We start from the raw sequence: 48,644 nt of genomic DNA on the forward strand, positions 1-48,644 counted from the left end.
TGCAGCACCGGTAGGACGATCCGCCGGATGAGGTTACCGAGTTCGCCGCCTTCGGTCATAGCTATCCCGACGAACTTGGCCCGCCGGATCAGGGCCAGCGCGTGCGGCTTTCGTTCGGCCTCGTAGGTGTCCAGTGCGCTCTCGGGCAGATCCCCGCTGAGGACGCCGGCAAGCTTCCAGGCGAGGTTCATCGCGTCGCGCATCCCCGCCCCCATCCCCTGTCCGATGAACGGTGGTGTGAGATGGGCGGCATCGCCCAGTACGAACACGCGCCGGTCGCGCCATCGGTCCGCGATTCGGGCCCGGAAAGTGTACTCGGCCAATCGGACAAGCTTCAGGTCGTCGATCCGTGTGTTCCTCGTCCACGGCGAGATGAGCGGATGCAGTCGAGCAGATTCGCGATAGTCATCGGCGGTCTCACCGGGTTTCAGCCGGAACTCCCAGCGGTAGCGAGTCTGTCCGACGCGCATGTACGTTGCCGCGCGCGCGGGGTCGCACACCTGGTGCGCGCCCTCCCACTCATCGAGATCCGCGGCGATATCGACGTCGACGACGAGCCAGCGTTGTTCGAACTTCAGGTCCCGCATCGTTGCCTGAATATGTTCTCTGACAAGACTGTTCGCACCGTCACAACCCAAGACGTAGCGCGTCCGCACCGATTCGTGCACACCGGTGCTACGGTCGGTGAAGTCGACGCGAATGCTGGCGTTCGTGTGGTCGGCCAGCCCGGTAACCTCCACATTCCCGCGGAGAGAGATGCTCGGATACCGTTTCACATTGGCGCGCAGGATCTCCTCGAATTGCGGCTGGTCGAACATGTTGGCCTCCGGGTAACCGTGTACGCCCGGACCGGGGTCGCGGTGGAACTCGGTGAGAACTCGCATGTTCCGGTCGAGCAGCCGCAACCCGAGGCACGGCCGGGAGATCGCCGCGAACTCCTCGGCTATCCCGAGGTGCGCCACGATGCGGTGAATCTCACCGTCCAGGTGGACCGCCCGCGGCTGCGCATAGACGCCCTCCCAGCGCTCGAGTATCAGGCACTCGACACCGTACTGAGCCAGCAGCGTGGCAGCGGTCAGACCGGTGGGCCCGGCACCGACGATGACGACCGGCACAACCCGCTCGCTCATCGGATCGATCCGATCAGGACTACAAGGTAGGCAAGGGTCACTACGCCGACGAGGAGGGCGGGCATCATCGCACGCAATCCATCGCCGTTCACTACATGCGTAGCGACGGCCCCGCCCATCAGCAGCAGGAGCCCGATGCCGGCCGCGGCGCCGACCGCAGGCACGAGTCCGCCGATCAGGAGACCGGCTGCACCGGCGACCTCGAGCGCACCGATGCCCCGATAGGTGCTGACGGACATACCGACGTGGGCGGCCCGTTCCCGCATCGGCGCGGTGGCCGATATCTTGCCCACGCCGAGCAGAAGGAAGACGACGGCGAGGCAGACCGCCGAAACCAGGGATGCGGTGATCACTTGCGCACCAGTACCTTCCAATTGAGTGCATAACGGTCCAAGATCTCCTTGACCGTCGGTTCGCTGGCAGATTCGTCGATTTCGACAGTTGCCACGATCGAGCCGTCCGCTACGGCCGCATGGATCGCGGCGATCCCGGTGACCGTGGCGAGGGCATGCTCGAGCTCGCGCCGTGTCGCGTCGGCGCGCAGCGCGAGCTTGTAGAGCTTGCCTATCGCCGTGGCGGGCAACGCATCGAGGATGGTCACCGCCTTGGGTGCCGCGGCCCGTTCGGGGACACGCTCGCCGGCCCAGGCTTGTAGCTCTTGCGGAGTGACGTCGGCGCCTGCGGCAACGGTGACATAGGCAACGGGCACTTCGCCGGCGTGCGCATCGGGCCGTCCCACGGCGCTCGCCGCGGTGACCTGCGGATGGGCCGACAAGGCGTCTTCGATGACCGCCGGGTCGATGTTGTGCCCGCCCCGGATGATGACGTCCTTCGCGCGTCCGGCCAGGTAGATGAAGCCGTCGTCGTCGACGCGCGCCAGGTCACCGGTATCGAGCCAACCGTCGACCAGTTTGCCCATGCCGTCGAGGACGTGCCCGTGTTCGTCGTGTTCGGCGACATAGCCGGCGAACACCGTCGGACCGCTGATCGCCAGCACTCCAGTCGTTCCGGTGGGCAGATCTTCCCAGGTGCCGTCTTCGCGGACGCGTACCACTTTCACCTGCTGATAGGGCAACCGCAGCCCTACCGACCCCGGTCGCGGCGCATCGGGAAAGCTGCGTGCAGTCGCGCAGGTTGCTTCCGTCAGACCGTAGCCTTCGAGAAGGGGCACGTTCGTGTGTTCCTCGAACCTCTTGGTGAGCGCAGCGGGTAGGGGCGACGCGCCCACCATGGCGAATCGCAGACTGCCGATGTCGGCATCGACCGGGCGCTGCGCGAGGGCCGCGTATACGGTGGGCACCGCGCTCATCGAGGCGATGCGGTAATGCTCGACGATCCTCCAGAAGGCGTTGGACAAGTCCGGGTCGCGATAGCCGAGCGGGCCGGCCCACACCACACGCTGGCCCTTGAACAGCGGTGCCAGCAGCGTGACGACCAAGGCATTGACGTGGAACAGCGGCAGGGCGGCGAAGACGACGGAGTCGCAGTCCCACAACGAATTCGCGGCAAGCATCCAGGCGTTGGCGACCTCGTTGTCGTGGGTGTGGGCGGCCAGCTTCGCAACACCGGTGGTACCACCAGTGTGAAACAGTGCGGCCACATCGAACCCTCGGGGGAGATCACCGACGAAGTCGGAGCCGTCGATATCGGCCGACAGCGCACTGAGATAGCCGATCCGCACGCCGTCGACCTCGGGCAGGTCCGCCGGTGTGCCCGCGACACCGGTGGGCCGCAAGACCAGCACGGCGTCCACCTGTCCGCGCACGGCCATCTCGTGTGCGGCTTCCCATGTCTCGCGCGCAAGTTCCGGTCCTGCCGCGACGAGTACCCGGGCACCTGAGCGGCTCAGCAGTTCGGCGATGTGCTGTTGCGACTGTGCGGCGTTGATGGGTGCAGCGATGCCGGCAAGCTGTGCGGCCAGAGTGGCCGGGACCAGTTCGGCGCAGTTGGGCGCCATCAAGGCGACCGCGTCGTGGCGGCGCACGCCAAGGGAATGGAGCAGGTTCGCGTAGCGGTGAACATCATCGAGTAGTTCGGAGAAGCTGCGCTGCAACGGCTCCCGCCATCGTGCGCCGTCGGGTAGGACTGTGAGCGCGGGGCGGTCTGGCCACAATCCGGCCGCGCGTCCGAGTAACGCATAGGTGGACTCCGGGAGCCCGCGATCTCGCAGCGGGACGGCCTCGATCGTCGCGAGGTCCGTGGGCGCCGCATAACGCGGCCACAGCAGGTCGACGGTCACCGCGTGTACCTCACTACCGTGCGCTGGCGCCCCAGGTCGATGGTCCCGTCGTCTGTCGCGACGGCGGCTTCGATGACGTCGCCGTCCTGCAGATAGTTCGAATTCTTGGCCTGCCCCGCAAAAAAGAGCTTCCATCGGAGTGCGGGCGGTAGCAGCGAGGCGAGGAATGCGACCGGCTTCGGCGGGGCGCTCAGCGCCGTCCCGACCGGTGTGCCGGTCAGCAGGAGATCGCCGGGATCGAGGCGTTGAAATCGGCTCAGCGCCTGCAGAGTCTCGGCCGGCTGATAGATCATGTCGGCGACGGTCATGTTCTGGCGAAGCTCGCCGTTGACCCATAGCCGCAGCCGCAGGTCGGTGAAACGCTTGAGTTCGTCGGCGTCCAGCAGTACGAGCGCAGGGCCGACCGGGGTGAACGTCGGATACGACTTGGCTTCGTAGAACTGCGTTTTGGGAAGCTGGACGTCGCGCGCGGAGATGTCGTTGGTGACCACCAGGCCGGCGACGTGATCGGCGAGAGTGTCTGCGGTGATCGCTGTCCCCACCGGGATGTCTCGGGCAAACACGAGGCCGATCTCTACCTCGTAGTCCAGGAACCGGACATGGGCAGGTCGGATCACGTCGTCGGTGGGGCCGCTGATCGAACCGGATGCCTTGCGGAAAAAAGTCAACGGAATGGTCGCGGGATTCATCCCAGCGTCCGTGACGTGGGAGGCGAAGTTCGTCATCTGCGCCACCACCCGGCAGGGGCCGGTGACCGGGGAGAGCAACGAGAGGGTCTCGACCGGCACGGCGCCCTGGCCGAACGCGGCTGCCTCGACGGCCGGCCGGTCAGCGAGCAGTTGGGCGGTCGTGCTGGCCTCGGTGACGACCTGTACAGCGCCCGTGGGTGTTTGGACCCACCAGGCGTCGGCGGTGCGGAGAACGGAGATGGTCATGAGCTGGCAACTTTCAGAAGGCCGCGGAGGCGGTGGAGGTCGAATTCGTTGTCGGCGCGCAGCGCGTCAACGATGGCGCGCAGTTCCTGGAGTGATTCCCGGCCGGGGTTCAATCCGAGGAAGTCCTTGGTGGCGGGCGGCCCCCACTGGGCCAGTCCGGACGCGGTCATCGGCGCCCAGCCCGCGTCGAGCGTGCTGTCGAAGAGATCACCGTCGCTGAAGTGCTCGACCATGAATCCGTCGGGGTCGCGCCAGTAGTCGAAGATCTGGCTGCCCTGGATGTGCCGGCCGATGCCCCAGGACCGGCGGTAGCCCCGGTCGAGGAGGTACTCGCCTCCTGCGGCGAGGCAGTCGAGGTCGGCGACCTGATAGGCCGAATGCACATAGCGGTTGGCCGGGCCGAGAACCATTGCGAGCGTGTGATGGTCGGTGGGCGTGGCACCCCGGTCGCAGCGGATGAAGCTCATGATCGGGCCCCGGTCCCGTTGCCTGGGGTAGTAGAGGAAGTCGCTGACGATCAGTCCGAGGTGCTCTAGGTACCAGTTGAGGGTTTCGAGGTACTTCGTCGTCTGGAGCACGACGTGACCGAGCCGCTGCACGGTGGCCGGCGCGCGGGGTGGCCGCTGGGGGGAGTTCACCCGCCCGCGGTCGTGTCCGAAATTGAGTGGGAGCGGAGCGCGGGCGGACAGCGCCGGCAACTCGAACGTGTCGGACACGACGCGGACCCCCAAAGCGCTGGGATCCAGAAGATCGACAGTGATCCCGCCCAGACTCTCGGGGAGGGGCACGACCGCACCTCCGACCGCGTCCGCCAGTCGCAGCACATCGGTCGAGTCGGCAGCCCGGAAGGCGGGACCGACGAACCGCGAATGCGGGCCTCGGCGGATGAGCACGCAGGGCGAACCGGGGTCTGCACCGCGCAACTGCAGTTCCTGTGCGGTTCGAAGCGCCGTCACAAAACCGAAGGCATGGGCGAACGCCTCCGCCCGATCGAGGTCGGGCTTCTCGAACTCCAGCCACGCGAGATCACACACCTTGATGATCGGCTCGGCGGCCCTCCCCCGGTGCTCGCCCGCCAGCGCGCCCTGCTCACTGTGCAGACCGGCATGCGGGTCATGGTGGACACTCATCCGCGTCTCCCTTCTTTCTGACGATATCGTCACATACGAGGAGAGCGTCAGTCAATGACTCTTGAGGAAATCGTCATAATTGATGAGACACGGTAGGGTGGGATCACTTCGGAGGATCACGGAGAAGGGCGCGCAGGCATGACCGAGCACATCACCGATGCACCGAATCGCCTGGACCGGCGCAAGGCGCGTACCCGCGCCGCACTCGTCCGCGCAGCGCAGTCCTTCATGGCGGCGGGAAAGTTGAACGCGCCGATCCTCGAGATCACCCAAGCCGCCGACGTCGGGATGGGGTCCTTCTACAACTACTTCCAGAGCAAGGACGAGCTCTTCCACGCCGCGGTCGAGGACGCCCTCGACCGCCACGGCGCGGTGCTCGACGAATTGACCGCAGACTTGGACGACCCTGCCCAAATCTTCGCGCAGAGCTTCCGGCTGACCGGACGCCTGCATCGCAGGGATCCAGAACTGAGCAAAGTCCTGCTTCGCGACGGGCCGAATCTGCTCGGCTCGGACAAAGGTCTCGCGCCGAGAGCCCGCCGAGACATCGAGGCAGCGGCCCGCGCGGGCCGCTTCACCGTGCGCGATCCAGAACTGGCTTTGACGATTACGGCCGGCGCCGCACTATGCCTGGGTCAACTGCTGCACGACCACCCCGAACGTGACGACGCGCGGGATACCGACCAAGTCGCCGAGGACCTGTTGCGCATGTTCGGCGTCTCGGCCGACGAAGCCCACGAAATTTGCCAGCGACCGATACCTGGTCCCGACGTCGTTCTGCGCACCGTCGTATAGCACTCGGCCTGCTGTCCGCCGCTGATCGTTTCGTCGATGCAGTACGCCAGCCGCCCTGCCGCGCCGGCGCCGAACCAGGATTGGTTTCTCCGCTACCTCGCGGCAGCCATCAATCATGATGATTTCGTCAAATTCTCTTGACTGACGTTCTATTCGCATGTGACGATATCGTCAGTCAGTTGCCGAGCGGTTGTGGACACGCATATCAACGCCCACAAGGCCTCGTCTTGCGACATATCCCCACCGTTGGGGCGGCGGCATCACCCAACCAAAACGATTGGACAACCAATGACAGACACCACCGGCGGCGCCCGCACGCTCGAAACGCCGAAGTTGCACGAGTACAACACCTATGCAGCGGCACAGCGGCTCGTAGATCGGCTGTCCGACTATGGATTCCCGGTCGAACACGTCCGCATCGTCGGCACCGGACTGCACAGCGTCGAGCAGGTTACCGAGCGTATGACCAGGAGGCGCGCCACGCTGTACGGCGCCGGCAGCGGTGCGTGGTTCGGCGGTTTGATCGGCCTACTGTTCAGCGTCTTTCTGACCGATTCCGGTGTGCTGGTGGCCATGCTCGCCAGCGTGGCCATCGGCACGTTCTGGGGCGCGGTGTTCGGCTTTGTCGCGCACTGGGCGACCGGCGGTGACCGTGACTTCTCCAGCGTCAGCCAACTGCTCGCCGAGCGTTACACCGTTCACGTCGACGCCGACTACTTCGACCGCGCCAGCAACATCGCGGACCGCATCTGAGTCGCGGACCGACAGAATACCCACGGACTGGACTGGACTTGCGACGGTGATCGCCCTTAGCACGGCAGATGAAACCGATTGGCGTGGTTACGAAGTGACAAGCGTGGCCACTGAGCCTTATCGCGAAGCGGTTCCGGTTGAGCATGTCGTCGCGGTCCTGCGCGAGCGTGTGTACGGCGCGATGGCGTGTTTGGCGACGCTCGCCGTCCTCGTTCGCCATACGGGTCCCGAGTCGAGCGCATGGGCCCCGGTCCTCGATGTTGCGGTGGCCACCGGCGGACTCTGGGCAGCGAGCCTGCTGGCCGATTGGGTCGCACACCTCGGCGTGCACCGCAGTGCCCCGCGCGGATGGACAGCGCTGCGGATGCTCCACGCTTCCGGCCAGATTGTGGAGGCAGCAGTCTTGCCCCTGCTCGTATTGGTTGCCGCCGCCGTCGGACCACTGAGCACATCCACGGCGATGTGGATCGCGATGTGGATCCTCGTCGCCGAACTCGGCGTAATCGGTCTGGTTGCCGTGCGACGGGCCCGATTGCCTTGGTGGCAGCAGCTTTTCACCATCACCGGACTGATCGGTGTGGGCGTTCTCGTGGTCGGCGTCAAGATCCTCGGCCATTAGACCGTCTCAATGGAGCCAGCGGACTCGACCCCTGCCCACCACGCTGCGAGAGTGTGTATGCAGCCAACCTCGGCTATTCCGGCTTGCGCCGCTGCGTAGCGGAATGCAGGAACCACGCCACAGGCCGAGTGAACCCAGCGGAGTTCGAGCCGGCACATGTGTCGATACGCGTCCGTCGCTCGATCCATCGGTACCACTCGGCACGCGGATGCAGGAAGTGCGCGACCATCGTGTCCACGGCGCCGAACCTGGCGCGCTCGAATCATGAGGAGGAACCATGACCGACCCGGCCATGTCCGCGGGGAGCGCTTTCGTCGCAGCTGCCGGACTGGAACTCGACGAGGTATCAGGCACGAAAGTCGTCGGCCACATCGATTTGTCCGCCGAGCACCACACGCCGTGGGGTGTCGTCCACGGGGGCGTCTACACGACGGCGGTCGAAAGCGCGGCGAGTATCGGTGCCAGTACCGCCGTCGCGGACCGCGGCCAGTTCGCAGTCGGGGTCCACAACGGCACCGACTTCCTCCGGGCCCGCACCGAAGGACGCGTGGACGTCGTGGCCCTACCGATTCAGCAAGGCAGAGTCCAACAGTTGTGGTCGGTGGTCATCACCGCATCCGACACTGGCAAAGAAGTGGCCCGCGGGCAGGTCCGCCTGCAGAATGTGCCGCTGCCGGGTTGACACGCCCCTGGCGACTGGCTCGGATTGCCGCCTCCGGATACCCGCCGGCAGCGGAGCGATCGCTCCCGCGCCCGTGTCGAATAGGAACGCAACCGGGTCTCAGAACTGCATAAGGGGTTGAGCTTCCGCTGCCCCGACTGGGAACTCGACCTCGACAGAACCGTACTCTCTGATTGCAGAGTCGATCATGTCAGCAGCGCACACCATGATCCGTGACCGGAGGTGCCCATGCGAATTGGTTTGATGGTTGGTTCCGACAAGGAGCGAGCACGTGCCGACCGCTTGAGCGGGTTGATCAGCGACGCCCGCGCCGCCGAAGACGCAGGCTTCACGTCCTTCTGGATACCGCAAGTTCCCGGGTACCTCGATGCCATGACCGCGATCGCGCTCCTCGGCCAGGCCACCGAGCGCCTCGAGATCGGCAGCGCCGTCATACCGATCCAGACAAGACATCCAATTGCCTTGGCACAACAGGCGTTGACCACTCAACTCGCATGTGGCGGCCGATTCGCCTTGGGATTGGGAACATCGCACCACTGGATCGTGGAGGATCAGCTGGGGCTTACCTACGAACGTCCTGCCCGGCTGATGCGCAACTATCTCGCGGTGCTCAACGCCGCATTCACCGGGCCGGGCACAGTCGACGCGGAGAATGACAGCTATCGCGTGCACAGCCCGATCGACGTCGCCGAACCCATGCCCATGCCGATCCTGATGGCGGCACTCGGGCCGACGATGTTGCGGATCGCCGGCGAGCAGACCAGCGGCACCATCCTGTGGATGGCAGATGAACGGGCGATCGGCCACTACGTCGCACCCCGGATCACCGCGACCGCAGCGAATGCCGGTCGGCCGGCGCCGCGCATCGTCGCCGGCGTTCCCGTCGCGCTGTGCTCGAACGCCGAAGTCGACGACGCACGAACCTACGCCAGCGACGTGCTTGGGCACGCCGACTTCTCACCGAACTACCTGCGCCTGCTCGAGCACGGCAACGCAACCGATGTCGGCGACACCATGGCCGCCGGGGACGAACAGGCCGTACTCACCCGCCTACGTAGTTACCGCGACGCCGGCGTCACCGACCTCGCCGCGCGCGTCGTGCCGCTCGGCGCCAACTCGACCGCTCGAACCGCGTCGCGGTTGAGGACCCAGGAGTTTCTCGCCTCGGTCAGCCGCGACCTCTGAGAGCGGGGCCAGGTTCCGGCATCGCATCTTCGCCGCGGTTGCGAGCCGAAATCGGTTCCAGCGCATCCGGGCGCAGCGGCCAACCCCGACCACCCGCCGAGCGGGATGTTCACCAGGCCGAAACACAACACGGATTGACCCTGCCCTAACCGGCGGCGCACGCTGGGCCTATGCCCGACAACACTGAGCAGGTCGCGATCGACCGGGTACGCCAGCGGCTGAGCAGCCGGTACGCCCAAGCGGCGCCCGACCAGGTCTCGAACGCGGTGCAGGATGCACTGGCCCGATTCAGCAACAGCTCGGTCCGTGACTTCGTACCACTGCTGGTGGAACGCAAAGCCGGCGAGCAACTCGAAACTCTCGCGAGCTGAACACGACGACACCTCGTCCGCGCGTCCAGCCGCTTGTTTCACGCGGCTGGACGCGATATCCAGATTCGGTTCGATAAGCGAGCTAGCCGATGCGTTCGACTCCGACGTAGGACGAGCTCAATGCCGAGGTCTGAGACAGCGGGTCGACGGGCCCGCCGTCGATAAGCAGGTTGCGGTTGACGCCGAACGACTCGGGCGCCTGCTTGCCCCGCGGGTCGAAGATCCGCGATCCCCAGCCGTGGTCGACGACAACCACTCCGCGGCGCGGGCGGTCGTCGACCGACGCGGCGAGTTCGATCGCTCCGACAGCGGAGAACACCCGAACCCGGTCGCCGTCTGTGACACCGAGGGCGGCCGCGTCGTCGGGGTGGATCACCACTTCGTTCATCTTCCCCGACGGGTGTAGCCCGGGAAGCTCGTTGAGCCACGAGTTCATCGAGTGCCGGTTTCGGCGGCCGGCCAACTGAAACGGGTAGCCCTCCGGTGGCCCCGGATGCGGTTCGGCCAGCAGCTCACGGGCCCGTTCGACGAACTCGGGCGGCGCGGCGTGCACCTTCTTGTCCTCGGTTCGCAACGCTTCCCTGAAGTGGCCGAATTCTCGTTCGCCCAGGACCAAGCCATGCGGATTCGCCATGATGTCGCGCCATTTGACCCTGCGCCCGTTGAACTTTCGCGATGTTGCCACGAGGAGTCGATCGATCCAATGCGGGCCGAACTCCATGCTTGGCCGCCGCGTCAGGCGCGCGACCCGGCGGGTCGCCCCAATGAAGCCGTTGACACCCTTTGCGCCGAAAAGAGGCTTGCGCATGGCGATCGCGAGGTCGGTGAAGATGCGCCACTCCTGACGGGCCCCTGGCGGCGGCTCGACGGCTTTGGCCCCGTACTGCACGTACGGCTCGTCGTGCATCGCGCTCGTGAAGGAGAGCAGGTCGTCGCGTTCGAGCCAGTGCACCGCGGGCAGCAGCCAGTGCGCGTGCCGGTGGCTTTCGCGCTGCACCAAGTCGATAGCAACCAACAGGTCGAGCTGTTCGAAGGCGCTGTCGAGTTTCGCACCGTCCGGCCCGGACACCACCGGGTTCCCGCAATTGATCACCATCGCACGGATCTGACCCGGGCCCGCAGTGGTGATCTCTGCAGGCAACTCGCTCAGCGCATGCGCGCCCGCGACCATGTCCCGGTCCAGCAGCCGGCTCTTGTGCGGTTTCGCCTTGGCCAAGGCGCCCAGGCGGATCGCGTCGACGTAACCGGGCTCGAACCTACGCCCGCCGGGACGGTCCATCCGGCCGGTGATCACGTTGAGCACGTGACCGAGCCACTCCGCGACCGTCCCGCCCAGGTGCATCGAAACCCCGGTGCGAGTGACCACCATCGCCGCCCGAGCGGTCGCGAATTCCCGCGCCACGCGTTCGATCTGCGTGCGCGCAACATCGCAGCGCGACGCGAGATCATCGAGATCGGCGTGAGCGACGAGCATGCGCAATTCCGCTACGCCCGTGGCGAGTTCGGTGCAGTCCTGTTCGTGCTCCAGGCCCTCGTCGAGGATCACCTTCACCATGGCCAACAGCAGCGCCCAGTCCTGGCCGGGTCGCACGGCCAGATGCACGTCGGCCTTCTCCACCGATTCGGTGCGCAGCGGGTCGACAACGACGATCCGCGCGCCATGCCGCTGTCGGTCGAGCGCGCGCCGCCATCCGCCGGGCACCGTCTCCAACCAATTCCATGCGCTGACAGCGGGATTGGTGCCGACCAGCAAGAAGTAGTCGCAGTTGTCGATGTCGGACACCGGCGCCATCACCAGCGAGCCGTACATCGCATCCGCGACGACGTGCCACGCGTTCTGGTCGACCGAGCCGACGGCGTACCGGTTGTTGGTGCCGACCGCGTCGAGCCAGCCGTTCATGAAGACGATGTTGGACGACGAGAAACCGGACGGATTGCCGTAGTACAGGCCGATCGCATCGGGTCCATCGGCGTCGATCAGCGCGTTCATTCTTGCGGCGATATCGGTGAAGGCCTCGTCCCAGGTTGCCTCGACGTAGGTGTCACCCACGCGGCGCATCGGGTTCAGGATCCGGCGTGGATGCTCGACGAGTTGGTTTGCGGTGCGACCCTTGGCGCAGAAGTCCTGCCAGGTGTGTGGGTTCTGCTTGTCGGGCGAGATCTTCGTGACGCGGTTTCCCTCGACTGTGACCTCGATGCCGCACGAGGCGAGGCAGTACCTGCAAAACGTGTGCACGGTCTTGGTGTTCACCGCTGTCATCTCCACATCTTCGCCGAATCCGACCCGGTAGGCCCGGCGATCGGATCGAGCAGATCGCTCGATCGCTACGTGGGCCAAACGTTTTCTCCACGAACAAGTTTCGCCCACACGAGGTACACCCATCTAATTCCCACGGGCTCCGTCACCGCCGATCTCGTCGAGTGCTGCGGGCGTGTCGAGATCCTCGTAGGCAGCGCAATAGCGTTTGGCCAGTGCCACGGCGATATCGGGGCGTTGCCATGCCTCACCGGCGCTGGAGGTTGCCAGCCACAGCGCCAAACCGTGTGCGGCCGAGGCGCGGTAACGCAGCCACACTTCGTCGGACGAGGGAAGCTCGCCGGCCGGCAGCGCCAGCGCGGCGCGGTACTCCCCGAGTAGATCGCGCTCGTTGGCGCGGCGATCGTCGGTGGTCAGCGCGCCCTGCAGGAAGTAGCCCACATCGAGCGACCAGTTGCCGCGGCGCACCACTTGCCAGTCCAGAAATCCCACGTCTCCGTCCGTGGTGACGTAGGTGTTGCCGATGTGCGGGTCACCGTGCAGCAGCGTCTGCGGCGCGCGCGCGAGCGTACGGATGTAGGACGCCCACAATCGGTTGAACAACGTTTCACCGGTCAGGGCCGTGATCGTCGGTGTCGCGGAGTCCCCGATCGCCTCGAACGCCACGTGCAACGGCGCGGCTTCCATGCCCGGCCATGGCTGAAAGTGCTCCAACCAGCGCAGTCCCGGCTCGGCGGTGCATCGTTCGCCCCAGAATCGGCTGTGCAACCGCGCCAAACCCCGGATTCCCTGCGCGGCCTGTTCGACGGTCAGCGGCCGGGTGGCGTCACGCGGATCCGCGCCCCGCGCGGTGAGGTCCTCCATCACCAGGATGAACTCTTCGGCGACCTCGTCGATCGCAGCGGCGTAGACAATGGGGTGCTCCAGCGGGAGCGCCACATCGGACAGAAACAGCCTCGGTTCGTGGAACAGGCCGCTGGTCAGCTTGACCAGCTCCTTGTGGCCAGGGTCTGCCCCTTTGACAAAGACCGTCGCCGGGCCTGTGCCGGACGAATACTGCAGCCCGAGGCGCGCCCGGCGGTTGGTGCCGTCATCACGAAACTCGACAGTGATGTCCTCGACTTCGGTGCCGGGATGATGCCGGGCAAGCGCCCCGCTCATCCATGCGGGAGTTATTTCGTCCCAGTTGACGGGAACCAGTGATGCGATGTTGGTCAAGGAGTTCCTTTCGCGGTTCGCCCACTGCCATATTTATTACCCGTGGGCAAAAACGCAATAGGTTGGAGCGATCGACGCGACCCGAGAAGGAGGCTTCAGTAGGTCGCTTTGTGCTCGAGAACCGCCCCGAGACCGGCAATCAGGACAGACATGGTGAACGCGAACTGGTCATCGAGGTAGTCGCCATCGCCTCGGGCTGTGGCCAACTGCCGAAGCAACGGAAGGTCGGCGGCAGGCGCGGACTGCAGGGCATTCAGAGTCGAGGGCACCATCGGATGCACACGGCGATCGTCGAGCAGCAGCACCTGGCGGCCCGCGTCGGTCGCGGCATCGTTGACGAGCGTGAGCGCCATGCCGGCCTCTTCGAGATCGAAGCCTGCGTCGACCAGTGATTGCAATACCCGCTCGGCAATTCCAAGGGCTGCCGGCGTGGCCAAACCGGACACCGGGTAGTGAGTGGCCAATACGCCGACTTCGATGATCCCGCCGCGAATGGCGTCGGCATACGCGCGAACGACCGCATGCCAATCGCCGCTATCGGGAAGCCGAACCTTGTCGAGTTGCGCCTCGAACCTGTCCAGAACAACCAACTCGACAAGGCCGGCGCGGTCGTTGACGTAATAGTTCAGCGCTTTTCGGGTCACACCGAGTATCTCGGCGACGCTCTTCATCGTCAGATCGGCCGGCGCGAGCTCCCGTGCGGCAGCCACAATCTGCTCGCGGCTGATCTGCGCGGGGCGACCTCGCCGCGGCGACGGCGTCACGCGAGCACCGGACGGCGTGGCGCTGGATGGGCGAGGTGGCACGTTTGCAGCTTAGGTTGGCGGGTTGTAACCCGGCGCTACCGACTCCGCTTGTTCGGACACGGGCGCGGCGCTTGATTTCCTTATTGACCAGATCGAGCGGGTTGGTCGACCAAATTTTCGACCGGTGCGCTCGCGGAAACACGGTGAACGCCAGCACTTCCCGATTGGCTTGGTCCGTCAACGGCCCGATCTTGGGAAACCGGCCGGCCAGCTGGTCACGCACCTGATCCCAGGTCGCGGCGGCGGTGGCGGGATCGGGCTGGGCGAAGATCGTGCGGAACGCCGCCGCGACCACTGCTGGATCGAGTCGGCAACCGTTCGCTACCTCGAGCTAGCGAACGCCTCAGTGGCCGGTGTAGTGACTTCGAGCATCTCGATCGCAGCGGCGGTAAGGCTTTTCTCGATGTGTCGGCGGGTGAGGTCGGCAACCGCGGAAGCTTCTCGGGCGATGATGAGCTCGACCATCTGGTGGTGTTCTTGGTGGTCGACCGTGCGTGGTTCAGCGCCGGGAGGCAGTGCGAGACCGAGCCGCCGATACCGGTCGGATTTGTCCCACAGGTCATCGAGCATGTGGATGAGCATGTCGTTGTGCGAGGCGGTATAGATCGCGCGATGAAACTGCCGGTGGGCAACCAGGGCATCTTCGCCCCACTGCTGAGTGACAGGGAGAAGGCGCGCGGCGGTCGCTTGGATCGTGGCGATGTCGCCGTCTGTGCGTCGCTGGGCGGCCAACTCGGCGGCGGCTGGATCCAGAGCGAGGCGAACCTCGAAGAGCTGACGCGCTTCGGCCGCGTTGATCGGTGCGACGCGCGCATCTCGATGCGCGATCATTTCGACGAGGCCTTCACTGAGCAGTCGACGCACGGCTTCGCGGATCGGGGTGATGCTCATGCCCAACCGATCGGCCAACTCGTACTGGGCTATCCGTGAACCTGCCGGGAGCTCGCCGGTCAGGATGAGGTCGCGCAGCTCGTTGTAGGCCACATCCCCCTTGCTGGAGAAGACGTTCACTGTCCGGGTCATCCAACCTCCGAGTGATTACACCGCTGGTGCGGTATTCGTGCTCCGGCCCGAGCTTGCCTCTTGTGCTCTGCTTCACATCACCTTACCATCGGTCTCACATCTTATAAGATACGAGATACGAGGAGTGGATCATGAAGGTTGTTTCAGTACACGAAGGCGTGATCCCGATCAGCTCGTCGATCAGAAACGCCTGGATCGATTTCAGTGCAATGGACTGTTCGATCGTGGCGGTGGTCAGTGATGTGATCCGTGACGGCAAGCCGCTCGTCGGGTACGGGTTCAACTCCAATGGGCGCTACAGCGCCGGCGACATCCTGCGTCGGCGAATGATTCCGCGGTTGCTCGCGGCGGAGCCGGGCAGTCTTCTCGACGAGGCCGGCAAGCTCGATCCGGCGCGCGCCTGGGAAATCATGATGCGCAACGAGAAGCCGGGCGGGCACGGCGAGCGCTCGGTCGCGGTGGGTGTCATGGACATGGCGCTGTTCGACCTGGCCGCCAAGATCGAAGGCCGGCCGCTGTATCGCTATCTGTCGGACAAGTACGGCGACGGGCGGCCCGATGATTCGGTCTTCGTCTATGCCGCCGGCGGTTACTACGCACCTGACAAGGGGCTGCCCGAGTTGCAGGACGAGATGCGCCGTTTCCTCGACATGGGGTACAGCGTCGTGAAGATGAAGATCGGCGGTGCCGATCTTGCCGAAGACCTCAAGCGCATCGAGTCGGTTATCGACGTTCTCGACGGCGACGGGTCGCGGCTGGCGGTCGACGTCAACGGCCGCTTCGACCTCGAGACGGCATTGGAGTACGGCAAGGCGATCGAGCCCTACAACCTGTTCTGGTACGAGGAGGTCGGCGATCCGCTGGACTACCGGCTCAACGCGGTGCTCTCGGAAAACTACAGCGGATCGATCGCAACCGGTGAGAACCTGTTCTCGGTACAGGACGCGCGCAACCTCATCCGCTACGGCGGAATGCGCCCGGACCGCGACTACCTGCAGTTCGACCCAGCCCTGAGCTACGGCCTGACCGAGTACCTGCGCACGCAGCAGATGCTGCGCGACCATGGCTGGTCCTCGCGGCGCTGCATCCCGCACGGCGGCCACCAGTTCTCGCTGCACATCGCCGCAGCGCTGAAGCTCGGCGGCAACGAGTCCTACCCCGGCGAGTTCCAGCCCACCGGCGGTTTCGCCGACGGCGCCGTCGTCGAGAACAGCCAGGTCGGCCTCACCGAGACCCCCGGCATCGGCTTCGAAGCCAAGAGCGCCTTCTACTCCGTCCTGCGCGACTTGCACGCCTGAGTTCCCCGTGTGGCCGGGTGACGACCTCCCCGGCCACACGGTGTTCAACCGCCATTTCGCACCGGCCCGTGCCGACGCCGCCGGTCCTGACCCAACCCCGGGACCAGTCCCCTCCAGTTGAATCCTGCGCATCCTGCAAAGGAGAGCACCACTCATGTCCACCACCACATCCCCAGCCCCCCAACGATCCCGCTTCGGGCGCCTGATCCGCGAACTGTGGTTCCAGGTGATTCTCGGCGCCGCCATCGGCATCGCGATCGGCTTACTCGCCCCCGACGTCGGCGCCGCCCTGACCCCGCTGAACAACTGGTTCATCGCCCTGGTGAAAATGATCGTCGTCCCGGTCGTGTTTTGCGTTGTCACACTGGGCATTGCGTCGATGGACAGCCTGCGCAAAGCCGGCCGCATCGGGGTGAAGGCGCTGTCGTACTTCATCCTGTCGATGGTCATCGGCCTGGTCGTTGCGAATGTCTTCAAACCAGGGGCCGGACTGAACATCGACCCGGCCACACTCAGTAGCGACGACATCCCCGGTGTGGATAGTCATGGACCCATCACTTTCGTCGGGTTCGTGACCGATCTGATCCCCGAGTCGATCTTCGGGGCCATCACCGGACATGCCATCCTGTCTGCGCTGCTGGTGTCGCTGCTGTTCGGCTGTGCGCTCAACGTCACCAAAGATCAAAGCGCCGTCATCACCCGGCTCATCGAGGCCACCTCGGTGGTCGTGTTCAAGATCGTCAGCTGGGTGATGCGACTGGCACCGATCGGCACATTGGGTGCGCTGGCTTCGGTGACCGCCGAATACGGCGCCGAGAGCCTGCAACAGCTGGGCTTCCTGATTCTGGTGTTCACCCTGACCTGCGTCATTTATGTACTCGTCGTGCTCGGTGCCATCAGCCGGGCCTGCGGCCTGGGCCTGTTCCCGGTGATGCGCTATTTCAAGGCCGAGCTGCTCATCGCGCTGAGTACCTGCTCGAGTGAAGCGGTGTTGCCGCAGCTCGTACGCAAGCTCGAAGAGCTTGGCGTCGGAAAATCCGTTGTGGGACTGGTTATCCCGGCGGGTTTCTCGTTCAACCTCGACGGCTCCGCGGTGTATCTGACCATGGCATCGCTGTTCCTGGCGCAAGCGGTCGGGATCGACCTGTCGTGGCAGCAGCAGCTGGTCATGATCGGCGTCATGATGCTCACCAGCAAGGGCACCGCAGGAATCGCCGGCGGCGCGTTCATCGTCCTGGCCAGCACCCTCACCGCGGTCGGTCACATCCCACTGGCCACGCTGGCGCTGATCGTCGGTATCGACCGAATCCTCAATGAGGGCCGTGTTTTCATCAACGTGCTCGGCAACGCGCTGGCCACCATCGTGATCGGCAAGTGGGAGAACGACTTCGACGTCGACAAGGCACGACGCATACTCGGACAACACACTCGTAAGGCCAGGAAGTCGGCCGCCGCCGATGGGACTCCTGCGATCGCCCAGAAGCCGGTCTCGACGACCGATGTTGCCGAACCGGTGATTGCACCGGTGCGCGCTCAGAACGTATCCGTGATGCGCCGTGGCGATCGCAACCCGGTGCTCATGGCGGCGACGTCACACGCCGCCAGCAAGTAACAGAAGGACGGACACGATGGCGACCGTAGTGGTGACCACCGACTACCTGACACCCGGTGACCAAGTGCACGGGGCGTTGACTCGTGCCGGGCATGAGGTCCGCTACGCCCCCGCCGGCGGAGCCCGCGACTCGAAAGAGGCGAAGGCCCTGTTCGACGACTGCGCTGCCGCGATCGTGGCCAGCGAACCGATCACCGCCGACATGCTCAGCGGCGCCGGCCATCTCCGAGTAGTGGCCCGTAGTGGAGTGGGATACGACTCGATCGACACCGCAACGGCGACCGAGCTCGGTATCTGGGTCTGCAACACCCCGGGTGTCAACCACCACGCCGTCGCGGAGATGACCTTCGCCCTGATGCTCGACGTCGCGCGGCAGCTGTCGGCGGTCACCTCCGGTGTGCAGGCCGGGCGGTGGCCGCGCCAAGCCGGCACCGAACTGCGCGGTGCGGTGCTCGGGGTCATCGGTTACGGACCAAGCGGGCGCGCCGTCGCTGATCTCGGGCGCGCTTTCGGCATGACCGTGCTCGTCACCACGGCCCATAACCAACCCGATCGCGAGGGTGTCGAGTTCGTCGATCTCGACACCCTCTGCGTGCGGGCCGACTACATCTCACTCCATACCAAGGCCAACGCCGACAACGAAAGCCTGATCGACCGGCGCCGACTGGCTATGATGAAACCCACTGCAGCGCTGATCAACACCGCCCGCGGCTCGCTGATCGACGAATCCGCCCTCATCGACGCCCTCGATGCCGGACAGTTGGCGGCCGCAGCCCTCGACGTGGTCGCCGTCGAGCCACTGCCACCCACGTCTGCGCTGCTGGGACGTGACGACATCATCATCACTTCCCACCTGGCCGGGCAAACCCAGCAAGCCCGAACCCGAGCCGGACTCGCCGCCGCCGACAACGTGATCGCCGTCCTCGACGGTCGCCGACCCCCGTCCCCGGTCAACGAGCCCGCCGTCACCGCCGCCCACAGCTGACCACAACCCCAACCGAGCGAAAGGAACCACCGCTCATGACATCCACGCATCGCATCGCCGTCATTCCCGGCGACGGAATCGGCAAAGAGGTGGTGCCGGAGGGCCTCAGGGTGCTCGAGGCCGTTGCGTCGGCGTTCGACTTCACCCTCGACTACGAGCAGTTCGACTTCGCCTCCGTCGACTACTACCTAGAGCACGGGCAGATGATGCCTAATGACTGGTTCGACACCCTCGTCGGATTCGACGCACTGTTCTTCGGTGCCGTCGGCTGGCCCGACATCGTGCCCGACCACATCTCGCTGTGGGGCAGCCTGCTGCAGTTCCGCAGGCACTTCGACCAGTACGTCAGCCTGCGGCCGGTCAGACTCATGCCAGGCGTGACCAGCCCGCTGGCCGGCCGCAAACCCGGCGACATCGATTTCTATGTCGTGCGCGAGAACACCGAGGGCGAGTACTCCTCCGTCGGTGGCAGGATCTTCGAGGGCACCGACCGCGAGACCGTCCTCCAGGAAACGGTGATGACCCGCACCGGTATCGACCGGATCCTGAAGTATGCCTTCGAGCTTGCGCAGAGCCGTCCGAAGAAGCACCTCACCTCGGCGACCAAGAGCAACGGGATCTCGATCTCCATGCCCTACTGGGACGAACGCGTCGAAGCGATGGCCGGCGACTATCCCGAGGTCGAGGTCGACAAGTACCACATCGACATCTTGACCGCGAACTTCGTGATGCACCCCGACTGGTTCGATGTCGTCGTCGGGAGCAACCTGTTCGGCGATATCCTCTCCGACCTGGGACCGGCATGCACCGGCACCATCGGCATCGCGCCCAGCGCCAACATCAACCCGGAGAGCGTCTTTCCCAGCTTATTCGAACCGGTCCATGGTTCGGCCCCCGACATCGCCGGCAAGGGCATCGCCAACCCGATCGGGCAGATCTGGTGCGCCAGCATGATGCTCGACCATCTCGGTGAAACCGAAGCCGCGGCAGCGGTGCTGACCGCCATCGAAACCGTCTTGGCCGCAGGCGAACTCACCCCCGACATGGGCGGCACCGCCAGTACCGAAAGCCTCGGCAAAGCCGTCGCCGACGCCATCACCCGATGAGCACCGGACTGCACGCCCAGTCCGCCACCGGCTACATCGGGAATGGGTGGGTCACCTACGGCGACCCAGATCGCCCGGAACTCGGCTATGTCAGCGCCGGCGCCGTCGAACCGGTGGCCCGACCGTCGGGCGAGTCGATCAATGACGCACTCAGCCGCCGTGCGCGACCTGTCTCGAATTCGACAGCTGCCCAACGGCGATCGGTCCGAGAGGTCACCGTGCTGCCCAGCAGTCCGCAGCCCGGCAAGATCATCGGCGTGGGCGCCAACTACTACCAAACCGGCGACGCGGTGAAACCCGCCACGTACCCGGTGTTGTTCACCAAGTACGCCGCTTCGCTCGTCGGCCCCCACGACGACATCGTTTTGCCGCCCGAAACGACCCACGCCGACTACGAAGGGGAACTCGCCGTCGTCATCGGGGCACGAGGCCGACGTATCCCCGCCGACCGGGCGCACGAGCATATCCTGGGCTACTCGGTCGCCAACGATGTCACGCTGCGGGACTGGCAATCACGCAGCCACCAGTGGCTGCAAGGAAAAGCCTGGGACCGCACCACGCCACTGGGGCCCGTGATCGCCCCCGCCGAGCGGGTCGATCTGGCAACCGCGCGCATCCACACCGCCGTCAACGGAATCACCGTGCAACACGGCTACATTCGCGACATGATCCGGCCGGTACCCGAGCTGATCGCCACCATCTCCACCTTCACCACTCTGGAACCCGGCGACGTCATCCTCACCGGCACACCCGCACACCTGATCCCGGGTGGCCCCACTCCCCTGACGGCCGGCGATCTGGTCACCATCACCATCGACGGGATCGGCCGGATCTCCAACCGATTCACCGCCACCTACTGACCACAACAACCCACCCTCACCGCCGCCCGGATCGACACTCTGGAGACTGCCTTGGCGCACACCTCTGCTCGCATCGACCACGCCCTCTCGCGATCTTGGCTGCTGGTCAACGCAGCACGGCCCGACGACATCGCTCGCGCGGTCGCCTGCGATGCCGACCAGATCATCCTCGACATCGAAGACGCCGTCGACCCCGCCTACAAAGACGCCGCCCGCCGCGCCACCGCGAACTGGCTCGACCAGTCCGGCAATCACGCCTGGGTTCGGATCAACGACGCCTCCACCGAATACTGGGCCGACGACATCGCCGACTTCCGCTCCCGCCCAGGGCTGGTGGGCGTCGTGCTCGCCAAAGTCGAATCCCCACAGCACATCACCGACACCGCGTCGCGACTCGGGCGAGACCTGCCGATCGTCGCACTGATCGAATCGGCGCTCGGAATCGAGGCGGCCGCCGCGATTGCCCGGACTTCCGGTACCTCCCGCCTGGCTTTCGGCAGCGGCGACTACCGCCGCGACACCGGCGCCGCGGCCACCGACCTGGCCATGTCCTACCCGCGCTCGCGACTGACTATCGCGTCCCGTCTCGGCAGCCTGCCCGGCCCCATCGACGGCCCCACCACCGGCCGCGACCTCGACGCCCTGCACTCCCACACCGCCCTCGCTCGATCACTGGGCATGACCGGCCGACTGTGTCTGTCCCCCGGACAGACCTCCGTCGTCAACAACGCCATAGGCCCCAGTGTTGACGACATTCGCTGGGCACACGAATTTCTCGCCGACTTTCGCACCGCCGGAGGAACCGTCCGCGACGGCAGCGACAAACCCCGCCTGGAGCAGGCCACGCGCATCACCCGCCTCGCCGACGCTTACGGCATCTGCGCCTCCCCGATTTGAGTCGGCACCCGAGATAGCGAGATCGCAAGTCCTGTTAAACGGTTGTGGCTCCCATGGCTGGAGTCGGCTGTCGATCCCGCTGCGGACCGACACACTGACCCACTGAACCACTGGCATCGCTCTCGCTGGGCCGAGACCCACATTCCCAGCCGTGCGGGACTATGGATTCAGGTGAGTGACCACGACCACAGCAAATCTACAGTGGCGACTGTAGACAATCCAGGTTGTCCGTTGTAGCCTTTGTTCCGTTGATACAGAGACGATCCCAAAAGGCGTGGTAGAGGACGAACTACCCGCATGAAGGAACGAGTTGGTGAGCAGGGCGGGACGCATCGAGAAAGTGTGTTGATGTGTGTTTTCCGGAAGACTCGATGCGTCCCGCCATCTACCGGGGCAACTAGATCGGCTCGGTAGAAAACGTAGGAAACAGGAAGTTGCAGGACATGCGACGCCCGCCGGCGTCGCATCCGGGGCGGTAGCGAGATTGCTGTCCCGGAAACATCGGAAGATCCCCGATTGGGAGGTGGTGCACGGTCAGCTGTTACACGGTCGCGTCCCGTCCGCCGAGGCGGGGCAGAAGTAAGCAGACCAGCCGAATGGCTGGTCTGGGTAAGTGAATCCCCTTGGGCCCCGGCGCCGCACAGGCGCCGGGGCCCCGTCTGTGTACACGAATGGCGCCACGTACATTCCGGCGAAACCGAACGACAGCGGCCCGGGAGGCAGGTTCGACGACGAGGACTTCCCGGCGTACAGCATGGGGCGCGCCGCCGAACTCCTCAGTGATTTCGGAGCTTCCAGGTCAGGACAGACTCGCCTCCCCCAGTCGGACCAGCTGGACCGGGCCAACCGGCCCGTTGGCCAGATACTTGGCCACATGGACACTCGACCAACACCGTGGTCGCGTGACACCCGATGCCGTGATACCGCGTGCCGCAGCCGAACATGGCCCACCTCTTGATGATCGAGATCGTCGAGCGCTGTCGGACGCCCCCCCTCGGTCGGTGCCCACCGCATCGCCGTCACCGGAAAGCCAGACCGCTACCGACCCCGGGGACTTCGGCATACACGAGTCTCACGGCGCTCTGAATGAGCAGATTTGCATTGAGTCGTCGACAGACTTCGTGCGGGCGTGTATTGCCGACGCCGGCCGGACCGCGGGACAGCCCAATGTTGAACTGCCCTGGCCGCAGACTCGGTGTGCAAGATCGCCGACAGCCATCGGGACGCGAACTGGCGCAGAGCGCCACGGCCACGTCTGCGCCGGCGACAACCTGGCACTGCTTCTAAGCGAATATCTCTGCTAGCCCCGTCTTTTCACCATGCGCTTGCTGATGAGCTGGTTGGCCGTGGACTCGAAGATCGAGGTGGCCGCGACCGGCATCTATGTCACGCTGGGCTACGTGAGCTCTCGGTGGCGTTTCGACCGTCGTCCAGCCCTAGCCGCAGGCGGACGACGTGGCGTGCCAAGTCCAGGATTGCCGGGTCGTCGTGCAGGACGAATTTGGTGTCGGCGCCCAGCAGTACCGCATGCAGTTCGAAGGCGAGCCGGTCGGGATCCTCATGGGCAGGAAGTTCGTGCTGCGCAAGTGCGGTAACCACGAAGGACCGGAGCAACACCACGAAACCGGACTGGATGGCGGCGACCCGGTCCCTGACCGGCCCTGGGCGGGTGCCCATCTCCAGCGCCGTGGCAGCGAAGAAGCAGCCGCCGGGGAACACGCGGCGCTGCACGTAGCTGAAGAACGCCTCACACACCGCTGCCAGCTGGGCCAGCCCGGGACGGACCGCGAGCGCGGGTTGTACGACTTCTGCGTCGAGAATCCGCTGCGCCTCGTCCACGGTCGCCAGCTGGAGTTCCTGCTTGGAGCCGAAGTGCGCGTAGAGACCGCTCTTGCTGATGCCGGTGGCGGCGGCCAGGTTTCCGATCGACAGGCCCTCCAGCCCGTCCACGGTGGCCAGCGACGCCGCAGTGCGCAGGATCGCTGCGCGGGTTCGCTCACCGTCGGCGCGCGGATGTCGTTGCGCGCGGTTGCGCTGATTCCGCGGGTCGGTCATCACTTGACAATACAGCACGATCGGTCGTACATTACTGTTTAGTACGACCGTTCGTGCTAATTATGTGGGCCGGGCTTGGGCCGCAGCCCTGTAATCACCTCAACCGCAGGGAGCTTCGCCATGCACACAACCAACATCGTCAATGGCGTCGACGTCGACCGCCTCTCCGGAACCATCGACGCCGTCACCGCCACCCCCGCCCTGGCGCGGTTTCAGTTCCGTGCCCGCAACGACTGGATCGAGGGCGGATACAGCCGCACGACGATCAAAGACTTCTACGGCGTCGGCCAAGAAGACGTCACCCGCACCGAGCCGTTCACCGTGGACAACGACGAGCCGCAGGTCCTGCTCGGCGAAAACCGAGCACCCAACGCCGCGGAATACGTCCTGCACGCCCTCGCGGCGTGCGTGACCGGCACGATCGCCTACCACGCCGCGGCCCGGGGCATCGCAATCGACGGCCTGGAGACCACGATCCAGGGCGACGTGGACCTGCACGGCTTCCTCGCGCTCGACAACGATGTCCGCCCTGGCTACGAGCAGGTCCGGGTCACGATCAAGGCCACCGGCGACTTCGATGACACGCAACTCGCCGAACTCGCCAGCCTCACCCGCTACTCGCCCGTTCGCGACATCGTCAGCAACCCCGTCCCCGTCGCCATCGACCTAGCCCGGGCCTGAACGATCCGCGCGATGTCATTGGCGCGCTGACAATGAAAGCACCGTCACCACAGTATGTTTGAGAACGCGAGCTGTTGTTCCAAGTCTTCACCGAACGCGAAGAACGCTCAGCGGTGGCGATCGCTTCCAACGAATCTGGTGCCCTGCGCCCGCAACGAGTCCCGCGCGGCATCCCACCGCGACGACAGGACGTTCGTCCCGCCCGCACTATTGTTTCTGGACCCGGCAGTGCCATTGCCGCACCGCGTATTTCACGAGCCATTGGTCCCAGCGAGGCGCGAGAACATCTAATTCCGCTCCCCCGCAACGCCTTCGGATCCAATTGGCGGACGAAGCGCGCTTTGGTGAAGGTCGCGTTCCGGATCGACCCGACCGGACTCTCCTGCCCGAGTGAGGTCGGCGCAGTCGTCACTTTTGCCGCTACGACATCGCGACCGGTGCGCCACGGCCGCTCGCACCTCCGGTCGTGTGCTCTGCGGTGAGCGTCTCCGCTTCTGCTCGCTGGTCCGCGGAGTAGTCGATCGTGCGTCGAGTGTTGGCCAGAGCTGTGACCGACGCGTTTCCGAGGGGGCCGCATCGGTCGTAGACCTCGACTGTGGCGACGGCCACGCCCAGGTGCTGGACGTGGTCGAGGGTCCGAAGCCCGATTTCCATGCCGACCGGCCGTCGGGCGAGGGTGAGGCTGACGTCGGTGTTGATGTATCCGATCCCGCCGCTACCCCAGTTGGCGACCATGTTCGTAGTGTCCGCGAGGGCGGCAACGCCCTGGAACGTGCTCATCGGCTCAGCGAGGACGATCGGGACCGCGGTATGCCAGGTCTGATGACGACCCGCATTCTGGTGGTCGCCGAACCGGACGGACCACGGTTGGTCGCTGCCGATGTAGGGCGGTCGGGGCTGCTCCGATGCGGGAGCGATGGACAGCGGCGGGGGAACGCCTCTGTCCGCCGGCGTCCAGATGTCGCCGTCGGGGTTCTCCGAAGGTCGAAGGAATAGCGCGCTGCCACGAGCCGCGACATTCCCGGACTGATGAAGGGCCACGTCGACCTGGGTCAGCCGGCCGCTGCTGCGCACCACTTCGGCCACTACGGTCGTGAAGGCGGCTCGGGTCGGCCTGGACAGGTCGGCGTGGAAGCGGGCGGGTACGAAGTGCTCGCGATCCAGCCCCCGAAGCGCGTTCTCCGCGCCGCAGGCGAGCAGTCCGCTGACCGCGACGCCGTGCAGGTGGTCCCAGTTCCAGTCGCTGCGGGCCAGTTCGAGTGGTTCGAATCCGTCATTCGTGCGACGGAAATAGGCCGGGATCATGTGGTCGCGTTGTCGAGGCGCCATGGTGGTCGTCAACCTCGGTCCGGCGTGTGGGTTTGGGCCGATACGCAGGCGCCGTCCAAATTGCACATGGACCCACCTTAGAACGTGTTCTATGGTTGATGGAACGCTGACTGGACATATGTCTAGCCTCATGTCCGCACGAGGTGGGGAGTTATGCCCGGTCGAGTTTCGACGAGGGCGGTCTGGGCCGCTGAAGGAGCGCAGTGAGCACGACCGAGTTCAACATCGCCCTCACCCACGAGGCGATCAGTGAGGAGTTGGCCGACCGTGAGGCGCTGGTGTGGCGCGACCGGCGACTGACCTACGCCGAGCTCACCGACCGCAGCCGCCGGCTCGCGACCTACCTGCACCGAGCGGGGCTCGGTGCGCGTAAGGCACGGCACGAGCTGGCCAACCATGAGTCCGGCCAGGACCACGTCGCGCTCTATCTCTACAACGGCACCGAGTACGTCGAAGGCATGCTCGGTGCGTTCAAGTCGAGGTGCGTGTCGGTCAACGTGAACTACCGCTACGTCGCGGACGAGCTGCGCTACCTGTTCATCAACGCCGATGCCCGGGCCGTGATTTACCATGCGCGATTCGCGCCGTCGCTGGCCGAGGTGCGGGACTCGCTGCCGAATCTGCAAGTGCTGCTTCAGGTTGCCGATGACTCCGGCGAGGAGTTGCTGCCCGGGGCAGTCGACTATGAGGAAGCACTCGCCTCCGTGCCACCCGACCTGCCGGACGTGGGGCACTCCCCGGACGACCTCTACGTGATCTACACCGGCGGCACCACCGGCATGCCCAAGGGCGTGCTGTGGCGCCAACACGACATCTTCATGTCGACGATGGGCGGCCGTACACCCGGTGTGTGGGACCCGGTGACCTCGTACGACGACGTCCGCGAGCGCGCGCGCAATGGCGGTATGGGCCCGATGGTGATGGTGCCGCCGTTCATGCACGGCGCCGCCCAGTGGGCGACCTTCGTCGTGATGCACAACGGCTCGACGGTCGTCGTCCCCGATCAGAACCGACACATGGACGCCGCGGACGTGCTGCGCACAGTCGAGCGCGAGAAGGCCATGGCCATCACGGTGACCGGCGACGCCGTCATGCGGCCGCTCCTCGACGAGATGAGAACCGGCAAATACGACCTCTCTTCACTGGCGATCATCGGCAACGGCAGCGCCGTACTGACCCAGGAGATCAAGGACCAGGTTCTCGACCTGCTCCCCAGCGCGCTGATCAACGACTCGGTCGGCGCCTCGGAGACCGGGGCACAGGGCACACACCTGTCCTTCAAGGGCAGCTCAGCGACCGGACGGTTCAACTCGGGACCGGGCGCCGTGGTCGTCAACGAGGACCTCTCCGCGCTGGTCGAGCCCGGCCACATGGGAAACGGCTGGCTGGCTCAGTCCGGCTGGGTGCCGCTGGGCTACCTGGGCGAGGAGGACAAGACACGCCAGACGTTCCCGATCATCGACGGCGCACGGTACGCAGTGCCCGGAGACCGCGCTCGTCTGATCGGTGATGGCGAAATCGAGTTGCTCGGACGCGATTCGGTCACCATCAACACGGGCGGTGAGAAGGTCTTCGCCGAGGAAGTGGAGAAGGCGATCTTCAGCCACCCGTCGGTGCGGGATGTCACGGTCTGCGGCCGCCCCCACGCGCGCTGGGGAAACGAGGTGGTCGCAGTCGTCCAGCTCGCCGACGGCGCGACGGCAACCGAAGCCGAGCTGGAGACCCATGCCGGCCGGCGGATTGCGCGGTACAAGCTGCCCAAGAGCTGGGTCTTCGTCGATCTCATCCAGCGCTCTCCCTCGGGCAAGGCGGACTACCGATGGGCGCGAGCCGTCGCCGAGGCAGCTGCCGGATGAGCGCCACATGCTCCGCACAGGTCCACTCGATCTCGAACCCTCCATCTTTCTTGTCGGAGGAACTATGACCGTGGCTCTACCACTACCGGATCGCCGCAACTGTCGGGCAGCGCGATCAGTGAGCAGGGTGCGGGTTGGCGCGTCGGCCGGTAGGTGGAGGGCACTCCGTGGTGTTCGGTGATCTCGCGGTAGGCCGCTACCGCGACTGTCGGTCGTCGGGTCAGGGTGGGGTCGTGGACGGCATCGACGCTGTAGAGACCGAAGCGGGAACCGTAGTCACCCCATTCGTAGTTGTCGGTGAGGCTCCAGTAGTTGTAGGAGACGACGTTGATGCCGTCTCGGCGTGCGCGCTGAATCCAATAGACGGTGTCGCGGAGGTGGTCGTCGCGGCGGTATCCGTCGGCGCGGTTCTGATCCGCGTCGGTAGCCAATCCGTTCTCGATGACCCGCAGCGGTTTGTTCGGATATTTGGCGGCGAAGTAGCGCAGCACGTAGTACATGCTCTCCGGTGATTGCGGCAGATTCCAGAACGAGCCGCCCGAGGCAACGAACGACGACAGTTCCGACGGGGCGATCGAGTAGTACTGGTCGACGCCGATGAAGTCGAAGGAATCGACCATACGGTCGGAGAAGACGGCTTCCAGCGCCGGCTCCACACCGGGCAGTGGGATGTAGGCGATGTTCGAGGAGACCTGGCCCCCCGGCTGCACGGCGTGGATGTAGGTCGTGATCGCCCGATGAGCCTCGATGATCCCGTCGACCATGAGCCCGGTGTTCGACGGCGCCAAACCACCGTAGGTCAGTTCCCGCCGGACGTATTCGCTGGGCTCGTTGAAGGTGATCCAGATCGGCTCGGCCCATCTGTAACGATCAACGACACGTCGCCCGAAAGCGGTCAGGGCTGCGGGCATCTCCGGGTTGTTCCACCCACCACGATCGACCGCCCAACCGGGATGGACCCAGTGATTCAACGTGATCATGGGGCGCATGCCGGCGGCTACGATGCGGCCGATCACCGCATCGTAGAACGCCCAACCGGCCGCGTCGTCGACACCGGGCTGCGGCTCGATGCGCGACCACTCCACCGACAAGCGATAGTTGTCCACACCGATCGAGGCCGCCCTGGCAACATCGCCCTCGTATTGGTGGAAGAAGTCCACGGCGTTTCCCACCGGCTCCTGCAGCTTCCCTTCGTTGCCGTAGCGCAGGTAGTTGGAGTCCTGGTTGAAACCTTCGGACTGGAAACCGGATTGAGCCACGCCGAACTCGAAGTCCGCTGGTAACACGGGAAGGTCTTCGGCTGCGGAGGGCGCCGCGAGGGCGGTGAGGGCCAGCACCGAGACCACTGCGCACAGCATCGCGGTGACAGTTGCCGATTGACGCATACCTTCCTTCGTTTCTGAATCCACGAAACTGCGTCGTGGGCACCCCCACCCGGGTCGGACAGTCGATCGAGGTGAACAGCGATCACGCCGCGCGTGCGGCTCGACACGCCACATTTGGATACGTTCACGTATCCAGGTACGTCGATGTCTTCGGAATTATTGGGTTCGGACTGAGTAGTGTCAAGGAGGCACACTCGACATGAACTGTCCTGCAGGAGTAGTTGGCGCGGACAGCTCCCACCACATGGAAATCTCCAACCGTTGCTTGGCGGGTCGGGTCTGCTGAGCTAATCGTCCGAAGAGCTGGTCGAGCTCAGGTGCCGTCAAGCGAGTTCTCGGAGGGACGGCGGGCAGTGATCATCTCCGTCATCTCGTTCACCCAGGTGTCGTCGAGGGCGGCGTCCTGGCGAATGAGGATGCGGAAAATTGCGGTGCCCGCGACCACCTCGACGAGCATGGGCAATTGGTCATCGTCGCGGCGCTCCTGACCGAAGCGTGATTCGAAAGCGGTCAGATTCCCGGCCAATCGGGCGATCATCATGTTGTGCAGTTCGGGGTCGGCAACGGTGTCGGCGATCAGACCCGGCAATGCCAATCGCACCTCAGGTTTGTCGAAGATCACCTGGATTGTCTCGACCAGAGCCCTGATCTCGTTGCGGATATCTCCCGAATGGTCCGGCGTGGGAACCGATTCGGCGAACAACACTGCTTCGTGGACAAGTTGCGCCTTGCCCGACCACCGCCGGTAGATGGCAGCCGTGGTGGTCTCGGCGCGCGCGGCGATCGCCGACAACGACAACGCGGAATAGCCCGTCTCGAGAATCAATTCTCGGGTGGCGGCAATGATCGCGGCATCAATCCTGCTGTCGCGCGGCCGTCCCGGCGCCGACTGCGCAGACCCCTTGCCATCCTTCGGGCTTTCTGCTGTCATGACTTCATCATAGTTCCAATATAGTGTGCATCGTATTTGAGGGAGTGCTTGTGAACTTGAGCCCGCTCGACGAGTATCCGATTCATCAGGCGCCTGTGCCGTTGACCTGGCCGGCCACGTCCGATCGAAACTTCTACGACCGGTCGTATTTCAACGTGCTCGACCGGGACGGCCGCTTCATGGCGCTGACCGGAATCGGCTACTACCCGCGCCTCGGCGTCAAAGACGCCTACTTCGTCGTCCGTCGCGGCGACGTGCAGACCGCGCTACACCTGAGCGACACGATCGACGACGACCGCCTTCACCAGAACGTCAACGGCTACCGTCTCGAGGTCATCGAACCACTGCAGGAGATGCACCTGACACTGGCGCAGACCGAAGGAATTTCCGCAGACCTCACCTGGCGCGGGCTGTTTCCTGCCGCCCTCGAGAAGCCGCACGAGATGCTCACCGAGCGGCGAGTGACGTTGCAGGCGTGCCGCTTCGCCCAAGTCGGCTCCTGGGAGGGCTGGATCGACGTCGACGGCGAACGGCTGGAAGTCAGACATGACACCAGCGTGGCGAGCCGCGACCGATCGTGGGGGATCCGACCTGTCGGTGAGGCCGAGCCGGCCGGTCGGCCGGACGCTTCGTTTCGCGGAATGTGGTGGCTCTACCTGCCCTTGGCCTTCGACGACTACCAACTGTTCTTGATCCTGCAAGAGGATCCCGATGGCCACCGTAGCCTCTACGACTGCACACGCCGCTGGCGAGACGGCCGCGTCGAACAACTCGACGGAGTGCGCGCCACCATCGACTACAAGACCGGAACCAGGATTCCGCAGGGCGCCCACGTCGAGTTCATGAACCGTGCAGGGGACCGAATACAACTAGATGTCGAATCGAAGCTGTTCGCGCCTATCGCTTTCGGGTCGGGGTACGGTGGCGACTCCTCGTGGGCACACGGCAGCTGGAAGGGCGGTCCGTTCGCCGAACGCGTCAGCTTCGACCTCACGGACCCGGAGGTGATGGCCCGAGCGCCGTTCAGTCTCATCGACCACGTCGGCAAAGCTGTGTGCACTGAAGCCGACGGGACGATCCGCGAGGGTGCGGGTTTGTTCGAGCACGGCGTGATCGGCCCGCACCACCCGTCGGGCTTCTCCGACTGGACAGACGTAGCGGACTAGGCGCGACTTTAGTGAAAATCATGACAGCGCTGTTCGGGCCCACTGATGCGGTCGAACGCGCACAAGTGCTCGAGGAAGCCGGTGCATCCGGCGTGTTCACCTTCGAAGGACCGTTCGACGTGTTCACGCCGCTGGTGCTCGCATCGTCGGTCAAGGGACTCGACGTGATGTCGAACGTCGCGATCGCGTTCCCCCGCAATCCGATTCAACTCGCCCATCAAGCCAACGATCTGCAACTGTTGAGCGAGGGGCGCTTCATCCTGGGTCTGGGCACGCAGGTGCGTGCGCAGATCGAGAAGCGCTACGGGGCGCAGTTCGATCGTCCAGTCGCGCGGATGAAGGAAATGGTGGGGGCGTTGCGAGCGATCTTCGCGACGTGGAATGAGGGCGAACGGCTGGACTTTCGCGGTGAGTACTACCGGCATACCTTGATGACGCCGACCTTCGTACCGGGGCCGAACCCATTCGGTCCGCCGCCGATCTATCTCGGAGCGCTCGGGCCTCGGCTGACCAAAGCCACCGCAGAAGTGGCCGACGGTCTGTTGGTGATGCCTTTCGGATCGAAGCGGTTCCTTCACGAGACGACGCTGCCGGCCGTTCGCGACGGTCTGTCTGCTGCCGGCCGGAGCGAGGACGATTTCGAAGTGGTGCCTGAGATCATCGTGTCGGTAGGTACCGGACGAGACGACGACCATGCCTCGACTCGGATGCTGCTGGCGTTCTACGGCTCCACCCCGGCATACCGGCCGGTGCTCGACGCCCACGGCTGGGGCGATTTGCAACCGGAACTCAACGCGATGTCCAAGCAGGGCCGCTGGCAGGAGATGGCCTCGTTGATCGACGACGACATACTGCACACGATCGCCGCCTGTGGTACCCCGGCCGAGGTGGCCGCGCACATCCGTGACCGCGTCGACGGTGTGTCGGACCGGATCTGCCTGTATCAACCGGGCCCCATTGAGGTCGATGCGCTCGCCGAAATCGTCGACGCATTGGGAGGATCATCATGTCGCTGACAACAATCGAACTCGACCGGGTCACTGACGACCGTTACGGCGGCAAAGCGGCCGGACTCGCGCAGTTGCGCCGCCTCGGACTTCCGGTGCCGGTGGGATTCGTCATCGCTGATGCTGCCGAGCGGGTCACCATCGATGATGTGGGAGAATTGTTCTCCCGAATGGCCGCAGTCGGCGCGACCCCACTGGCCGTCAGGTCCTCGGCAGTCGGGGAAGACGGTGACGACCAGTCATTCGCAGGGCAATACGACACCGTGCTGGGTGTGGACTCCGTCGATGACTTCGCCGCGGCCGTGCAGACGTGCGCCGCCTCCGTGCATTCGCAACGAGCCTCGGCCTACAGCGGGCAACCCAAGGCCACCATGCATCTGGTGGTGCAGCATATGGTGGACGCGCGCGCCGCCGGCGTTGTGTTCACCGCGGATCCGGCAACCGGCCGGCGCGACCTGACGGTGATCGACGCCATCGCCGGGCTCGGCGAAGCGCTGGTCGACGGTACGGCGTCTTCGGACCACATCGTCCTGGATTCCCGCGGCAACCCCGCCGTTCGCGATGTCGGCGAGGTGCCGGTGTTGTCGCCAGATGAGGTGGCGGATATCCGGTCCGCAGCCCTGCGCGCTGCGCAACACTGGGGCAGGCCAATGGATCTCGAGTGGGCGATCGACCAATCCGGCAAACTGTGGTGGCTGCAGGCTCGACCGATCACCACTCTGCCCGGTGATCTCAGCGAGATGGATTCGCCTCTCGCGGGTGCAGACCACGTGTACACGCGCTGCAACATCGGCGAGATGATGCCGGGAGCATTCTGCCCGTTGACCGCATCGGTCTCCGGCTTCGCCATCGACTACGCGATGCAGATGACGCAGGTGGTGGCGCGGGCACAACAGAGCTACGAGCAGCCGTGGCTACAGGTCGGCTATTTTCAGGGCCACATGTTCCTGAACATGACCGAGGGGACAGGTCTGAGCGCTGGGCTCCTGGGCAATTCGTTGGAGCAGTTCTCCATCTCGATCTGCGGTCGGGTGGTCGACGAATTGGAGCCAAAACCACCAAAACGGTTCGTTAGCAAGCTGATCAACACGGTTCGGCTCACCACGTACGCGTTGTCCGCCGGCCCCGCGATTCGGCGCCTCGAGGAGCAGATCGCCGAGTTTCACATCCCTACGAGCGATGACCCTCGACTCGTGTTGCACCAGTTGAACTCTGGCGTGCAGCAGTACTGCGATATCACGCTGACACATGTGCGGTCATCATCGCGCGCGGCGGTTGCCGCCAACATTCTGGAAAGCGTCCTGATGAGACGAGCAGTCAAGGAAGGACGTGGCGAGGACGAGGGTCGAGCCGAAGCAACGCGACTCATGGCCGGCGCCTCCGATGTCGAGAGCGCACTTATGCTCGAGGAGCTCGATTCGGTGGTGAACACCATCGCTGCCGACGACGCGGCCGCCGAGAAGTTCTTGGCGGAGGAGCCGGATGTCGCGGTCAACGAGCTGCGGGCCACGCGTAGCGCCAGCGGTATGGCGTTGGAGGAGTTCTTGACCCGTCACGGTCACCGCGGCTACCGCGAGCTGTGCATGCGTGACCCATCCTGGGCCGAGGATCCGGAAGGGCTGGGTGCCATGATGCAGGTGATGGTGCGCTCGGCGCTCGATCCAGCTGATCGGGGACCGGCAAGGACCCACGTTGAAGCGCCCAGATCTTCCACCATCAGATTTCTTGCCCGGTTGGCGCAGGGCGGTGCACGTGGGCGCGAGGAGACGAAATCGAAGATGGCGCTGATGGCGCATGCGCTCAAGCTGGGCTACCGCCACCTCGGTGAGGTGCTGGTCAAGGTCGGACGACTGCCCGACTCAGATCTGGTGTTCTTCTTCGACCGTGCGGAATTGAACCGGGTCGTTGGTTCGGAAGACGTCACCGGCCTCGTGCAGAGCGCGCTGAAGCGTCGGGAAGCGCTGGCGTTCCAGAACTCTCTCGAGTTCGACGACGTGTCTGTCGGGCGACCGACCCCGCTCATCGCCCGGCCTCAGCGCGGTGTCACCGACGATGAGATCATCGGCCGACCCGCAAGTCGCGGAACCGTGGAAGGTGTTGTGCGCGTCGCGAAATCGATCGTCGATGCGCGCGAGCTGCAGCGGGGAGAGATCCTCGTGACGCCAGTCACCGACGTTGGGTGGACGCCGTACTTCACAGTCATCGCGGCGCTGGTCACGGATATCGGCAGCTCGGTATCCCATGGCGCTGTGGTGGCGCGCGAATACGGTTTGCCCTGCGTCGTCAACACCTTGGTGGCCACCCAGTCGCTCGAGACCGGCGACCGTGTACGCGTGGATGGAGACCGAGGCGTGGTCACCCGTCTCGACCAGTCCTGACCTGTACGCCGAGCGAGGTTTGGACCGCGGAACGGGCGAAGTTATTCGCATACCGCGCGAATAACTCGACACCAAAGTCCCCGGCACCCTCACCGCCTGGGCACGCACCAGACGCGGCGACTCGCTCGGCAGATGCCCCCTAGGCATCCCCGCCCGCCGGAGGATCACTCGAAACAGACCAATGGATCCCCCGCCATCGCCATCACACCCGTAAACCCCAGAGCCGCACACCGCCCTGAACACCGTCGAACCGGCAACCTGCAGCTCGCCGAACTCCACGCCGCCGGACGGGCCTGCCCCGACAACGAAGACGCCCGGCCTGTACGGCCCCTCGACCAGGTGCGATTCGTGCTGTGGATGAGCGCACAGCAAGCCAACCCCAAAGCCAGAGCTGCCGCGACACACGTCGCCGGGTCGCTGCAACATCTCGACCTCATCGCTGGCCAACTCATCGGCGCCATCACCCTCTACCCGCTGCCCGGAACCCGCTGCGCTAGCAAGTCGCCACACGAATCGCAGACCCTGCCCCAGGGACAGCGTGGCCGTAGACACCGTCACACTGAATAGAAAAAATCTGTTGTCGTCACACTAGACATTGCAACAGAGCTGATGTAGCTTAGATGTCATACACACGAACAAGTCCGATCGGCGCGGGAGAGAATGAACTACCCGCAAGGAAGGATCGCCCAAGCTGGGGGTACCGAGACCGGCAAATGCAAGTCGCAGTACAGGTAAGTCGCAGTACAGGTAAGTCGCAGTACAGGTAAGTCGCAGTACAGGTAAGTCGCAGTACAGGTAAGTCGCAGTACAGGTAAGTCGCAGTACAGGTAAGTCGCAGTACAGGTAAGTCGCAGTACAGGTAAGTCGCAGTACAGGTAAGTCGCAGTACAGGTAAGTCGCAGTACAGGTAAGTCGCAGTACAGGTCTCGGTACACCCGTTCAACGCTCGGGGTTCGCGCCTCCGAGTGCGGTAAGTGAAGTAAGTGAGTAGGAAAGTTGCATATCCCTCCTGGGCCCCGACGCCGCACCTGGCGTCGGGGCCCCTGACCTGTTCCGGACACATCTGCACCCGATCTGAAAGGCGCTGAACACATTCCGAACCCATTGCCGCCGAACAGCCCTGACCACCACGATCTCGACAAGACGCTCGACTTCAAGTTCGACGACGAGGACTACCCCGCCTACAGCATGGGTCATGCCGCCGAAATCCTTGGTGTCACGCCAGCATTCCTGCGCAGCCTCGACGCCGCCCACCTGATCGCGCCAGGGCGCTCCGACGGCGGGCATCGGCGTTACTCCCGTTACCACTTGCGGTTGGCTGCCCGCGCCCGTGAACTCATCGACGCCGGCACCGCACTCGAGGCGGCCTGCCGCATCATCATCCTCGAAGACCAACTCGCCGAAGCGCGCCGGATCAACGACACTCTGCGCCACCAGCAATCCGACACTCCGTAGCCAGTCCCCGAGTCGACACACGCTTCCCGAAAACGTCCGTGGCCGACGTTGGTTCGGCTGCACGATCAGGTGACAGTTTCGGTCACGCGGCCTGACTGGCCGGTCTGGTCATGATTACTTCGAATTCGATCGGGGTCAACCGCCCGAGAGCGGTCTGGCGGCGACGGCGGTGATAGGTGCGTTCGATCCAAGTGACGATCGCAATCCTCAGTTCCTCCCGAGTGTCCCACCGGCGTAGATACAGCTTGCCTTCACGTGTCGGATGCTCGGTAATATCGCTCAGCCACAACCGATTTGGACCTTCGGCAGTGAAGCCCCGCTCCACCAGGTCGTTGTGGACGAAGTTCTCGTCGCCGGACGCCCGTTGACCCATTTCGTGCAAGTCGGTCCCGGCGGAGAAGGCGCGGCCCGCACCGGAGAGCAGCACCACTGCCACGCTGGGATCGTCCGCCGCGTCCCGCAGGGCGCGGGCGGTCGCGTCGTCCCTGCTGTTCGCCGGCGGTGGTGTCAGTACGCGATGAAGAGGATCTCGTCGCGGCTGTACTCGTGCCCGGGATGCTGCTCGGCGAGGTGTTTGGTTGTCTTCTCGACCAGGTCGTCTTCGTCCTTGCCGACGATCACTTCACCGCACGGGCAGTTCAGTCGTGTCTTCATTACAGTCTCGCTCCGTTATCGATGTGCATAGAGGCATGCGGAATCTTTCCATGCCCGCGATCTTCTGCGCAGTGGTCCGGCGCACGAACATCCTGGGTTTCTCCGTCGCCAACGATGGTGCGTGGCTTCGACGCCGCCAACCGCAGCGAGGTTCGTCGAAGTGCTTCGTTCCCTACCGGACCATGAATCCTGCATCGAGGGCCCACTGGGTGCCGGTGATGAATTTGGCTTCGTCCGATACCAGGTAGGCGACGGCGTTGGCGATGTCCTCGGGCTCAAGCATCTGCAGGGGCAAGGCATTTTGCATGCCCGAGATCGAGTTCGATCCGCCGGCGGCCGCTTGCTCCATCAGTGCTTGCATCGCCTCGTTCATCGTCATTCCACTGGCCACCCCGGTGGGATGGATGGTGTTGACACGAATCCATTCCGGTGCCAGGTAGCTGGCCAGGCCCTGCATGAGGGCGACCACGCCTCGCTTCGCGGACGCGTAGGCTGAACCGCTGGCCAGCACTGACGCACTGGCCTTGAGTCCGGCAGTGGAACTGGTGATGACGATCGATCCGCCACGGCCGCCTTCGCGCATGGCCGGTAGTGCCGCCCGAACCGTGTGGAACACGCCGGTGAGGTTGGTGTCGATCACGTCATTCCAATCTGCGAGGAAATCGTCGGACTCCGGTCCCATTCGGATGATCCCGGCGTTCGCGATGACGATGTCGCAACGACCGAACTCGTCGAGTCCGTCCTGGAATGCCGCCGAGAGTCCGTGGAAGTCGCGGACATCGGCCTTGCGGGTGATGATTCGACGATCTTCCTTCTCGACGAGTCGCGCCGTCTCGGCGAGGTCCTCTTCACTCGCGTTGGGGTAGGTCATCGACGCGACGTTCTCACAGATGTCGACAGCGATGATGTCGGCGCCGTCGCGGGCGAGCCGGATTGCGTGCGCGCGGCCCTGACCGCGCCCCGCGCCGGTGATGAACGCGACGCGTCCTTCCAGACCTGACATGGTGTGTCACTTCCTTTTCTCTTGCCGCATCGCAATGGTTGCGTTACTTCACGTCACTTGCGCTCTTGCCGATATCGGCCAAGGTGACGGGTTTCGGGTACTCGCCCTGGTACTCGTAGATCGGTGCGTCGCATCGGTAGAGCCCGTCGATGGTCGGGCCGAAATCGGCGGCTTGCCAGCCGCCCGGGCGGGCCACTTCGATGTCATAGCAGGGTACCGGCCGGTCGGCGACCGACAGATCGACCGGCATCTGCAATCCTCCTGCAGTCCACTCTTTTTCGGCCTTGGCTACATCGAGTGCGCACTTGCGGGTCAACTCGTCTGCACAGCTGCCGGCCGACTTCGCGAACAACACCCATGCGGCGATCGCGCGGATTCCGGGGAAAGTCACGCTTGTGCCAGGAGCGTATTTGTCGTACATCTGGTCGACCTGTCGCACGGCCGGCACCTTGTCGCCACTCTCGAGTGATGCGGCACCGCTGAGGTCGAGGTAGCTGTTCTGGAAGCCCAGCGATCGGCCACCGTTGTCGATGAACTCCTGGTTGTAGGCGTTGTTGGTGGCGTCGATCCAGTCGAGTTTGTAGTCCATGCTGGTGAGGACGTCTTCGAGTTTGAGAAGTTGAGTGAATTGCCCCATGAACACGAGACCTTTGACGCCCTTGCTCTTGATCGACTGTGCGTAGGGTGTCCAGTCCGAGACGCCCGCCGCGGGATACAGCTCGTCGTAGGTGACGGTCGCCCCGAGCGCCTGCATCGATTCGACGGTCTTGGTACCGATTACCTTCGTCACCGGCGAGTCGCCGTTGATGATGCCGACCGCGCCCTTCGATTCGGGATATTTCTGTTGTAGTAGCCACTGACGGAAGCCCTGGAAGGGCTCGTATCTGCTGCCGGTGCTCACCGATGCGGTCACCTGTAGATCGGAGAAGGCATTTTCGGCCTGAACCACCTGCGCGGGAAAGTCCGGGAGTAGGCACTTCAGGCGCTCTTTGACGCCGAGAGCGTCGAGTGCGGCACCACCGCCGACGAGCGCGAAGTCGCTGCGGCAGGCTTCGATCATCCGCTGCCGCACTTCCATCAGCTTCGTGTCGTAGACTTCCGCGACGAGTTTGCGACCGTTGATTCCGCCGGCCGCGTTACACCAGGACGTGAACACCTTCGCGGCGTCGACGAACTCCGGATTCTTCGTGAATCCCACGTCGGAGAAGATTCCAACCTTGATCTCGTCGGCGGTGACACCCTGCGCCGTAGCGCTTTTCGCCGCACCGGGCCCGCACACCCCGCTCAGGTCACCGAAATCGCCCGACCCGACCTCAGCGGATTCTTTCTGGCTGCCACCGGTCGCTTCGGTCTCTGTCCCGCTGCGGCCACTGCATCCTCCCACTACCAACAGCGACACCACCGCAAGGGCGACCACGATTCGCTTGCTCGACACGATTTCTCCTTTGGGCGGCCATCGACGGGAGGCCGGCAGATCAATTGGCATGTAACGAATGTGGTGGACTACTTGAGCATGCTGCCGGCGTCGACCGTCAGCGGGAGGCCGGTGACGTAGCGTGCCTCATCGGAGGCCAGAAACAGCACGGCGTTGCTGATGTCCACCGGTTCGACCCAGCCGACGGGCAGCACGTGCATGAATTGCGCTGCGACCTTCAGGTCGTCGGGCCCGGGGTTCTCGAGGTCGGGGCGGAACATCTTCATGGTGCCCTCGTTCATGAACATCGGGGTGTTGACATTGGTGGGATGTACGGAGTTGACGCGAATGGAGTGCTGCCCCAGTTCCACGGCGAACGTGCGCATCAATCCGACGACGCCATGCTTGGCGGCGATGTAGTGGCCGGTGTTCGGGTAGGCCTTCAGGCCACCCACGGAGCTCGTCAGCACGATGGAGCCACCGCGACCGCCCGAGAGAAGGTGCGGAACTCCGGCTTTCACACTCTTCCACACACCGGAGAGGTTGACGTCGATCATGTCCTGCCAGTCCGACTCGCTGGTCTTGTCCAACGTTTCGCCGCCGTTGCCGATGCCGGCATTGGCGACGATGATGTCGAGTCGGCCGAGTTGGTCGACGCCGCTGTCCACCGCCGCCCGCAGCGCGTCGTAGTTGCGAACGTCGACCTCGGCGGTCACGATGCGACGGTTGTGCCCCTTGACCAGGTCGGCCGTCTCCGCGAGGTCATCGGGCGTCGACGGCGGGATCGCGCTGCCTTTGGTGATCGGCCCACACACGTCGACCGCAATGATGTCGGCGCCCTCTTGCGCGAGCCGCACCGCGTGACTGCGCCCCTGGCCGCGCGCCGCACCGGTGACGAATGCGACCTTTCCTTCAACTCGACCACTCATTTCTTCGCCTTTCGTTGTGTGATACCGAAACTCGGTATTGGAGAACGTCACATGTCGACCGGTAGGGCCGAGCGATCAAGATGCTGGGGTGAACTCGATGTTCAGCTCGGTGAGACCGCGCAGCAGAAATGTCGGTTCGTAGGCATAGCTACGCGCACCGGGGCTGCCGTGTCGATCCGCGCTGATGGTGATATCCCGCACCCGGTCCAGCAGTCGGCTGAGGGTGACCACGCCCTCGACACGAGCCAGCGGTGCGCCTGCACAGGTGTGTAAGCCACGCCCGAAGGCAATGTGCTCGCGTCCATTTCGGCGGTCGAGGCGGAATTCGTTCGGATCCTCGAACTTGCGCGGGTCCCGATTGGCTGCACCGAGGCAGAGCATGACGACGGTGCCTGCCGGGATATGGACCCCGCCCAAGGTTGTGGTTTTGCGGGCGAGCCGAAAGTCGATCTTGGTTGGGCTCTCCATGCGCAGCGATTCCTCGATGAACCGGGGGATCAGGCTGCGGTCCTCGCGTAACAACTGCTGAAGATCAGGCCGATCACCGAGCGTCTGCAGTGCCGAGCTCAGCAACTTCGTCACGGTTTCCTGTCCGGCGGCAAACAGGAAGGTGGCCGGACGAACGACCTCCAACAACTCGGGGATCGAGCCGTCCGGATAAGTCGCGGCAGCCATGGCGCTCAGGACGTCGCCGCGCGGCTCGCGCCGCCGATCGGCGATGTATCCGCCGAACTTGTCATCGAGATACTGCAGCGGATTCGATCCGACCGGCTCGCCGTCGAGCGCCCCGACCCTGCTGCCCGGCCGCATTCCGGCGCCCAGGGCGAGCCGGAATTCGTCACGGTCCTCCTCGGGAACACCGAGCAGGTCGGTGATAACCAGCGTGGCAAACGGTTTCGCGTACTCGCCCAGAAACTCGCAGCGGCCGTTGTCGATGAACTCATCGAGTTGACGGTCGGCCTGCGCCCACATGTAGTCTTCGTTCTCCTTGAGCCGCCGCGGCGTCAAGAGCCTGCCCAGCAGCGAGCGAGCGCGCTCGTGGTCGGGTGGATCCATCGTGACCATGTGCTCGAAAATCGGGAACTGATGCCGGTGTGCCTCGATCTGCGCCGTGATGTCGTCGCCTTCGGGTACGAAGGGCAGTGGCGGAAACGGCCCACCGATCGAGACGCACGCAGAGAAGGAGTCGACGTCTTTGAAGGCCGCGCAGACTTCCTGGTAACCCGTCACGACCGCCACACCGTGGTGCGGCTCTCGAAAGACCGGGTCCTGGCTGCGCACGTAATCGAAGTACTCGTAGGGAGATTGGGCGATTACTTCATCGGAGAAGTAGTCGACTGAGGCGAGATCGGGCATGAACGCTTATCCTTTTCGAGAGAAGTTGAAGGGCCGGTGTTGATTCGGACGGCGTACTTGCTCACGTGGAGACGAAGCTGATCGCTTGGCGCGGGCACGAGTTAATCGCTGCCTGCACCTTGTCCCACATCGCTTCCGGAGGTGTCTCGATACACGTGGCGACATCGTCGTCACCGAGATCGAAGACTTCCGGCGCCGAATCGATGCACAGTGCATGCCCCTCACACAGGCGCGTGTCCACGCGCACTTTGCGCCGCCGGGCGGCTTGGTTCGCGGTGTTGTTCATCGGAAAGTTGTCACCTCGTCGAATTGGCGTTCGAGTCATCGCATTCCAATGCGAATGTTCTTGATCTGCAGAAACTCGTGCAGGCCGGCCAACCCGCCGGTACGGCCGAATCCGCTCTGCTTGTAACCGCCGTAGGGTCCCTGCGGCGAGATGTCGCTGAACGTGTTGATCCACACCGAACCGGACTCGAGTTGCCGCGCGACCCGGTGTGCGCGCGTCAGATCATTGGTCTGCACGAAAGCATTGAGACCGTACGGTGTGTCGTTGGCGATTTGCACAGCTTCCGACTCGTCCCCGAAGCGGATAATTGATACGACGGGGCCGAATGTCTCTGTCTGGGCGATCGCCGAGGCGTTGTCCACGCCGGCGAAAACTGTGGGCTCGATGTAGTAGCCCTGCGACAGTTCGCCACCCATCCGCCGTCCGCCCGTGACCAGCTCACCAGAGGCGTGGGTAACCGCATCGTCGATCTCGGTGACGATGCGATCGGCGGCCCCTGCGCTGATGACGGGTCCGAATGCAACCGCCGGGTCGAACGGGTCGCCGATCTTCGCCGAACCGACGACGGCGACGAACTTCTCGACGAAATCGTCGTACACCCTGTCGTGGACCAGAATCCGGCTCGCGCAGGCACAGCTCTGCCCCGATTGCATCAGCGGGCCCTGATGTGCCGCCATCATCGCGGCGGCGTCGAGGTCGGCATCGTCGAACACGATGTTGGCCGACTTGCCACCGAGTTCGGCAACGACCGGTGTCAGATCGGCTGCCGCTGCCACAAGGACTCTTCGGGCAGTTGCGCCGCCACCGGTGAAGTGAATCTTCTTGACGTTAGGGTGACGAACAAGGGCCTCACCCCCGGCGGCCTGAGCAGGGACCACATTGACCAAACCGGGCGGAAGCCCCGCTTCGATACACAATTCGCCGAACCGAAGTGCGGCCAACGGTGCCAACTCCGATGGCTTGAGGACGACCGCGTTGCCTGCTGCCAGAGCGGGCGCGACACATGAGGCGGCCACGGCCAGTGCGCCGTTCCACGGTGCAATCACCCCGACGACGCCGTAGGGTTCGCGCTCGATAATGTTGATGTCGAACGAGCCATTGACCGGTGTACTCACACCATTCGGCTTGTCGACATAGCCGGCGAAGTGACGCAGGAACCGCTCCAGCAGTATCGCGGTGCCGGCAAACGACAGCGGGACGGCGTAGTCGTGCACGTTGAGCCGGGCGAACTCGTCGAGGTGGTCGTGTACGACATCCGCCAGATCGATCAGCAGGTCTCGGCGGCGGTCCACTGTTAGCGACATCCATTCCCGCTGTGCCTGCGTACCCGAATCGACGGCTCGGTCGATCTCTGCAGCCCCGGCCAGGGCGACGGTTGCGTTCGGCAGTCCGGTGGCCGGGTAGATGTGCTGATGCATCCCACCGGAGGAATTTGTGACGCGGTCACCGCCGATGAGCAACCCCGCGGCAGTGCTGGTAGCAGGTGCGCTCGTCACGATGTCGTCTCCAGTTCAGTACGCCATTCGTCCAGACAGCGCTGCTTCTGCTCACCGATGACCTGATTCAAGTTCGACGCTTTCGGCCAGCCGTAGTAGGCAGCGAAATGCAATGCGATCTCGTCCATCTCGTCGAAGGAAACATCGCGACTCTTCAATGCGGCGTAGACGTGGCTCATGATCGGCATCGGTGCATCCTGAATCGCCACGCAGGCGACCGTGATGAGGCGACGTTCCTTCATCCCGAGTCCTGGGCGCAGCCACATCTCACCGAACACGAAGTTGAGAATTCCGGCGCCCGAATATGGGTTGTCTCGGGTCGGCGCGACCGGCATGCAGTTGATGTCCTTGAACGATTGCTCACCACCGGACACGCGCAACTCTGGATCGCTCGCAGTCACCAGCGGCAGCAGCGGCTCCGGCTCCGGTGTCGTCTGCCCGCGTTCATGATGGATACGCTCCCACTGCTGGTCGACCACCATGTTGAACCGCGACGCCTTCGGCCAGCCGCCATAGACCGCGAAATGCAGTACCGTTTCCCGCATTTCGGAGATCGTCACATCACCACTGTTCAACGCGGCGTACACGTGATCGACCAGCGGACCCTCCGCATCGGCGGCCGCGACACAGGGCAAGGTGATGAACCGTCGATCCCGGCGACTCAACGCCGGACGCGACCAGATCTCGGCAAACACGTAGTCGACCAGATTCGCCGCCGCGGGCGTCGCATCCTCGGGCGCGGAAAACGTCATCACCTCGGCGAATTCTCGCCGACCGCGCGTCGCCCGGTCGGTATCGATCGTAGTCATGAAAGTTGTTTCCTCCTTGGGAATCTCGGCGCTACATCCTGCTGCAGGCGCCGGCATCCACCGGGGCTCTATCCGTGATGTGGGCCACACCGTCGGACAAACATGATGTGGATAACCGTGTTATTCCGCTACGATAACCTCGTTATCCATCGATGGCAAGGGGGTTCGGACCGTGTCGAGTACTGACGTGACGAACGCGGAGGGGAACCGGCGTGCCGACCGCGTATTGGAGATCGTCGTCGAACTTCTGGAGAGCGAAGGCTACGACGCAGTGCAGCTGCGCGAGGTCACGCGCCGCGCAAAGATGTCGCCGAACACCATTTACAAGCGCTACGCCAACCGTGACGAACTGATCCTTGCAGCGCTCGAAGTGTGGATGGCGGAGAACCGATATGCCGGCGTGGGCAAAGAAGCCCACGAGCCTGGCGAGTCGCTCTACAGCGCGATGATGGGTCTGCTGCGCCCCATCTTCGAACCATGGGAGCACCACCCGGCAATGCTCAAAGCGTACGTCCGCGCCCGGGCCGCACCCGGTGGACAACGGCTGATCAACCAAGGATTCGACATCGTCGTCCCCGCAGGACTCGAGGTGCTCGCCTCAGTGGATGAACGGTTCATCGCCGACCTCGACAACATCCTCTCGACCGTGGTCTACGGGCTGATCGGACGGTTCGCCGCCGGCGAGATCGCCGTCACCGACCTCCTGCCAATCCTCGACCGCACCGTGTACTGGCTGACCACCGGTTACGAAGCGCGCGTACAAGGCGCCGCAGGCGAGCCAAGCAAGGACTGAAGCCTCCGGCGGTGGGCATCTGCGGCGTGCGGCCGGCGGTCATTGCGGCGCGACCGAGGTCGGCGCCGTCGTGGAGCGCCGTTGTGGACTGACTCATGCAGTGGTCGGTCGCGGAGGAAACTGGCTCGGCGCGGAGCTGATTCTCGACGATGCGGACCGAAAGTCGTTGCTGGACAAGTTCGATGCATGGCTGGGCTGTGATAGTTCGGCTGCACGGACGCTGAAGTGCTATCCAACATCCGTATACCGCAACCATCCATCGGCGGCCGCTCCTCGGCGGATCGCGGACGGCACTCGATGCCACGATGTTGGGTGCCAGTGGAGTCACCAAGCGGAAGGTCATCGGAGTCGGAATTGGTAGCCGGTCCGTCTCATCTCCCCCGCCCCGTTTCGGCGGCGGCGAGGACATTTTTTAGATGCTGCACTTTCCGACCGCCGCCACTGTTGAGGGCCCAACCCCGCTCAAGAAGTCCACGAGTAGGCGGTTGACCTCGTCGGGCTGCTCGAGGTATCCGTAGTGGCCGCAGTTGGCGATCTCCTCGTAGCGGGCTCCGGGGATGGCGTGGGCAACTTCGCGGCCGTAGGCCGGTGGCGCCATCCGGTCGTCGGCGAAGCCGATGACCAGGGCGGGGACGGTGATGCGGGCATAGTCGCCAAGCCGGTTGCGTGATCTGTCCATTCCGAGTTGGGCGCGCACCCCCGCCGAGATTCGCGGTGCAGCGGAGAACTCGAAGATGTCGAGCCACTCCTGCGCCTTCTCGGGGTTTTCGAGGGTCTGCGGCGAAAGGTGCAAGAGCGCGTTCACCGCCGCGGCGTACTGCGGTGGCAGTTCCACTCCCTTGTCATGGAGGGCCCGTCTCCCCAGGTTGAGGGCACTTTCGACTGGATTCGACCGCCCGGTGGTGGCGAGCATAACGGCCTTGGCGACCAGGTCCGCGCGCGCCAGGGCAAGTTCCGCGACGATCCGCGCTCCCATCGAGGTACCGACGACATGTGCAGGTGCACCACCCAGGTGTTCGATCAGTGCGGCGGCGTCGGCCGCGAGATCGTCGATGCTCATGTTGTCCGAGCCCTCGTCCGACGGCGCGATCCCGCGGTTGTCGAAGGTTGCGACCCGGAATCCCGCCTTCACCAGGGCTGGGACCTGGTACGAGTTCCAGACGCGGCCCGGACTGCCGCTCCCCATGACCAGCAGCACCAGTGGACCGGTGCCGGTGACGGTGTAGTTGAGTCGGATTCCGTTGAGAGTGGCGATGGGCATATCTGATTGGGTCCTTTTCATAGTGCAGGGGTGGGGCGGTTTGGCCCGGCGGCACTTGTGGTCTCGCCCAGCTTTCGCTGGAGCCGGCAGATCTAGCGGGCCGATCGGTATCGGGTCTCGTACTCCGCACGGTCTTTGTCGCGCCTGCGCTGCTTGTGGGTACCGAGGAGCTGTGGATCGAGGCCGTGGCTGAGGAGCCGGTGACGCAGGTAGACGTCTTTGAGGGCGGTCAGGAAGTAGAGGAAAGGGACGAACAGCAGAAGGACCATGCCGATTCGGATGATCCACGGACCGGGGAGGAACAACAGGGCGGTGAGAATGGGGACGAGGGGTACCAGCCAGCGGATCGCGTAGCGGCGGGTGGCGCCGGGCCCGGTGATGTCGTTGACGACCCATTCGTGAAGGGTTGATGGCAGGGTTCGGCCGGCGAGGTAGCCGAGCCGCTGGCGCGTCGTCGGTTTGGTGCTGGGTTGGGTCTGTGGCATCGGTCAGTCCTCTGTACTGGTGGCGGCGTAGCGGCTTTCGGGCAGGACAAGCGTTCGGGCGTAGCTGATCGCCCGCGGGGTCGTGTCGAAGACGTGCCGGTCCTCGCTGTCTGTGGTGGTGAACACCCCCAGGGCCTCGAGCGGGCGCAGATGCTCCGGCTTAGCCCCCGAGATCAAGACAGTGATGTGACGATGTTCGAGCTTGGTGATGGTGTCCTTGAGGACAATGGCGCCGGTTGCGTCAAGCGCGGTGACCCGCGACATGCGCAGGATCACAACCTTCACGTCCGAGACCTCGGCGAGTTCGAGCAGAAACCGGTGCGCCGCAGCGAAGAACAATGCGCCCTCGATGCGGTAGGCGACGATGTGCTCGCGGAGGAGTTCGTGTTCTTCTGCCAGGTGATCGTCGTGCTCGAGGGGGACCTGTTCGATCCGCGCAGACTTGGCGACCGCCCGCAAGGCCAGGATCGCGGCAAATCCGACACCGACGGCGACCGCGGTGACCAGGTCGAACACGACCGTGACGAGGAACGTTGCGATCATCACGACGGCGTCGGCGCGGGTGGCGCGGGCGATGGCGAGGACGGAGGCGGTTTCGACCATTCGGACGGTGGTGGCCAGGAGCACTCCGGCGAGGGCGGCTAGGGGGATTTCGGCGACGAGACCGGCGGCCATGTACACGATCGCGGCGAGGATAAGTGCGTGCGTCAGGGCGGCAAGCCTGGTGCGGGCACCAGAGCGGACGTTGACCGCGGTCCGGGCGATCGCGCCGGTGGCGGGGACTCCTCCGAACAGGGGTGCGGCGATATTCGCCAGGCCTTGCCCGAACAGTTCCCGGTCGGGATTGTGGCGCGTGCCGACGCCCATCGAATCGGCGGCGGTCGCCGACAGGAGCGATTCGAGTGCCGCCAGCGCTGTCACCGCAAGAGCCGGTGCGATCAGCGAGGTGAGATCGCCCGGGTGTAGAAAACTGAGCGTCGGTGCGGAGAACCCGGACGGAATGGCGCCGATACGCGCGATTTCCAAGCCGAACAGTTGGGCGACGACGGTCGCTGCAGCGACCGCAACGAGGGAGAACGGAACCCTCGGAAAGTAGCGTCCGCCAATGAGCATCGCCACCCCGACGACCAGCGCGATCGACGGTGCCAGTATCGACGGATCCGCCACGAATTTACGCACGGCATCGAACGCGGACTGCCACACCTTTTCGCCCTCGGCGCCGGAGATCCCCAGGGCGGCCGGGATCTGCTGCAGGGCAATGACAACGGCGATACCCGCGGTGAAACCCTCGATCACCGGGGCGGGCATGTACCGCACCGCCCGGCCGACGCCCGCGAACGCCAGACCCACCAACAGCACCCCGGCGATCAGTCCGACCGCCAGCACCCCCGTCGGGCCGTATTGGGCGACAATCGGCACCAGAACCACCGTCATCGCCCCGGTCGGACCGGACACCTGGAAGCGGGAACCGCCGAACACCGCCGCCACGGCACCGGCAATGACCGCGGTGGTCAGGCCCGCGGCGGCGCCGAGGCCGGTGCTGACACCGAAACCCAAGGCCAGCGGCAATGCCACCAGCGCGACGATCAGGCCCGCGAGTAGGTCGGCGCCGGGTGCGCGGAGCGCGGGTTTCCACTCGATCCACCGGGGCAAGAGTTCGGCAACCGACGCAAAAGTGCCGACCACGCGGCGACCTGCAGGGCCGGTCGTGTTCGCGGGTCCGCTCGGGCCTCCCGGTTCAGACATATGCAGCTTCCTCGGTACCGATAATCTCGCAGTATAGTTAATTGCTAACATTAGCAACTAACGAAGCCAAAGGATTGCACGACTCCATCAACCGCGCACTTCTGTCAGCCGGCGGAGTCGCCGACCAGCGCGGCGGACTCCGGCAGGTCTTCGAGCAGCTCAGCCTGGCCCGCGACGACGCCGGTAAGAATCCCCCGGGCGATCGCCAACAGGTCCGCGACTTTCGGTGAGGTCAGTGCATAGGAGACCGATAGGCCTTCCCGTCTGG

Annotated in this window: 43 protein-coding genes and 4 pseudogenes (1 of these 47 running past the window's edge); 19 read left to right on the forward strand and 28 right to left on the reverse strand. The window is 64.6% G+C overall.

Going from position 1 to position 48,644, the window contains the following annotated elements:
* The 5 genes in view from OG921_RS24780 to OG921_RS24800 are tightly spaced (each overlapping or abutting the next) and all read right to left on the reverse strand, a layout consistent with a single transcriptional unit that may run on beyond the window.
* A protein-coding gene (locus OG921_RS24780; RefSeq protein ID WP_266115208.1) for a bifunctional 3-(3-hydroxy-phenyl)propionate/3-hydroxycinnamic acid hydroxylase crosses the window boundary here: on the reverse strand, positions 1 to 1,130 show its 5' portion. The gene continues 415 nt to the left of window position 1, outside the view; only the first 1,130 of its 1,545 coding nucleotides appear in the window; the start codon lies at positions 1,128 to 1,130; its stop codon lies off the left edge, out of view.
* Positions 1,127 to 1,483 (reverse strand): DoxX family protein, encoded by a 357-nt coding sequence (locus OG921_RS24785; protein WP_266115209.1) that lies wholly within the window; start codon positions 1,481 to 1,483, stop codon positions 1,127 to 1,129. The genes OG921_RS24780 and OG921_RS24785 overlap by 4 nt, the downstream gene beginning before the upstream one ends.
* Positions 1,480 to 3,369 (reverse strand): acyl-CoA synthetase, encoded by a 1,890-nt coding sequence (locus OG921_RS24790; protein WP_266115210.1) that lies wholly within the window; start codon positions 3,367 to 3,369, stop codon positions 1,480 to 1,482. The genes OG921_RS24785 and OG921_RS24790 overlap by 4 nt, the downstream gene beginning before the upstream one ends.
* Positions 3,366 to 4,304, reverse strand: coding sequence for a fumarylacetoacetate hydrolase family protein (locus tag OG921_RS24795; protein ID WP_266115211.1), 939 nt, complete (start codon positions 4,302 to 4,304; stop codon positions 3,366 to 3,368). Before OG921_RS24795 ends, OG921_RS24790 begins: the two co-directional genes overlap by 4 nt.
* Positions 4,301 to 5,434 carry a VOC family protein gene (locus OG921_RS24800; RefSeq protein ID WP_266115212.1) on the reverse strand — a complete coding sequence of 378 codons (1,134 nt, stop codon included), beginning with the start codon at positions 5,432 to 5,434 and terminating at the stop codon, positions 4,301 to 4,303. The genes OG921_RS24795 and OG921_RS24800 overlap by 4 nt, the downstream gene beginning before the upstream one ends.
* A gap of 138 nt (positions 5,435 to 5,572) precedes the next feature.
* Between OG921_RS24800 and OG921_RS24805 the strand changes: the two genes are divergently transcribed.
* The 6 genes from OG921_RS24805 (at position 5,573) to OG921_RS24830 (ending at position 9,839) form a co-directional block, all read left to right on the forward strand.
* Positions 5,573 to 6,229 (forward strand): TetR/AcrR family transcriptional regulator, encoded by a 657-nt coding sequence (locus tag OG921_RS24805; RefSeq protein ID WP_266115213.1) that lies wholly within the window; start codon positions 5,573 to 5,575, stop codon positions 6,227 to 6,229.
* 288 nt (positions 6,230 to 6,517) lie between these two features.
* Positions 6,518 to 6,982 (forward strand): general stress protein, encoded by a 465-nt coding sequence (locus OG921_RS24810; protein WP_266115214.1) that lies wholly within the window; start codon positions 6,518 to 6,520, stop codon positions 6,980 to 6,982.
* A 103-nt stretch (positions 6,983 to 7,085) separates the two neighbouring features.
* Positions 7,086 to 7,601: a hypothetical protein gene (locus OG921_RS24815; RefSeq protein WP_266115215.1), complete on the forward strand. Its 516-nt coding sequence runs from the start codon at positions 7,086 to 7,088 to the stop codon at positions 7,599 to 7,601.
* 277 nt (positions 7,602 to 7,878) lie between these two features.
* Positions 7,879 to 8,283 carry a PaaI family thioesterase gene (locus tag OG921_RS24820; RefSeq protein WP_266115216.1) on the forward strand — a complete coding sequence of 135 codons (405 nt, stop codon included), beginning with the start codon at positions 7,879 to 7,881 and terminating at the stop codon, positions 8,281 to 8,283.
* Positions 8,284 to 8,511: 228 nt separating this feature from the next.
* On the forward strand, positions 8,512 to 9,468 hold the full coding sequence (locus OG921_RS24825) for an LLM class F420-dependent oxidoreductase (protein WP_266115217.1): 957 nt from the start codon (positions 8,512 to 8,514) through the stop codon (positions 9,466 to 9,468).
* A 170-nt stretch (positions 9,469 to 9,638) separates the two neighbouring features.
* Positions 9,639 to 9,839, forward strand: a complete 201-nt coding sequence (locus tag OG921_RS24830; RefSeq protein WP_266115218.1) for a three-helix bundle dimerization domain-containing protein — start codon at positions 9,639 to 9,641, stop codon at positions 9,837 to 9,839.
* 82 nt (positions 9,840 to 9,921) lie between these two features.
* Here OG921_RS24830 and OG921_RS24835 read toward each other — a convergent pair whose 3' ends face one another.
* The 5 genes and pseudogenes from OG921_RS24835 to OG921_RS24855 all read right to left on the reverse strand — a co-directional run bounded on the left by OG921_RS24835 (position 9,922) and on the right by OG921_RS24855 (position 15,143).
* Complete coding sequence (locus OG921_RS24835; RefSeq protein WP_266115219.1) at positions 9,922 to 12,099, reverse strand: molybdopterin-dependent oxidoreductase; 2,178 nt, start codon at positions 12,097 to 12,099, stop codon at positions 9,922 to 9,924.
* Between the two features lie 123 nt (positions 12,100 to 12,222).
* A complete protein-coding gene (locus tag OG921_RS24840; protein WP_266115251.1) occupies positions 12,223 to 13,257 on the reverse strand; it encodes a phosphotransferase in 1,035 nt (344 codons plus the stop codon).
* 152 nt (positions 13,258 to 13,409) lie between these two features.
* The gene (locus tag OG921_RS24845) at positions 13,410 to 14,120 is read right to left on the reverse strand and encodes a TetR/AcrR family transcriptional regulator (protein ID WP_266115220.1); all 711 of its coding nucleotides are present in this window, start codon (positions 14,118 to 14,120) and stop codon (positions 13,410 to 13,412) included.
* 55 nt (positions 14,121 to 14,175) lie between these two features.
* Positions 14,176 to 14,415, reverse strand: a pseudogene (locus OG921_RS24850) (transposase); the annotation flags it as partial.
* A 26-nt stretch (positions 14,416 to 14,441) separates the two neighbouring features.
* Complete coding sequence (locus tag OG921_RS24855; protein WP_266115221.1) at positions 14,442 to 15,143, reverse strand: GntR family transcriptional regulator; 702 nt, start codon at positions 15,141 to 15,143, stop codon at positions 14,442 to 14,444.
* 131 nt (positions 15,144 to 15,274) lie between these two features.
* Between OG921_RS24855 and OG921_RS24860 the strand changes: the two genes are divergently transcribed.
* The 6 genes from OG921_RS24860 (at position 15,275) to OG921_RS24885 (ending at position 21,901) form a co-directional block, all read left to right on the forward strand.
* Positions 15,275 to 16,441, forward strand: a complete 1,167-nt coding sequence (locus OG921_RS24860; RefSeq protein WP_266115222.1) for a mandelate racemase/muconate lactonizing enzyme family protein — start codon at positions 15,275 to 15,277, stop codon at positions 16,439 to 16,441.
* A 154-nt stretch (positions 16,442 to 16,595) separates the two neighbouring features.
* Complete coding sequence (locus OG921_RS24865; protein WP_266115223.1) at positions 16,596 to 18,053, forward strand: cation:dicarboxylase symporter family transporter; 1,458 nt, start codon at positions 16,596 to 16,598, stop codon at positions 18,051 to 18,053.
* 16 nt (positions 18,054 to 18,069) lie between these two features.
* A complete protein-coding gene (locus OG921_RS24870) occupies positions 18,070 to 19,038 on the forward strand; it encodes a phosphoglycerate dehydrogenase (protein ID WP_266115224.1) in 969 nt (322 codons plus the stop codon).
* 35 nt (positions 19,039 to 19,073) lie between these two features.
* The gene (locus OG921_RS24875; protein ID WP_266115225.1) at positions 19,074 to 20,144 is read left to right on the forward strand and encodes a tartrate dehydrogenase; all 1,071 of its coding nucleotides are present in this window, start codon (positions 19,074 to 19,076) and stop codon (positions 20,142 to 20,144) included.
* On the forward strand, positions 20,141 to 21,004 hold the full coding sequence (locus OG921_RS24880; RefSeq protein ID WP_266115226.1) for a fumarylacetoacetate hydrolase family protein: 864 nt from the start codon (positions 20,141 to 20,143) through the stop codon (positions 21,002 to 21,004). Before OG921_RS24875 ends, OG921_RS24880 begins: the two co-directional genes overlap by 4 nt.
* Positions 21,005 to 21,055: 51 nt before the next feature.
* Positions 21,056 to 21,901, forward strand: coding sequence for a CoA ester lyase (locus OG921_RS24885; protein ID WP_266115227.1), 846 nt, complete (start codon positions 21,056 to 21,058; stop codon positions 21,899 to 21,901).
* 1,386 nt (positions 21,902 to 23,287) lie between these two features.
* Here OG921_RS24885 and OG921_RS24890 read toward each other — a convergent pair.
* Positions 23,288 to 23,956, reverse strand: a complete 669-nt coding sequence (locus OG921_RS24890) for a TetR/AcrR family transcriptional regulator (RefSeq protein ID WP_266115228.1) — start codon at positions 23,954 to 23,956, stop codon at positions 23,288 to 23,290.
* 120 nt (positions 23,957 to 24,076) lie between these two features.
* On the opposite strand from OG921_RS24890, the gene OG921_RS24895 reads away from it, so the two are divergent.
* Positions 24,077 to 24,637: an OsmC family protein gene (locus tag OG921_RS24895; RefSeq protein ID WP_266115229.1), complete on the forward strand. Its 561-nt coding sequence runs from the start codon at positions 24,077 to 24,079 to the stop codon at positions 24,635 to 24,637.
* Between the two features lie 420 nt (positions 24,638 to 25,057).
* On the opposite strand, the gene OG921_RS24900 is transcribed toward OG921_RS24895, so the two are convergent.
* The gene (locus tag OG921_RS24900; RefSeq protein WP_266115230.1) at positions 25,058 to 25,966 is read right to left on the reverse strand and encodes an acyl-CoA thioesterase domain-containing protein; all 909 of its coding nucleotides are present in this window, start codon (positions 25,964 to 25,966) and stop codon (positions 25,058 to 25,060) included.
* Positions 25,967 to 26,169: 203 nt separating this feature from the next.
* On the opposite strand from OG921_RS24900, the gene OG921_RS24905 reads away from it, so the two are divergent.
* Positions 26,170 to 27,822, forward strand: a complete 1,653-nt coding sequence (locus OG921_RS24905; RefSeq protein WP_266115231.1) for an acyl-CoA synthetase — start codon at positions 26,170 to 26,172, stop codon at positions 27,820 to 27,822.
* A gap of 62 nt (positions 27,823 to 27,884) precedes the next feature.
* Here the strand turns inward: OG921_RS24905 and OG921_RS24910 are convergent, their stop codons facing one another.
* The gene (locus OG921_RS24910; protein WP_266115232.1) at positions 27,885 to 29,207 is read right to left on the reverse strand and encodes a family 1 glycosylhydrolase; all 1,323 of its coding nucleotides are present in this window, start codon (positions 29,205 to 29,207) and stop codon (positions 27,885 to 27,887) included.
* Positions 29,208 to 29,520: 313 nt separating this feature from the next.
* Positions 29,521 to 30,138 carry a TetR-like C-terminal domain-containing protein gene (locus tag OG921_RS24915; RefSeq protein WP_266115233.1) on the reverse strand — a complete coding sequence of 206 codons (618 nt, stop codon included), beginning with the start codon at positions 30,136 to 30,138 and terminating at the stop codon, positions 29,521 to 29,523.
* Between the two features lie 44 nt (positions 30,139 to 30,182).
* Between OG921_RS24915 and OG921_RS24920 the strand changes: the two genes are divergently transcribed.
* From OG921_RS24920 to OG921_RS24935, 4 genes are all read left to right on the forward strand, one after another.
* Entirely contained in the window at positions 30,183 to 31,304 is a 1,122-nt protein-coding gene (locus tag OG921_RS24920; protein ID WP_266115234.1) for a hypothetical protein, read from the forward strand.
* 11 nt (positions 31,305 to 31,315) lie between these two features.
* Complete coding sequence (locus OG921_RS24925) at positions 31,316 to 32,320, forward strand: TIGR03617 family F420-dependent LLM class oxidoreductase (protein ID WP_266115235.1); 1,005 nt, start codon at positions 31,316 to 31,318, stop codon at positions 32,318 to 32,320.
* The gene (locus tag OG921_RS24930; protein ID WP_266115236.1) at positions 32,311 to 34,689 is read left to right on the forward strand and encodes a PEP/pyruvate-binding domain-containing protein; all 2,379 of its coding nucleotides are present in this window, start codon (positions 32,311 to 32,313) and stop codon (positions 34,687 to 34,689) included. Before OG921_RS24925 ends, OG921_RS24930 begins: the two co-directional genes overlap by 10 nt.
* Positions 34,690 to 35,793: 1,104 nt before the next feature.
* The gene (locus OG921_RS24935; protein WP_266115237.1) at positions 35,794 to 36,144 is read left to right on the forward strand and encodes a MerR family transcriptional regulator; all 351 of its coding nucleotides are present in this window, start codon (positions 35,794 to 35,796) and stop codon (positions 36,142 to 36,144) included.
* A gap of 82 nt (positions 36,145 to 36,226) precedes the next feature.
* On the opposite strand, the pseudogene OG921_RS24940 reads toward OG921_RS24935, so the two are convergent.
* The 10 genes and pseudogenes from OG921_RS24940 to OG921_RS24985 all read right to left on the reverse strand — a co-directional run.
* A pseudogene (locus OG921_RS24940) lies at positions 36,227 to 36,484 on the reverse strand (hypothetical protein); the annotation flags it as partial.
* Positions 36,485 to 36,625: pseudogene (locus OG921_RS24945) on the reverse strand (enoyl-CoA hydratase-related protein); the annotation flags it as partial.
* A gap of 26 nt (positions 36,626 to 36,651) precedes the next feature.
* Positions 36,652 to 36,798, reverse strand: a complete 147-nt coding sequence (locus OG921_RS24950; RefSeq protein WP_266115238.1) for a DUF1059 domain-containing protein — start codon at positions 36,796 to 36,798, stop codon at positions 36,652 to 36,654.
* A gap of 172 nt (positions 36,799 to 36,970) precedes the next feature.
* The gene (locus tag OG921_RS24955; RefSeq protein ID WP_266115239.1) at positions 36,971 to 37,801 is read right to left on the reverse strand and encodes a mycofactocin-coupled SDR family oxidoreductase; all 831 of its coding nucleotides are present in this window, start codon (positions 37,799 to 37,801) and stop codon (positions 36,971 to 36,973) included.
* A 43-nt stretch (positions 37,802 to 37,844) separates the two neighbouring features.
* Positions 37,845 to 39,236, reverse strand: a complete 1,392-nt coding sequence (locus OG921_RS24960; protein WP_266115240.1) for an ABC transporter substrate-binding protein — start codon at positions 39,234 to 39,236, stop codon at positions 37,845 to 37,847.
* Positions 39,237 to 39,304: 68 nt separating this feature from the next.
* Entirely contained in the window at positions 39,305 to 40,144 is an 840-nt protein-coding gene (locus tag OG921_RS24965; protein WP_266115241.1) for a mycofactocin-coupled SDR family oxidoreductase, read from the reverse strand.
* Positions 40,145 to 40,219: 75 nt separating this feature from the next.
* On the reverse strand, positions 40,220 to 41,500 hold the full coding sequence (locus OG921_RS24970; RefSeq protein ID WP_266115242.1) for a cytochrome P450: 1,281 nt from the start codon (positions 41,498 to 41,500) through the stop codon (positions 40,220 to 40,222).
* Positions 41,501 to 41,561: 61 nt separating this feature from the next.
* The gene (locus tag OG921_RS24975; protein ID WP_266115243.1) at positions 41,562 to 41,786 is read right to left on the reverse strand and encodes a ferredoxin; all 225 of its coding nucleotides are present in this window, start codon (positions 41,784 to 41,786) and stop codon (positions 41,562 to 41,564) included.
* Positions 41,787 to 41,821: 35 nt separating this feature from the next.
* Positions 41,822 to 43,282, reverse strand: coding sequence for an aldehyde dehydrogenase (locus OG921_RS24980; RefSeq protein ID WP_266115244.1), 1,461 nt, complete (start codon positions 43,280 to 43,282; stop codon positions 41,822 to 41,824).
* Positions 43,279 to 44,091: a carboxymuconolactone decarboxylase family protein gene (locus OG921_RS24985; protein WP_266115245.1), complete on the reverse strand. Its 813-nt coding sequence runs from the start codon at positions 44,089 to 44,091 to the stop codon at positions 43,279 to 43,281. Before OG921_RS24985 ends, OG921_RS24980 begins: the two co-directional genes overlap by 4 nt.
* A 187-nt stretch (positions 44,092 to 44,278) precedes the next feature.
* Between OG921_RS24985 and OG921_RS24990 the strand changes: the two genes are divergently transcribed.
* On the forward strand, positions 44,279 to 44,884 hold the full coding sequence (locus tag OG921_RS24990) for a TetR/AcrR family transcriptional regulator (RefSeq protein WP_266115246.1): 606 nt from the start codon (positions 44,279 to 44,281) through the stop codon (positions 44,882 to 44,884).
* 412 nt (positions 44,885 to 45,296) lie between these two features.
* Here the strand turns inward: OG921_RS24990 and OG921_RS24995 are convergent, their stop codons facing one another.
* The 4 genes and pseudogenes from OG921_RS24995 to OG921_RS25010 all read right to left on the reverse strand — a co-directional run.
* Positions 45,297 to 46,145 carry an alpha/beta fold hydrolase gene (locus OG921_RS24995; protein ID WP_266115247.1) on the reverse strand — a complete coding sequence of 283 codons (849 nt, stop codon included), beginning with the start codon at positions 46,143 to 46,145 and terminating at the stop codon, positions 45,297 to 45,299.
* A gap of 92 nt (positions 46,146 to 46,237) precedes the next feature.
* Positions 46,238 to 46,630 carry a DUF5313 family protein gene (locus OG921_RS25000; RefSeq protein WP_266115248.1) on the reverse strand — a complete coding sequence of 131 codons (393 nt, stop codon included), beginning with the start codon at positions 46,628 to 46,630 and terminating at the stop codon, positions 46,238 to 46,240.
* Positions 46,631 to 46,633: 3 nt separating this feature from the next.
* Positions 46,634 to 48,376: a SulP family inorganic anion transporter gene (locus OG921_RS25005; RefSeq protein ID WP_266115249.1), complete on the reverse strand. Its 1,743-nt coding sequence runs from the start codon at positions 48,374 to 48,376 to the stop codon at positions 46,634 to 46,636.
* Between the two features lie 104 nt (positions 48,377 to 48,480).
* Positions 48,481 to 48,644 (reverse strand): annotated as a pseudogene (locus tag OG921_RS25010) (transcriptional regulator); the annotation flags it as partial.

Origin of the sequence: Aldersonia sp. NBC_00410 (assembly GCF_026342035.1) — a bacterium.
In the GTDB taxonomy this organism is placed as follows: domain Bacteria; phylum Actinomycetota; class Actinomycetes; order Mycobacteriales; family Mycobacteriaceae; genus Aldersonia.

Bases quoted from the DNA above. Each gene is read 5' to 3' on its own strand.
- OG921_RS24875 (WP_266115225.1), top strand. From the start codon at position 19,074: ATGACATCCACGCATCGCATCGCCGTCATTCCCGGCGACGGAATCGGC.
- OG921_RS24820 (WP_266115216.1), top strand. From the start codon at position 7,879: ATGACCGACCCGGCCATGTCCGCGGGGAGCGCTTTCGTCGCAGCTGCC.
- OG921_RS24855 (WP_266115221.1), bottom strand. From the start codon at position 15,143: ATGACCCGGACAGTGAACGTCTTCTCCAGCAAGGGGGATGTGGCCTAC.
- OG921_RS24910 (WP_266115232.1), bottom strand. From the start codon at position 29,207: ATGCGTCAATCGGCAACTGTCACCGCGATGCTGTGCGCAGTGGTCTCG.
- OG921_RS24930 (WP_266115236.1), top strand. From the start codon at position 32,311: ATGTCGCTGACAACAATCGAACTCGACCGGGTCACTGACGACCGTTAC.
- OG921_RS24865 (WP_266115223.1), top strand. From the start codon at position 16,596: ATGTCCACCACCACATCCCCAGCCCCCCAACGATCCCGCTTCGGGCGC.
- OG921_RS24985 (WP_266115245.1), bottom strand. From the start codon at position 44,091: ATGACTACGATCGATACCGACCGGGCGACGCGCGGTCGGCGAGAATTC.
- OG921_RS24965 (WP_266115241.1), bottom strand. From the start codon at position 40,144: ATGAGTGGTCGAGTTGAAGGAAAGGTCGCATTCGTCACCGGTGCGGCG.
- OG921_RS24860 (WP_266115222.1), top strand. From the start codon at position 15,275: ATGAAGGTTGTTTCAGTACACGAAGGCGTGATCCCGATCAGCTCGTCG.
- OG921_RS24950 (WP_266115238.1), bottom strand. From the start codon at position 36,798: ATGAAGACACGACTGAACTGCCCGTGCGGTGAAGTGATCGTCGGCAAG.
- OG921_RS25000 (WP_266115248.1), bottom strand. From the start codon at position 46,630: ATGCCACAGACCCAACCCAGCACCAAACCGACGACGCGCCAGCGGCTC.
- OG921_RS24880 (WP_266115226.1), top strand. From the start codon at position 20,141: ATGAGCACCGGACTGCACGCCCAGTCCGCCACCGGCTACATCGGGAAT.
- OG921_RS24835 (WP_266115219.1), bottom strand. From the start codon at position 12,099: ATGACAGCGGTGAACACCAAGACCGTGCACACGTTTTGCAGGTACTGC.
- OG921_RS24825 (WP_266115217.1), top strand. From the start codon at position 8,512: ATGCGAATTGGTTTGATGGTTGGTTCCGACAAGGAGCGAGCACGTGCC.
- OG921_RS24805 (WP_266115213.1), top strand. From the start codon at position 5,573: ATGACCGAGCACATCACCGATGCACCGAATCGCCTGGACCGGCGCAAG.
- OG921_RS24975 (WP_266115243.1), bottom strand. From the start codon at position 41,786: ATGAACAACACCGCGAACCAAGCCGCCCGGCGGCGCAAAGTGCGCGTG.
- OG921_RS24900 (WP_266115230.1), bottom strand. From the start codon at position 25,966: ATGGCGCCTCGACAACGCGACCACATGATCCCGGCCTATTTCCGTCGC.
- OG921_RS24955 (WP_266115239.1), bottom strand. From the start codon at position 37,801: ATGTCAGGTCTGGAAGGACGCGTCGCGTTCATCACCGGCGCGGGGCGC.
- OG921_RS25005 (WP_266115249.1), bottom strand. From the start codon at position 48,376: ATGTCTGAACCGGGAGGCCCGAGCGGACCCGCGAACACGACCGGCCCT.
- OG921_RS24795 (WP_266115211.1), bottom strand. From the start codon at position 4,304: ATGACCATCTCCGTTCTCCGCACCGCCGACGCCTGGTGGGTCCAAACA.
- OG921_RS24830 (WP_266115218.1), top strand. From the start codon at position 9,639: ATGCCCGACAACACTGAGCAGGTCGCGATCGACCGGGTACGCCAGCGG.
- OG921_RS24970 (WP_266115242.1), bottom strand. From the start codon at position 41,500: ATGCCCGATCTCGCCTCAGTCGACTACTTCTCCGATGAAGTAATCGCC.
- OG921_RS24895 (WP_266115229.1), top strand. From the start codon at position 24,077: ATGCACACAACCAACATCGTCAATGGCGTCGACGTCGACCGCCTCTCC.
- OG921_RS24995 (WP_266115247.1), bottom strand. From the start codon at position 46,145: ATGCCCATCGCCACTCTCAACGGAATCCGACTCAACTACACCGTCACC.
- OG921_RS24800 (WP_266115212.1), bottom strand. From the start codon at position 5,434: ATGAGTGTCCACCATGACCCGCATGCCGGTCTGCACAGTGAGCAGGGC.
- OG921_RS24915 (WP_266115233.1), bottom strand. From the start codon at position 30,138: ATGACAGCAGAAAGCCCGAAGGATGGCAAGGGGTCTGCGCAGTCGGCG.
- OG921_RS24890 (WP_266115228.1), bottom strand. From the start codon at position 23,956: ATGACCGACCCGCGGAATCAGCGCAACCGCGCGCAACGACATCCGCGC.
- OG921_RS24840 (WP_266115251.1), bottom strand. From the start codon at position 13,257: ATGAGCGGGGCGCTTGCCCGGCATCATCCCGGCACCGAAGTCGAGGAC.
- OG921_RS24810 (WP_266115214.1), top strand. From the start codon at position 6,518: ATGACAGACACCACCGGCGGCGCCCGCACGCTCGAAACGCCGAAGTTG.
- OG921_RS24870 (WP_266115224.1), top strand. From the start codon at position 18,070: ATGGCGACCGTAGTGGTGACCACCGACTACCTGACACCCGGTGACCAA.